The sequence below is a fragment of the Thalassospira sp. genome, from assembly GCF_002709775.1.
Classification (GTDB): Bacteria; Pseudomonadota; Alphaproteobacteria; order Rhodospirillales; family Thalassospiraceae; genus Thalassospira.
In genome coordinates, this window is record NZ_PAQR01000030.1 from 1 (window position 1) to 47,216 (window position 47,216).

Genomic DNA, 47,216 nt, shown 5'->3' on the forward strand with positions numbered 1-47,216 from the left:
CTCAGAAGTGAAACCAGCCTGCGCCGATGGTACTTTGTCTTAAGGCACGGGAGAGTAGGTCACCGCCGGGCCTTCCAAATACAGCAATCATATTCCCTATTTAGAAATCATAGAAAAACCCTGACCGTTTTGGTCAGGGTTTTTTTTGTTGTTCAAGCGTCTTGTTGCCCACCTTCCCACGTGTCGTTCGAGGCGTTGGCCAATTACAGTGCGGTCAAATCAGACCGGATCTTTGCAGGTTCTCATGAAGGACTTCCGCTTTTATTTCCGCTTGTGCCTGACGTTCGACCGCAGCGGTGAAAACAGGTTCGTTCCTTATGTTTGAGGTAATCAAATTACCCAGTGCAGTTTTGACTGCGGAAAACTTGGCAATCAGTTCATTTGCTGCATCGGTCTTGTCTTGGAGCGTGCCATTTGCCATCGCACCCTGAAGGGCGTGCTTTTTGTCATCAAGTTGGTTTTTGAGGTCACCGCTCAGATTGGTTTTAACTTGTGTATTGGGATCCAAGTCACGATATGGGTCGCCGTCGTCCATCGGATCATCTGCGGACTCAAAGTACGTGTTACACACGTTAAGAAGATCCTGGAACTCCTGCTGGGTGGTCGGTTGGATGTCGCCTGAACAATATCCTTCGATCGCCTCCAGAGACTGAACATTTTCCATGGAAAACCGGGCGGTCATGATCTCAACAAGCGCATCTTTCAGTTGTGGGGTGGACATGATGGTATCGATATTGCTGCTGAAGTCCGCTTTCTTGGCTGCAAGACGCTCATCAATATCTTTGATATGGGCCGTTTCTGTGCGCAGCGACTTCAGCTCCGAGCTGGAAAACAGTTTTGTTGAGTCTTCACCATCCCAGTGATGGCGTTCAAGCGTTTTGCTGAGCGCTGCAAGACCACCTTCGCCCATTTCGTTTCTGACCTGCGCTTTCAAGTTGGATAGCTGCTGCGCATGCACGTCAGCTGCCTTTCCTGAAATATGAAGAAAGATCTTTTTCATCACGCCAATGCCTTTGGCGATGATGCCATCATTCTGGGCATTTCCGTTGTCAACTGGCGAGTTTTGCCCGAGTGCGGGGGCATTGACACCATTTGCATTGACTTGTCCAACCATGACAACTCTCCTGGGTTCCGGTTGTGAGTGCTATGGTATTAAGTTCCGGAAAAGCAGATTTAGTTCCCCAGGTTGTGTCAATGAGGGAGGCGGCATGCGCGACGCGGGGCTGTTATGGTGCGCCGCCAACTCACGAAGCGCCTCACGCGGGTGTGAGGATTTGTGTGAAATCTCTCACGCCCCTTTGACTGCGCGTGTGCGAATGGTGCAGTGACGAAAATGCACATCGCCCTTACGGTTAAATCATCACCTGGACTTGAGGGTCCTTATTTAACCGAAGGGAAACGACGATGAAAAAAGCAATGGTTCTGGGCGCAGCATTGAGCGCTGCTGTTTCAATGGCTGCGATCAACCAGGCAGCAGCCGACGGTGCCAAGGAAAAATGTTTTGGCGTGTCGCTGGCTGGTCAGAATGACTGTGCAGCTGGTCCGGGCACGACCTGTGCCGGTACTTCGACTGTCGATTATCAGGGCAATGCCTGGAAACTGGTTCCGGCCGGCACCTGTGAAGACATGAGCTTCACCACAGCTGATGGCCGTGAAGTGATGGGCAGCCTCGAAGCACTCGAGCGCGATATCCCGCAGGGCTAAGCCCCCATACCTCCTGAAGCCTGCCTAGCGTCCCAACGGACGGTCAGTACAGATCTGCATATGTCTCCCCTGTCCCGATGTACTGATCGTCCGCCCTGGGCATTCCATCCTGAGCGCTGAGCAGAAAAGATAAGGTTCTCCGATATGAAAACGCTGACACAGATTTCCAACCGTTCGCTTCCGGCCCATGGGCTTCCTGAACGCGCGGGTGTCGGCTTCAAGGCCGAGCACGCACAAGACATCTTCAGTAACGCCCCCGCTGTTGGCTGGTTTGAGGTTCATCCGGAAAACTACATGGTTGCCGGCGGCCCGCGACTTGCCATGCTTGAAGAGCTGTCTGCGCAATACCCGATCTCCATGCATGGGGTCGGTTTGTCGCTCGGGGGTGGGGAGGCGCTTAACAAAAATCATCTGGCCGACCTCAAACGTCTGGTCGACCGGTTTAACCCTGCCATGGTGTCCGAGCATATTGCTTGGTCGGCCCATGAAGGGCTTTATATGGCCGATCTGTTGCCGACCCCGATGACGCAGACTTCGTTGGCGCAGCTGGTGGATGCCATCAACACGGTACAGGACTTTATCGGACGTCGGATTCTGATTGAAAACCCGACCTCCTATGTGCCGCTGCCGCAAAACTCGATCCCCGAGCTTGAGTTCATCAGCGAAGCGGCAGAGCGTAGCGGCTGTGGATTGCTGATCGATGTAAACAATGTTTACATATCGGCCTATAATCTGGGCTTTGATGCCAACGCCTTCATTGATGCGGTGCCAGGTGATCTGGTGGGTGAAATCCATCTGGCCGGGCATGAGGAAGACGCCAACCCCGAAGACAATGTTCTGATCGATACCCATTCACGCCCCGTGGCCGATCCGGTTTGGGATCTGTTTGACCGCCTGATGGCGCGCATCGGGCGCAAGCCGACCCTGATTGAATGGGATAATGATGTGCCGGGCTGGGATGTGCTGGCGCGTGAAGCAGCCCTTGCCGACAGGCATCTTGATTTTGCCGTGGCGGATCAGCTTGAGGCCGCGTCATGACGGCACTCAAGGCATTTTATGACGGCTTTACCGATGCGCTGAACGCATCCGAGCCCGATGCAGCACCGAGCAGTGTCGCAGAAGGCTATGCGCATCGTTTCAAGATTTACCGCAACAATGTCCATCGTGGACTTTATGACGCGTTGGGTGCTGCATATCCGACGGTGCACAAGCTGGTCGGTGATGGCTTTTTTGATCGCCTTGCACAGGGCTTTGTTCAATCCGAAACCATGCGTGCCGGATCGCTTGCCCTTTATGGGGCGGGGTTTTCGGAGTTTCTCGCAAACCATCCGGTGCGGGAAAGCTTGCCGTATCTGCCGGACATTGCCCTGCTTGAACGGGCCCGGCTTGAGGTCAGCACATCAGCCGACGCCAAGCCATTGATGGCCTATGATCTGGCCGGGCTTGAGGACCAGCTTGAAGCCGTGAAGCTGCAGGCCCATCCGGCCTGTCAGGTGATTGCGTCAAGCTATCCAATCTTTTCCATCTGGAATGTGCAAAACCCGGTTGAAGGCGCGCAGGGTGGGAAAGCCAGCATCGTGCAACGCGCGGAAACCGTTCTGATCACCCGGCCTTACATGCAGGTCGAAATGCGTCTTCTGAGCGCGGGGCAAGCGGTGTTCATTGCTGCACTGACGCAAGGCGGTCTGAGCCTTGGTGATGCGTGCGCCGAGGCACTTCAGGCCGATCCGGATTTTGATGTCATTGCCAGCTTTGCCGAATTTTTAACAACGGGCGCATTCGACGCCCGCCAGAATACCCCGAGAGGAAACGGGCATGATGACGAATAATGTACAGAACGTAATGGGTGGCTTTGCCCGTCTTGAGATGAAATTGGACGCCCTTGGGGGGCGTGATGTTGTCGGGATTGCCAGCCGGGGGCTTTTTGTGCTTCTACTGCTGCCCTATTATTTCAACAGTGCGCTGACCAAGATTGATGGCTTTGGGCTGAGCGCCGGGGCCTTTGCGCAGATCCTGCCGCCGATTGCCGAGCAGTATCTTTATGATACCTCCGCCATTCCGTTCTTCCCGTGGCATCTGATTGTCTGGGCCGGAACCATTGGCGAGTTTGTTCTGCCGATCCTGATTGTCGCGGGCCTGTTCACTCGCCTTGCTGCCCTTGGCATGATCGGCTTTGTCGTTGTGCAAACCATCGTCGATGTGGCGTTTCATGGTACAGCGCTTGGCATGCTTGCCAACGGCCTTCCAACAGAGCTGATTGATCATCGTTTGCTTTGGATCGCACTTCTTGCTGCCATGGTCTTTGCCGGGGGCGGAAAGCTGTCGATCGATCGGCTTTTATCTCAGCGGTAAACCTGAGCTTCCCCTAGAGGGGCAGTAACATCGGCGCCATCGATGCGACCAGAAGCACAGCCATGATGATGTTGAAGATACGGGCCCGATTGCCCTGGCTGATGAAGGATCGCATGGTGGCGCCAAACATTGCCCAGCTTGAAATGGACGGGATATTGACCAGGGCAAAGACGGCAATCATTGTCAAAAGCCCATGAATGCCTGCGTCCGGCGCTGTGTAGGTGGCCGTCACGATCAGGGCAACGGTCCATGCCTTGGGGTTCAGGAGCTGCAACATTGCGGCCTGAACAAACCCGATGGGTTTTGAGGTTTGTGGGCCGGTGCCGTCAAGGGATCGGATTTGCGATATCTTGTAGGCGAGCCACAGGATATAGCCAAAGCAGATAAGACGCAGAACGTCCTGTGCCATGGGGAAACGCTCCAAAACCTCGCCCAATCCCAAACCAATCAGGAACACCATCGAGAGAAATCCGCTGCTGATGCCAAGGATCAGCGGGATGGTGCGCGCGATGCCGAAATTCGCACCGGATGCCAGCAACAGGAAATTGCCTGGACCGGGTGAAACGGACATGACAAAGGCAAAACCGATCAGGGCGGTAAGGTTTTCAGGGTTCATGATTTTGGTTGTCCATCTGGTGATACGCTTTGCGGATCATTGAGCATTCCCGGACCTGTGTCTTTGCGCTAAGCTGCCGATAATTTATCAGATCGTTCCAAAATCCTTGGTGGAGACGATGCAGCAGGATGTATTAAGTGACGTTTGTGCCGGTTTGCGTTTGCGCAGTGATCTGTATTTCACCGCAGAGCTGGCCGGCGCGTTCAGTGTTCTTGTTCCAACTGAAGGGGCACGCATCCGGTTTCATCTTGTTCTGGCGGGGGGCTGTAAGCTCATGCTTTCCGAAGATGAGCCGGTCATTGATCTTCACGAAGGTGATCTCGTGCTGGTGCCAAATGGTCGCGGGCACATCCTGTGTGATGCCCCGGGGCGCAAGGTTGTCGCACTGCCGGATGCCATGGTGGCGGGCTTTGATCTGGTGGCGGGGATGTTGCGCAACCAGCCGGACGAAGGGTGCGATGTGCGCTTATTGTGCGGGTTTTGTGCGTTTGACGAGGATGAACGCCATCCGGGATTTGGTTTGATTGATGATCACGTGATCCTGCGCGCCGATGATGCCGCCGCAGTGGCGCAATCCTCCATCGTTGCAATGATCAGAACGCTTGCGCAGAACGCAGAGCCCGGATGGCGGGGAGCACTGGCGCGCCTGATGGAGGTGCTTGTTATGACGCTTATGGCAGCGCAATTACAGCGTTCTGATATGCCACAAGGGTTCCTTGCGGGATTGGCAGATGTCAAAATCGCGCGTGCACTATCCGGTATCCACGCCCGGCCTGATCATGACTGGACGTCGGAGCGCCTGGCAAGGCAGGCCGGCATGTCACGGACGCGTTTTGTTGTGCGGTTTGGTGAATGCGTCGGGATCGCGCCAATGCAATATCTGCAAAACTGGCGCATGCGTCGGGCCAAGGCGCTTTTGCGCGATACCAACCTGTCGATGGATGAGATTGCCTCGCGGTGCGGCTACCAATCAATGCCGGCTTTTTCCCGGCGTTTCAAGGCGCAATATGGCGAAGGGCCCGGCGCGTTTCGGCGAGAGCTACGAAAGCCGGCGGCGTTAGGATAATCTCTGTTTTGAAGTCTTATTTTGCAACGGCCCGGTCGTTTTGAGCGCTCGCATCGCGCAAGCTTGCAAGATATTCCTGACTGATCTCATGCACCGCCATGATGTGCCCGTAAAGCAAGTCTTCGGCCGCCTTGACATCACCGCGCAGAATGGCATCGACAATACCCTGATGTTCCTCATGCGAGGAGGCCAATCGCGCCAGGCTTTGGAACTGAACGCGGCGGAAGGGCGCTACGCGTCGGCGTACGGAAAGTGTAACATCGACCAGCACATCATTATGGGTGCCGAGATATAACGTGTTGTGAAATGACCGATTGAGGGTCTCGTAGTTGTCGCTATCCCCAAGACGGACCGTTTCCGCCAGCTCATGATGCAGTTTTTCAAGGTTGTGGCGTTCAGTGCTGGTCATACGCTTGGCAGCAAGGCGGCCGCACATGCCTTCCAGCTCTGCCATGCTTTCAAACATCTCGGTCAAGCGTGCCGGGGTGGCCAGCGAAACATACACGCCGCGATTGGGAATTTTTTCTGCCAGTTCTGTTGCGGTTAACAACTGCAACGCTTCGCGTACCGGGGTGCGTGATACGCCAAACCGTTTGGCCAAAAGTGGTTCTTCCAGACGCTGTCCCGGGGGCAGCTTGCCTTTCACGATATCGTCTTCCAGCGCCTGACAAAGCTGCTGGGCAATGCCGACGGGTTCGGATTGCTCGGGTGGGGTGCTGAGCGTATGGCGAAGCTCGATCATCTGGCGATTGGACCCTTCTTGCGAGGTTTATTTGGTTCGAATGTATACACCAATATTTGCATCAAGGCCAAGTATCTCAAGGGTTGTAAAATTGAGTTCATTTTCTCTGCGGTCAATTGCGTATTTTATGTGCATTAAAAATGTGCGATGTAGCATATAGATTAAATATTGTGCATTTCGATGTCATCGGAAAGATGATATATCTGCTTAAGTCATTGATAAATAAGCAATGGCATGAGTGTTGCAAGATGTATACACAATGCGGAGTGCTTTCCGTTGAGCTTACGTTTCATAGAAACAGCTATCTCTATCAGGGAGACATCAATGACAAATGTTAAACGTCGCGACTTTCTGACCAAAACGGCAATCGGTGCTGCGGCAACCGGTGCAGGGGTGATTGCCGCCCCGAACATCGTGCGCGCTCAGGAAACCTTTAACTGGAAAATGACCAATGCCTATGGTCCGGGATCACCTTTCTATGTGACCGGTCCGGGCAGCCCGGAAGATTTCTGCAAGCGCGTCACCGAAATGTCGAATGGTCGTCTGAACATTCAGCATTTTGCCGCGGGCGAGCTGATCCCGGCTCTTGAAGGCTTTGACGCGGTACAGGCTGGTACCGTCGAAATGAATGCGGCCAACGCCTATTTCTGGGCGGGTAAAATCTTCGCCGCGCAGTATTTCACAACGGTTCCGTTCGGCCTGAACTTCCAGGGTGTAAATGCTTGGCTGTATCACGGCGGCGGGCTTGAGCTGTGGCATGAAGTTTATCAGCCTTATGGTCTGGTGGCCTTCCCGATGGGCAATACCGGTGTTCAGATGACCGGCTGGTTCCGTGAGCCGATTGAAAGCCTTGAGGATTTCAACGGCTTGAAAATGCGTATCCCGGGTCTTGCCGGCAAGGTCTATCAGCAGATCGGTGTAGAAGTGAAACTGCTTCCGGGTGGGGAGATTTTTCCGGCCCTTGAACGTGGCGTGATTGATGCAGCCGAATTCGTTGGCCCGTATCAGGATCGTCGTCTGGGGCTTCAGAAAGCGGCCAAATACTACTACACCACCGGCTGGCATGAGCCGTCTAACGTGACCGAGCTTCTGATCAATCAGAAAGCCTGGGAAAGCCTTCCGGCCGATCTTCAGGCGATTGTCAAAAACGCGGCACAGGCGTGCAACCTTGATAGCCATTCTTGGTGCGAAGCCAATAACGCGGCTGCCCTGCGTGATCTCGTCGAGAACTTTGGCGTTACCGCGCAGACGCTTCCGGATGAAGTGGTTACCAAACTCAAGGGGATCACGGCTGACACCCTGGAAGCCGAAGCCGCCAAGGATCCGGTCACCAAAAAGGTCCATGACAGCTTCATGGCGTTCCGTGACACGCACCGTGAATGGGCCGCGATCAGTGAAAAACCCTATCACGGCATCATTTCATCGAAAGGCGGGATGGGCTGATATGAATTCGACCCGTACTGAACCGTTACCGGACCGTGCCTTGGGGCTGGTTGTCGACATTGCCGGATGGGGGGCTGCGATCAGTGGTCTGGCCCTTGTTCTGGTGGTCGGTGGCAATGTTTTGCTGCGCTACTTGTTTAATTCCGGAAGTGTCGCGATGCAGGAACTTGAATGGCATCTGGTGTCACCAATTGCCCTGATGGGGATGGCCTATGGCATGCGCCACGGCGGTCATGTGCGGGTCGATTTTCTATATGATCGCCTGGGCCCTCGGGCCCAGGCGATCATTGATCTGTTTTCTGCTGTCTTGATGGCGATTTTGGGTGGGGCCTTGATCTGGTTTTCAATCCCTTATGTCGAACAATCCATCATGATGGGCGAGGGATCACCAGATCCCGGGGGATTGCCGTATCGCTTCCTGCTTAAGGCCTTTATCCCGATCGGATTTGGTTTGTTGCTGCTCCAGGCGATTGCACAAGGACTGATCAATTATCGTCAAATCGTCGCTCGCGACAGTGAACCTGCCTTGGATGCATCTGATGCGGTAACGCAAAGCGGTGCAGGAGACTAATCAGAAATGACCGGAAATGAATGGCTGGCCATCGGTATGGTCGGGGGATTCTTTGGCTTCCTCGTGCTCGGTGTGCCTGTGGCGATCTCGCTTGCAATTTCGGGATTTGCCTTTGGAATTATGGGGTTTGGCACCGGTTTGTTTAACCTGTTGCCTGCGCGCGTTTACGGGGTTGTGACCAATTATACGCTGCTGGCATTACCGCTTTTCATATTCATGGGGGTGATGCTTGAAAAGTCGAAGCTGGCCGAAGAACTGATTGATGTGATCGGGCATGCCATGGGGCGGCTTAAGGGCGGCATGGGCCTTGCCATCGTGATTGTTGGTGTGCTTATGGGGGCATCATCTGGCGTTGTCGGCGCGACCGTTGTGACGGTTGGCTTGCTCTCGCTGCAGCCGCTGATCAATCGCGGCTATGACAAGGGTGTTGCCAGTGGCGTGATCTGTGCGTCGGGCACACTTGGGCAGATCATCCCGCCCAGTCTGGTGCTAATCCTGCTGGCCGATATTCTTGGTGAGTCTGTCGGGACATTATTTGCCGCAGCCATGGTGCCGGGCTTGATCCTGGCCGGGATGCTTGGGCTCTATCTTGTGCTGCTGGGCATTTTTAAGCCCGAAATGGTGCCCGCGATCCCGCAGGATGAGCGCGATGCCATGAACACGCAGCAATTGCTGCTCAAGATTGCCAAAGTTGTTGTGCCGCCGTTAGCCCTGGTATTTGCTGTGTTGGGCTCTATCGTTGGCGGGATTGCTGCCCCGACAGAGGCGGCCTCCATGGGGGCGCTTGGGGCGTTGCTTCTTGCGCTGTTTACAGGGCGTTTGAATTTGCGTGTGATGCGCGATGTGCTGCATGACACGCTGATCACGAGTGCGATGGTGTTCTTTATCCTGATCTGCGCACAGCCCTTTGGTCTGGCGTTCCGTGGCCTTGGCGGCGAGGGACTTGTTCATGCCATGTTTGAATGGGTGCCGGGTGGCGACATGGGCAACCTTCTGTTCATGATGGGCGTGATCTTTGTTCTCGGCTTCTTCCTTGAATGGATCGAGATTTCCTATATCGCGCTCCCGATGTTCCTGCCGGTATTCCAATATAGCGGGATCGATATGGCTTGGCTTGCCATTCTGGTGGCGATGAACCTTCAGACCAGCTTCCTGACACCGCCCTTTGGCTGGGCTTTGTTCTTCCTGAAAGGTGTCGCACCCAAATCGGTTTCAACGGTTGATATCTATCGCGGCGTGATCCCGTTTATCGGCATTCAGGCGATCGCGCTGGTCTTGCTGTTTATCTTCCCGGAACTGACCAGTTGGTTGCCCAATCTGATTGGGTGGTAGGGGATTTATTCTACGATGTGAAAAGGCGCTGAACGGAAAAACAAAACAGCGCTATGAACGATGTACCCGGACACGCTCCATTCAACACGGGGCATGTCCGAACGCATCATGGCAGGGAGACCAACGCACAATGTTACGTTCAAGAACCGCACTCGGGGGCATGGTCACCGCACCCCATCATCTGGCCGCTGAGGCCGGGCGTGACATCCTACGCGAAGGCGGCAATGCGGTTGAGGCGATGATTGCTGCTGCTGCGACGATTGCCGTTGTCTATCCGCATATGAATGCGATTGGCGGGGACGGGTTCTGGCTAGTTGCCGAGCCGGGAAAGGATCCGGTTGCCATTCGGGCGTGCGGCGGGGCCGCAGGGCTAGTGACACCAGATTTCTACCGCGAACAGGGGCATGCAGCAATCCCGGCCCGGGGTCCGATGGCGGCCCTGACGGTGGCGGGTGCCATCGGCGGCTGGATCAAGGCGGCCGAGGTTGCAGCATCGCTTGGTGGCAAGATGCCGCATAGTCGCCTGATGGCCGATGCTGTACATCACGCCAAAACCGGTGTGCCGATCACGAAATCGCAGAGTGAGCTGACCAAAAGCAAAATGCCGGAGCTTGAAAACTCCCCGGGTTTTGTCGAGACCTATGCCGCAAACGGCCTTCCGGCGATCGGTGATGTTCTGAGCCAACCGGCCCTCGGTGCGACGCTTGAACATCTTGGTCGTGCCGGGTTTGACGATTTTTATCGCGGTGATATTGCGCGCAGCAATGCATTGGGGCTTGAAGCTGTCGGAAGCCCGATCCGCCTTGCCGATCTGGAAGGCTATCACGCCAAAATCATGACGCCGCTGTCGGTCAAACTTTCCAGTGGTACTGTGTTTAACATGGTGCCGCCGACCCAGGGCGTCGCATCGCTGATGATCCTTGGTCTTTATGATCGTCTGGGCTTGGGCACCGCACAGCGTGACGGGTTTGATCATATCCATGGGCTTGTCGAGGCAACCAAGCGTGCCTTCCTCAAGCGCGATGCCCATGTCGGCGATCCGGACCGCATGAGCATTGATCCGATGACGTTGCTGTCTGATGAAATGCTGGCTGCCGAAGCCGCCAAAATCGATATGAAAACAGCACTCCCTTGGCCGCATGTCGCCAAGCCGGGCGATACGATCTGGGTGGGGGCGGTTGATGCCAATGGCGTTGCTGTCAGTTATATCCAGAGCATCTTCTGGGAATTTGGATCCGGCATCGTGGTGCCCGAAACCGGCGTGCTTTGGCAGAACCGCGGGTCGAGCTTTACGTTGCACGATGGTCCCAATCAACTCGGACCGGGCCGCTTGCCATTCCACACCCTGAACCCGGCCTTGGCCCGGCTCAATGACGGATCGGTGCTGACCTATGGTACCATGGGCGGCGAGGGGCAGCCGCAAACCCAGTCGGCGATCTTCACCCGGAATGTGATGTTCGGGCAGGACCTGCAGGAAGCAGTTAGCGCCCCGCGCTGGTTACTTGGCAAAACCTGGGGCGATGACACCACAACCCTTAAGCTCGAAAATCGTTTTGACCCGGCTTTGATCGAACAACTGAAATCCGCCGGTCATACGGTCGAACTCGTTGGACCCTATGAAGACATGATGGGGCATGCTGGTGGCATTCGACTGCGCAAGGGTGGCGTGATGGAAGGTGCGTCTGATCCGCGCGCGGATGGGGCGGTCGCTGCGCTTTAACGCCCTTGGTCAAACTCCCACTCAATCACATGACGATAGGTCTCGCCGGGTTTGAGCCAGGGGCTTGGAAAATCCGGGCGGTTGACGCTGTTTGGGGAGGTTTGTGGTTCCAGGGCGATGCCGGCGGTTTTGTGCAGGGCTGTGCCGGTTTCGGTTTTCATCGCGTCTGTGAAATGCTGAGCGAGATAGAATTGCAGGCCGGCTTCTGTTGATAACAGTTTGATCGCGCGGTTACTTGTGGGATCGGACAGGATGGCGATCTGGCGCAGGGGTCCGCGGTCGCCGGTCAGGCAGAAATTGTGATCAAAGCCTTGGTTGGCGTTTGGCAGCATGTCGGCGATTTTGGCAGGGTTGCGGAAGTCATAACCGGTACCGGCAACGTCACGTGGCGGGCCGTTGGGAATGAGTTTGTCATCGACCGGAAGCCATTGATCGGCATCGATTTGTAAGACGTGGTCGGCGGCGGTCGCGTCGAATTTTCCAGACAAGTTCCAATAGGCGTGGCTGGTCATGTTGACCGGGCAGGGCTGATCGCAGGTGGCGGTGATTTCAAGCCGAAGGCGATTATCCGCGATCAGTGAATAGGTTGCCTGTGCACTCAATGTACCCGGATATCCCTGATCCCCATCGGGTGAGGTGAGTTCAAACGTCACACTGGTTTCGGTTTGCGCCGTGATCGTCCAGATCCGGCGGTCAAAACCGTCTGGGCCGCCATGCAGGTGGTTTTCGCCCTCGTTCGCAGCAAGCTTGATGAGCTTGCCGGTTTCATCGCGATATTGCGATCTTTCGATGCGGTTGGCATAGCGTCCGCAGACCGCCCCGATATAGCTGTCTTGCGCAAGGTAGGCGGCGTCATCGATCAGGTTGACGGCTATATTGGTCTCTTTCCCGGTGTCGGGATTGCGCAGATAGACCCCGCAAAGACGCGCGCCAAGCGCAGAAACCAAGACGCGAATCTGAGGGCTTGAGATGCTCGTACGTGGGGCATTTGTGCCCGTTTCGGCTGTGTCAGTGCTGGTTCCTGCCATGTGGGGTGTTGAGGTGGTCTTGGACATCGATTGCCTTCCCGAGCATTGATTTTTCTAGGTTTGTAAGCCGTTTTGGATCGTTCGGCGCGATCACCCGAAAGGATGATGCACTATATGGTTGAGGGTCAACAAATCATATTGTAATACTATATGGCTTTTAAGCAAGAAACCACACTTAGGGAGGAAATCGTGGTAAGTTTTAAAAAGCTCGCAGTCTCAACTGCAGCGCTGGGTGTTGCGCTTGGTCTTTCGGTTGCCGCACAGGCCGAAATGATGATCGGGTTCTCGCAGATCGGGTCGGAAAGTGGCTGGCGGACATCTGAAACCGCGTCGATCAAGGCCGAAGCCGAACGTCGCGGTATTGATCTGAAATTCTCCGATGCACAGCAGAAACAGGAAAACCAGATCAAGGCTGTGCGTTCCTTTATCGCCCAGGGCGTTGATGGCATCCTTCTGGCCCCGGTGGTTGAAACCGGCTGGGATCAGGTTCTGAAAGAAGCCAAGGATGCCGGTATTCCGGTTGTTCTTGTCGACCGTGGCGTTGACGCCAGTGATGACCTTTATCTGACCAAGGTGGCATCGGACTTCGTGGTTGAAGGTGCGCTGGCTGCTGCATGGCTGGCATCGGAAACCAACGGTGTTTGTGATGTGGTCGAGTTGCAGGGAACCGTTGGTTCGTCTGCGGCAAACGATCGCAAGGAAGGCTTTGAATCGGTTGTTTCAAACTTCCCGGGCATCAATATCATCCGGTCGCAGTCTGGTGACTTTACCCGTTCAGGCGGCAAGGAAGTCATGGAAAGTTTCCTGAAAGCTGAAAACGGTGGGGCCAACATCTGTGCGGTTTATGCGCATAATGATGACATGGCACTTGGTGCTGTGCAGGCGATCAAGGAAGCCGGTCTGAACCCGGGTGAAGACATGTTGATCGTTTCGATCGATGCGGTGCCTGACATCTTCAAGGCGATGGCCGATGGCGATACCAACGCCACCATTGAGCTGAACCCGCATCTTGGTGCACCGTCCTTTGATGCGATCAAGGCATCGATGAACGGTGAAGAAGTGCCGAAATGGATCAAGGCAAACGGCCCGCTCTATCTGCCTGATACCGCCGCGGAAGAATACAAAATGCGCAGTAAATAACCTCTGAGTGTTTCCGTGGGCTCTGGTCCACGGAACCAACAGACGTGTTTTCAAAGCATTGGACGTGCTCCGGCGATTGCCGGGGTGCGTCCGGTTGTATCCGCGACAAAAGATTTCAGAAGAAGACAGGGAGAGGGGCAGGTTATGTCTAACGCAGTGCTTTCAGTGCGCGGTGCGGGGAAGTTCTTTCCCGGCGTCAAGGCGCTGGAGGATGTTGATTTCGACCTTGAAGCAGGCGAAATCCACGCCCTTCTGGGCGAAAACGGGGCCGGGAAATCGACCCTGATCAAGGTAATTACCGGCGTGCATCCCCGCGATGCCGGTGCCGTCCTGCTTGATGGGCAGGAAATCCATCCGCAGCATCCCGGCGATGCGCAGGGGTTGGGGATTTCGACGGTCTATCAGGAAGTCAATCTGGTGCCGACCTTGTCGGTGGCCGAAAACCTGATGTTGGAACGTCAAACCCGGAAATTCGGCCTGATTTCATGGAAAAAGACCGAGGCCGACGCCAAGGCAGCACTTGACACCCTTGGTCTTGATATTGATGTCAATCGACCGTTGGGTTCCTATTCGGTCGCCATTCAACAGCTTGTGGCGATTGCGCGCGCCGTCGCCCTTGATGCCAAGGTGCTTATCCTTGATGAGCCGACAGCATCCCTTGATGGCGAGGAAATCCAGACACTTTTCCGCATCATGCGCGAACTTCGCGCCAAGGGACTAGGCATTGTCTTTGTTACCCACTTCCTTGATCAGGTCTATGCCGTCACCGACCGGATCACGGTGCTGCGCAACGGGCGACTGGTTGGAACGTTTGTCACCAGAGAGCTCGCACAGATTGATCTAATCAATCACATGCTGGGCCGCGAGCTTGCCGAAGTCAGTGCCCACCGTCATCAGGATGAGGGCAACTATAACGGCCCAATACGCCAGATCCAGATCAAGAACCTTGGCAAGAAGCGCGTGCTGGAGCCGGTGTCGCTTGATCTCAAGGCTGGCGAGATTGTCGGTCTGGCCGGGCTTTTGGGATCCGGTCGAACGGAACTATCCGAACTGGTGTTTGGCACGCAGCGTGCGGATAGCGGACTTGTGTTTTTGGATGGCGAGCCGGTCATGCTGCGCTCTCCGCGTCATGCGATCCGGTCTGGCTTCGGGCTTTGCCCGGAAGATCGCAAGCAGGACGGCATCGTTGCCGAACTGAGTGTGCGTGAAAACATCGTGCTGGCCCTTCAGGGACGGCGGGGCTGGTTGCGCCCGATCCCGCGCGCCGAGCAGCAGCAGTTTGCTGATGACATGATCATGGCGCTGGGTATCGCCACACCCGATAGTGAGAAGCCCGTAGGGCAACTTAGTGGCGGCAATCAGCAAAAAGTTATTCTGGCCCGCTGGTTGGTGTCCAAGCCGATCCTGCTGATCCTTGATGAACCGACACGCGGCATCGATGTCGGTGCACATGCCGACATCATCAAGCTGATCAAGGAGCTCTGCGACGAGGGGCTGGCGTTGCTTGTGGCATCAAGCGAGCTTGAGGAAATTGTCGCCTTTGCCGACCGGGTTGCGGTGATGCGTGATCGCGAAAAGGTTTCCGAACTTGTCGGTGCCGAGATCACGCAAGACAACATCATCGAGGCGATCGCACGATGACCAGTTTGCAAGACAAAAAGAAATTACGGGAAAGCAGCACCATGTCTGCATCTTCTTTGATAAGTCGGCCTTGGTTTGGCCCGGTCGCGGCACTGATTTTGATCGTGCTGGGGATCGGGGTGATTTCACCCGACTTCTTTAACATCCGCATTGTGGACGGGCATCTGTATGGATCGCTGGTCGATGTGGTGCATCGCGGGGCGTCCACGGCCCTTGTCGCGGTCGGTATGGCAATCGTAATCGGCACGCGTGGCATTGACCTTTCGGTCGGCTCGATCATTGCCATATCGGGTGCGGTGATGGCGGTTTTGATCCGCGATACCGACCTGCATCCGGCTGTGATCATTCTGGCCGCCCTTGGTGCGGGGGTGTTGTGCGGCTTGTGGAATGGCGTTCTTGTCGCCTTTCTCGATATCCAGCCGATTATTGCCACCCTGATCCTGATGGTGGCCGGGCGCGGTATTGCCCAGATGATCACCGGCGGGCAGATCGTGACCTTCCACGGGGAGTTCTTTGAGGCGATTGGTAGTGGCTATTTATTGGGTATTCCCTGGCGGGTGATCATTGCGGCCGCCGTGATTGCCGCGATCTATTTCATCATGCGCCGGACCGCCTTGGGCCTGTTTGTTGAATCGGTTGGCGGCAATGCGCGTGCGAGCCGGGTGGCGGGCATTGATGCACGCGGCATCAAGTTGATGGCCTATGCTGCATCCGGGCTTTGCTCCGCCTTCGCCGGGATCATTATCGCCGCCGACATCCGTGGGGCCGATGCCAACAATGCCGGTTTGTGGCTTGAACTTGATGCCATTCTGGCGGTGGTGATCGGTGGTGCGTCCTTGATGGGCGGGCGGTTCTTTATTGGCATGACCGTGATTGGCGTTCTGATCATTCAGGCGCTGACGACGGGGATTTTGCTTTCGGGGCTGCCATCTCAATACACCCTGATCGTCAAGGCGGCTGTGGTGATGATTGTTCTTCTGGTGCAGGCACCAAAATCCCGTGAACTGGTCGGGCAGGCGGTGGAACGTTTGAAGCGGGGGAAATCCGATGAAAATCAATGAACGCTTTTATCCGATCCTTGCCACGCTTGCGGTTCTCGTACTGCTGTATGGCTACGGGATTTTTGAACATCGCGCCTTTTCCGATACCTATGTTCTGGGCGCGCTTCTGACCGACAATGCCTTTCTGATCATAACGGCCGTTGGCATGACCTTTGTCATCCTCTCTGGCGGGATTGATCTTTCGGTCGGCTCGATGATTGCCTTTATCGGGGTGCTGATGGCAGAGCTCGTCAGCGGCTTTGGCATGCATCCGGTCTTGGCGGCGTTGATTTCCCTGATTGTCGGGTCGGCGTTCGGGGCCTTCATGGGCGTGATCATCGCAAAGTTCGATATTCAGCCCTTTATCATCACACTTGCCGGGATGTTTTTCCTGCGCGGCATATGTTTCTTGATCAATCTGGATTCCGTTCCGATTGACCATCCGTTTGTTGCCGCCTTTAGCGGCTTCAAGGTGCCGTTGCCCGGACGGGGCTGGTTAACGGCATCAGCCCTTTTGATGCTGGCGACCGTGATTGGCGGGGTGGTGATTGCCCATTACACCCGCTTTGGGCGGAACGTTTATGCCATTGGTGGTGACCGGCATTCCGCCGAATTGCTGGGCATTCCGGTCGATAGTACGATCATTCGGGTTTATACCCTGTCGGGCTTTTTCAGTGCGCTGTCGGGTGTGGTGTTTGCCTTTTATACCGCATCGGCCTATCCATTGGCAGCCGTCGGGGTCGAGCTTGATGCGATTGCTGCGGTGGTGATTGGGGGCACGCTTCTGACCGGCGGGATGGGCTTTGTCATGGGGACGTTCTTTGGCGGGATCATCATGGGCGTGATCCAGACATTGATCGCCTTTGACGGCTCGCTCAATAGCTGGTGGACCAAGATCATGATTGGTGCGCTTCTGTTTGGCTTTATCGTCCTGCAACGCCTGATCACCCGATCCTTCTCCGGGATGCGGGCCGGGGCGACATAACCTTTGGTACCATCACAAACAAAGAAACGGGCACCAGTTGGTGCCCGTTTTATTTTGGTCGTGCGATAAGAAATGCTGCAGGTGGGCTGCAGCATAAATCCCGATTAAAGACCGATCTGATCCCAGTCGTGATCGACCGACATGCCAAGCTGCTGGCGCAACTGGCGCATGGTCCGGCGCAGCAATTTGTGCATGGTCGCGCGCGCTTCTTCGGGATCGCGGTGGCTGATTGCGGCATAAACCGCATGGTGATCGGGCAGGGACTGCACATGTGCGGCCGGGCCGCCCGATGACAGGCGGAATGATCCGATGAGTGCCGTTTCGATCAGCATGCCAAATGACTTCATGAAATCGTTGGCCGATGCATTCAGGATCGCCTGATGGAACTCAAGGTCGGTGATATAGACCGCCTCTGTGCCGCGCTCTGCACTTTCCATTGCGTCATAGGCATCCGAGATTGCCTTGATCTCTTCCTTGGTGGCGCGCACAGCGGCCATGGCGGCGGTATTGGGTTCAATGATCAGGCGGGTTTCAAACAGGGCATACAGAAATGCCGGGTCCGGATCCGGGAAGTGCCAGGACAGGACATCGGGATCAAGCAGGTTCCAGCTTGAGCGCGGCTTGACGCGGGTGCCGGTTTTCGGGCGGGATTCAATCAGCCCCTTGGCCGACAGGATCTTGATCGCTTCACGAAGCGCCGTGCGCGAGACATCAAGTGATTCACTTAATGCCGCCTCTGTCGGCAGGACATCGCCTGGCACCAGCTTGCCAGACACAATGCGTGCGCCTAGGTCGTGCGCAACAATGCTATGCAGGCTGCGTTTGGCATAAGTTCTCGACATGGTGGACGGCATATATTTCCTCCGGCGTGGCCCTGATTGGAAAGCAAAAGGCGAAAGGCCCGCTTTGTTATTATTCATATAATATGAATTAATGCGCAGGGCAACTTATCTGGCACCGCCAGGGATTTGTGCGACAAGGCATATATTTGGAAGGGGCCCGGATTGGGTGGGCGATGCGGTGATGCTCAACGCCAAGGTAATTGCGTATTTCATCAACTTATAAACTAGCTTTCGTGTAATCGAAAGAAAAGACTTCATGTTTGACGCTTGACAGCTTCGGATATCCTGATCATTAATGTTATTGTATGAAGAATAAAAACAACAAGATTATCAGGAGGAAACATCATGACGCCGTGTAAGGGCACACGCCCGGATCGTTAATCTGGTCCGGATCGCAAGGGCAGGCGTAGGAAGGAACAAGCCCCAAATAGCTTGTTCTGTTGCGCTGCAACGTTTGCGATGGATGTACTTTCTGTCAATTTTGGGTTGAAATCATGATGGCGATTACGGAGTTGCCGTGCGCCTGACAGCAGAAAAAACACATGACGGGAGATGAAACGATCATGTCTGATCGCATGCCGACACACTACACAAGCCTTGAAGACAAATCGGTATTCATCACCGGTGGCGCGTCGGGCATTGGCGAGGCGCTTGTGACCGCCTTCGTCGAACAAGGCGCAAAAGTTGCCTTTGTCGATATCATGGAAGATGCCGGCACTGCCCTTGTTGAAAAGCTTTCGAAGGATGCGCGCAATGCGCCGGTATTTATCAAATGCGATCTGACCGATATCCCGGCATTGCAGACAGCGGTCGCCAAGGCAGCCGAAATCAACGGTCCGATCACGGGCCTTTTGAACAATGCAGCCAATGATACCCGCCATAAATGGCAGGATGTGACGCCGGAATATTGGGATGAACGTCAGGCGATCAATATTCGCCCGTCCTTCTTCTCCATCCAGGCGGTGGCACCGATGATGCAAATGGCCGGTGGCGGCGCGATTATCAATTTCGGCTCTGTCAGCTGGATGATGGGGCAGGGCGGCATGCCCGGCTACACCACGGCAAAGGCCGCGACCCATGGCCTGACGCGCGGCATGGCACGTGACCTTGGCAAGGATCATATCCGGGTTAACACCCTTGTGCCGGGTTGGGTCATGACCCAGCGCCAGCTTGACCTTTGGGTCGATGAAGCAGCTGAACGTGAAATCGATGAACGCCAGTGCCTGAAAAACAAGGTAATGCCGGGTGACATTGCCCGCATGGCGCTTTTCCTGATTTCCGACGAAGCCCGCATGGTCACCGCGCAAAACTTTATCGTTGATGGCGGCTGGGTCTGATCCCTGTTGCCGACACCCTGATTTACACTGATAACCAAGACCGTTCAGGACAGAATTTATGAGACTGGTTCAATTTAAGGATACCGCCGGCGCGCAGCATGTTGCCGTGGTCGAAGACGAAAACACCCTGATCCCGCTCAAGGGCGTTTCCACCACCCGCGAACTTGCGACCATCGCACTTGCCAAGGGCATGACGATGATCGAGAAGGCCAAGGTGCGCATGGGCGACATCACGGTCGATTATAACGAGGTCGCGCGCGACGGCCGCCTTTTGCCGCCAATCACCCATGTCGACCCCGCGCATTTCCTGGTGACCGGAACGGGTCTTACCCATCTTGGTTCTGCTTCGGCACGGGCAAACATGCACAAGGCCGATAACAAGGATGCCAACGAAACCGATTCCATGAAGATGTTCCGTATGGGGGTTGAGGGCGGCAAGCCCAAGGCAGGCGAACATGGCGTGCAGCCGGAATGGTTCTATAAGGGTGATGGCTCCATCGTCGCCAACCCGGGTGCTGATATCCCAAGCCCGTCCTTCGCGCTGGATGGCAGCGAGGAACCCGAAATTGCTGCGGTCTATATCATTGACCATGACGGCACGCCGGTGCGCATCGGCTTTGCGATTGGCAACGAGTTTTCCGATCACGTGATGGAACGCCAGAATTACCTCTATCTGGCGCATTCAAAACTGCGCCATTGCGCGATGGGCCCGGAATTGCTGCTGGGTGATTTTCCCAGTCATGTCGAGGGTACCTCGCGCCTTTACCGCGATGGCGAGGTGATCTGGGAAAAGCCGTTCCTGAGCGGCGAAGACAACATGTCGCATTCGATTGCCAATCTTGAGTATCACCACTTCAAATATGACCTGTTCCGCCGTCCGGGCGATGTGCATGCCCATTTCTTCGGGACCGCGACGCTGAGCTTTGCCGATGGCATCACCACACAGGACGGCGACGAATTTGAAATCGAAGCCGCCCCGTTTGGCCGCCCGATCCGCAATCGCCTGATGAAGCAGGTCGAGCGTCCGCTGACCATTAAGGCAATCTGATTTTTCGAGACTCCCAAGGGGTGTAAAACACCCGTCTACCTCCAAACGACACGACTTCCCCCGGCCCGAATTGGGCTGGGGTTTCTTTTGCTTGATGTGCAAGCAGATCAGTCTTTGCCGTAAAGAACCTGTTGCGCAGCACGTGCTGCGGTTTGCAGTGCTGCCAGCAAGTGATCGCGGTTCTGATCAAGAGTTGTCGGCGATGCGCCAAACACCGAAAGAGCCGAGATCATCTTGCCGTGCTGGGTCGTGATCGGCACGGCGAGGGCATAGATGTCACGCTCGCGCTCGCCATTGTTGGTGGCAAAGCCCTGATCGCGGATAGTGGCGAGTTCAGCCTTTAGGGCGTTGATATCTGTGATGGTGTGGTCGGTCATGCCGGTCAGCTCGGCATTCTTGAAATAGCGGTCCTTATCATCGGGGCTCATGTGTGCCAGCCAGAGTTTGCCGTGGGCGGTACAAAAGGCATCAAGGCGCGAACCAATCCGGATATCAACATAAAGCGGGCGGTCGGGCAGGGCCTTGGCAATGCAGACGGCCATGTCGCGATCAAACTCGGTTGCCATGCAGGCTTCGCCAGTATCGCGCGCCAGATGATCAAGGATCGGTTGCAGGATGGTGGGCAGGTTGTCGCCCTGCAAAACACGTTCGCCCAGATCGGCAAACATATATCCCAACCGAAATACCCCGCGTGATGTCACTCGCAAGGCCCCGGCATGTACCAGCGTGTGCAGAAAGCGGTGGGCGGTAATCATGTTGATGCCAAGCGCATCAGCGGTTTCCTTGGCGGTCAGTTCGCTTTGCCCGGCGGCAAACAGATCAAGGATCTTGAACGCCTTGAGCACGGAACCATTGAGTTGGCTGGTCATCGGATTGCTTTGCCTCACGCAAACAGAAAGTGCGCCGCCGTCCCGTCTTGACGGGTAGCGGATTTCAATAATAAACTATATTATAAATAATATTTCAAATATAGAAATATTGAGCGAATAGATCAAGAGGCGTCTGATGAAAAGCGACAAGCAGGAAAATTCCGGTCAACTCACCCTGACTGCCGGCGGGGCGGTTCTGGCCCGCATGAAGGCGATCGGGATTGATTATATCTTTGCCAATTCCGGGACCGACTTTCCGCCGATCATCGAAGGTCTGGCGGAGGCCGCGGCAAAGGATATCGACCTGCCACACGCGCTGATCATGCCGCACGAAAATGCTGCGATGGGCATGGCGCATGGCTATTACCTTGCGACCGGCAAGACGCAGGCGGTGATGGCGCACACCAATGTCGGTCTTGCCAACTGCGCAATCGGTGCGATCAATGCCGCGACCGAGCATGTCCCGGTCGTCTTGATGTCGGGCCGAACGCCGGTGATGGAAAAGGGGCGACTGGGTGCACGCACCGTACCGATTGGCTGGGGTCAGGAAATGCGCGATCAGGCCGCATTGGTGCGGGAAAGTTCGAAATGGGAGTATGAGCTTAAATTCCCCGAACAGGTGCCCGATGTTGTCGATCGTGCCTATGCCATCGCATCATCCGTGCCCAAGGGGCCGACTTACGTTAGCCTGCCACGCGAAGTTCTGTGTGAACCCTGCCCAGGGGATGAAATCGATGGTCCGCTTCGCATGCAGCCGGTCCCCGTCGCCCCGCCGCAAGCATCGGTCGAGCAGGCCGCAGACATTCTGGCCAATGCCAAGAACCCGGTAATCATTGCTCAGCGCGGTATGGGCACAGCGGAGGCCTTCGGGCGCTTTGGTAATCTGGTGGATCAGTGGGGCATTCCGGTGGTGCAATACTGGGCGATCCAGCTTGCGATTGGGACCGAGCATCCAATGTTTGCCGGGATGGACCCAGCCCCTTGGCTTAAGGATGCCGATGCGGTGGTGGTGATTGATTGCCTCGCCCCCTGGTCACCCGATATCCATGATTTGAAACCTGACTGCAAAGTCATTCAGATCGGTCAGAACCCGCTTTATTCCCGCTTTCCGGGGCGCAACTTTGCTGCTGATATCTCGCTTGTTGGTGAAACCGGAGACGTGATCATGATGCTGGCGGATGCCATGGATCGCCGTCACGCCGACCACACATCGGTTTGCGCGGATCGTCGCGAAAAGATCGCCGCCATCAATGCCGAAACCCGCAAAAAGGCCCTGTCCATGGCCTATGCCGGGGCGGTGGACCCGATGACCAAGGCCTATGTTTCTCGTTGTCTTTCGGATGCGATTGCGGATCGTGCTGCCACGGTATTCTCGGAGCTTGGCTGCCCGCTGGAACCGCTGTCGCTTTCGGAACACAGCAGCTGGTATCAGGAACCGCATTCCGGCGGGCTTGGCTGGTCCTTCCCGGCCGCGATGGGCTATCAACTGGCGGATAAGGACAAGCTGGTCGTCGCCACAATGGGCGATGGATCCTATATGTTTGCCAACCCGACCGCCTGTCATCAGATTGCCGAGGCATTGGAACTGCCGATCCTGATCCTTGTTCTGAACAACAATGAATGGGGGGCGGTGCGTCAGTCGGTCGCGGGCATGTACCCGGATGGCTATGCGGCCAAAACCAACGAAATGCCGCTGACAGCGCTCAAACCAAGCCCCGATTTTACCAAGGTTGCCGAGGCCAGCCGGGCGTGGGTCGCCAAGGCCAAACGGCCCGAAGACCTGCCGGGTATTCTTCGCGATGCCATCAAGCATATCGACACCAACCGCACCCATGCGCTGGTCGAGGTGACGATAGCACCTTAATCATTTTCTGATGTAATTGCGCAAAGGTGCCCGGCATCGGTCCGGGCGCCTTTGTTTTACGTCGCTGCACTCTTTTGTGGCATCGCAAAATGCCTGCTTGCATCGCAGGCAAATTCATTATTTCATGAATTCGTGATTGTAATCATTTGAATTGCCTGCCCGGAAGGAACCAGTATGGATCGTGTCGTCGGAACCTCGGGACGGATTGCGTTTGCCAGCGCAATGCGCAACCTCCTTGCGGATGTGTATCCCGGGCACGACCATGCCGAACTGGTACGTCGCGTGTTCGAGGTTTTGGGCCTGCCGATCGAGGGCGATGGGCCAGAACCCTGCGAGGAATACTTGCGCAAGTGGGATCAGCGCGATGCATTTTTGATCACCTATGGCGACAGCATCCAGCAGGACGGAAAAAAGGGTCTGCAAAGCCTTGGCGAGTTTCATCGCAAGTGGCTGAAAGACTGGCTGACAGGCATTCATATCCTGCCATTCCATCCCTTTACATCCGATGACGGCTTTTCGGTCAGCGATTTCGATATGCTACGCCCGGAATTGGGCGACTGGAGCGATGTCGAGGATCTGGCAAAGCACGGTACGGTAATGGCCGATCTGGTGGCCAACCATATCTCGGCTTCGCATCCCTGGTATCAGCAGTTTTTGGCCGGCGAGAAGCCCGGGATTGATTACATCAAGACCGCAAGCCTAGAAGACGATTTGTCCGATGTCGTGCGCCCGCGCAGTCATGCATTGCTCAATCACGTGGTGACCAAGGACGGTGAAAAGCAGGTTTGGTGTACGTTTAGCTACGATCAGGTCGATCTGGATTACGGCAATCCGGATGTGTTTTTCGAAATGCTCAAGGTCGTTCTGAACTACCTCAGGCATGGAGTGCGGGTGGTTCGGCTCGATGCCATCGGCTTTATCTGGAAGGAAGTCGGGACGACCTCGATCAACCTTGATCAGACGCACAAACTGATCAAGGCAATGCGTCTGGCGTGCAATGCTGTGCATCCCGATGTGCTGTTCATTACCGAGACCAATTTGCCGCTTCTCGAAAACCTGTCCTATTTCGGTAATCAGGACGAAGCACATCTGATTTATAACTTCTCGCTGCCGCCGGTGATCATTCATGCGCTGCTGAGCGGCCGGAGTGATTTTATCCGCAAATGCATCATGGCGATGCCCCCAGCACCGGCGGGCTGTACGTTCTTTAACTTCACGGCCAGCCATGATGGCATTGGTTTGCGTCCAGCCGAAAACCTGATCCCCGATGAGGACATCGAGGGCTTGCGTGATCACGCGGTCAAGATGGGCGGGCAGGTCAGTTACCGTGCGCTCAAGGGCGGTGGGCAGAAGCCCTATGAGCTTAATGTCACGCTGTTTAGCATGCTGGCGGAGAACTTCGCTGGTGAAGCCACCATGGGGCTTGAGCGTTTTGTCATGAGCCAGGCGATTGCCATGTCGCTTGAAGGTATTCCGGCTGTTTATATCCAGACCATTCTGGCGACCGAGAACGATCAGACGGCCTATGAGGAAACGGGTATTCCGCGGCGTCTGAACCGCAAAATCTGGAAACTAGATGATGCAGAGGAAACGCTGACGCGCGAAGGATCGGCGCGCTCGGCCTTTGATCAGTTGCGTGCCCTGATGTCGATCCGCCAGGGACAACCGGCCTTCCACCCGAATGCCACGCAATATACGCTGAACCTTGGTCCCGACCTTTTGGGCGTGTGGCGGCAATCGCATCTGAATGAGCAGAGCATTTTCTGCGTCTTTAACCTGACGGAACACCCGCAGGATCTGGATCTGTCAAAGATCAACCTGATCATGACGGAAGGCTGGCAGGACCTGATCACCCAGCAGGTGGTCGGCGACTATAACGGTGTGATGAAGCTGGCCCCGTATCAAATCGTCTGGATATCAAACATGGACGGCCGCAACCGCACCGAAAGCCGCCTTCTGCAGCGCTATCGGGATGCTATGCCGGTTTAGGGGCTGTGGGGCGATGGAAAGGTGCTATCCGCTGCTGATTTGTAATATGTTCAGTGGCTTCTTTTACATTGGATCTGTTTGCTACCGCGCTGCTTAAAATCATTCCATTGTGAAGAGATGATGAAGTGCGGAAACGCTGTTGCGTCGCGGTATTTTTTCCTTGTATACGTCAGTATAGAATTGAAGGTCTCAGGGGCATGACGCGCGATGGCTTATGCGCAGGAAGTTTGGATTCCGCACTTGCCCGATGATACAGATCACCGCGTTCGGGCATATGTAGAAACGTGGTGGGATGCAGCGCGTAACGGACAAGTACCTGATCGCAAGCGGCTGAATGCAGACGTCCTGTCACAATGGGTCGACGATATTTCTATTTATGAATATCTCCCCGACAGACGCGACTTCGTCATTCGCATTGATGCCTCCAACATCATCGCGGTTAGCGGTGAATGTTATCAGGGCTGTTCCCCGCGCCAGATTGATCTTGATTTCGGCACCACCGTTTATCCCGCCTTGCTTGAAGTCGTCGATACCGGCAAGCCGGCCTTTTGCCGGGTTGGTTATGAACGCGCAAGCTGGGAAGAATGGCTGCGGGGGATGCTCCCCGTGCGGACCACGGATCGTGCCGGAAGACCCATCAAGCAGGTCTTTGTCAGCCATTTTCTTTATCGTGGCGGGCAGGACGCTTAATCAGGCAAGCATCCGCTTGGCTTATTAGTTCTGTCTTATTGACCTGTGGCGCTTGTTTCCCGCCCCGCTGTCCCCAAGTGAATGAAGGGGAGAGACTTTGGGTTGCAAAGCCGATGCACGATGCTTCCGATATTGAACTTGCACAGTTGCCCGACGGCGTCGATGGCAATATCCGCGCCTTTGTTGATAGCTGGTACGAAGCCCTTGGCGATTGTCGGGAGGGCGAGTTGCCATCGCGTGCGATCCTGAATGCGCAGCGTCTTGCCCGTTGGCGCGATGATATCAGCATCTATGAATTCCAGCCCGAAAAGGATGACTTTCTGATCCGGCTTTCGGCCCCTTCGAGCATCGAAAGTACCGGTGAGAACTTTCAGGGCAGTACCCCGCGCGTGATCGATTTGAAATACGGCACCTTTCTGATGCAGGCGCTCCGCAAGACGCTGCAGATCAAGCGCCCGACCTTCCATCATATCAGCGTCGATGGCCTGAATGGTGAAAGGCAATACTGGTTGCGCGTTTTGCTCCCTTGTCAGACATCCGATCATTTCGCCGCACCGGTTTATCAGGTGCTTGGTGCACGCTTCGCCAGCATTCCGATGCACAAGATGTGAGGGAGCGACAAAGGTGAGCGGTATCGAGGAAAAGGAAGTTCCGCAAGATGTACTCGGCGATGATGCTCCGGCCAAGGCGCATGGTCTGCTGGCTTTCTGGAAATCCCATGCCATCGCTGGAAACCTGCCAACGCGCGATGATTTCAGTCCGGACCATCTAGCGCCCTGGATTGAGGACATATCGATCTATGAGTACGTCCCGGACAAGGACGATTTTCAGATCTTGCTTGAGGGGGAAAATATCGTTGCCCTGACAGGCGAGGATTGGCGCGGGGCGTTTGCGCGTGAGATCGACTGTCATTATTCCACAAGCCTGCATGCCGCCATGACGACAGCCCGCGTGACGGGCGCGCCGCAGATACACCATTTGCAGATTTTTCAGAAGGAATGGCAAAGTGGGCTGAGGTTGTTGCTGCCGGTCACGCTGCAAAAATCGGGCAAGGAAGACGTGCTTCAGGTCTTCCTTGCGATATTCCCGATCGACGAATAGGCACCTGAAAAGTCGGGCGCTTATTGCTTGCCGATTTCCATGTCATTGAGATCGTCTTCAACAGCACTTGAAAGCTGTTCAAAGATGTCGCCCATCGCACTTTCAACACGCTGCCAGCTTGGAATGAACGGGCTTTCCAGCGGGTTTTCCAGATAGTGCTGACCGGCGCTGATGATCACTTCCGAGAGAACCTCGACACAGTTTTCTTCTTCGTCGCGATTGATCTTAAGCCCGTTAAACAGGGCATCAGCGCGATATTGTTCAATCAGATCCAGTGCAACGCGGTAATAGGTTGCCTTGAGCGTGCGGAAAGTTTCCGGGGTAAATACCGTGCCCTGGGTTGCGAGTTTGCGGAACAGGGACTTGGCGATGTCACTTGCCATGCGTGACAGGCCGTCATCCTTTTGCGCCGGATCGAATTCGCGGTGCTTGTGATCATAGATATCAGCGATATCGACCTGGGCCAGACGATGGACCGTGTGATTGCGATACATTTCCGAAAGCATGGAAACCTCAAGCCCCCAGTCGGATGCCACACGCAGGCCATAGGCAACATCGGTGCGGATCGCCATTTCGCCCGACAGCGCGTAGCGGAAACAATCAAGGTAATTGAGGAAATCGGTCTTGCCGACAACCTGTTTGAGCGCGCGGATCAACGGCGTCACAAACAGTCGGCAAACACGACCCTTGAGCGTGCCATTGGCAACGCGGGCATAATAGCCTTTGGCAAAGGCAAAGTTAAACGCCGGGTTGGCGATCGGATACATCAGCTTGGCCGGCAGGTCCGGGGTGTAGGTCGCAATGTCGCAATCATGAATGCCAATGACCGAACTGCGGCCTGAAGCCAGCGTATAGCCAAGGCAATACCAGACGTTGCGGCCCTTGCCCGGCTCGTAACGGGCAAGATTGTTTTCATCGAGACGATCATGAACGCTGCGCAGGCGCGGGCCATCATTCCAAAGGATGCGCACATGCTGCGGCAGGTCCTTGAAGAATTCGCGCGCATGCAGGTATTGCTGCGCATCGGCGCGATCAAGTCCGACAACGATCTGGTCAATGTAGGTCGCCTGTTTGAGGCCCTCGACAATCGTTGTCATTGCCGGGGTTTCAAGTTCCGAATACAGGCATGGCAGGATCAGGGTCTGACGCCGTTGACGGGCAAAGGCGCTCATTTCATAGGCGAGTTCTTCCGGGTTTCGGTCAAGAATGCGATGAAGGGTTGTAATCGGGCCACCCTGATGGAAATCAGCCATGAAGTACCTCGCTGTTTTTATTGGTATTGATTATCTGATCCAGAATGTCGTTGACCGCTTTACTCCATCCGGCTGGGCCCGGTTCGGGCGCAATACGCAGATTGGAATGTTCGAGCAGCGGCAGGGTTCGTTTGCCGTGTTTGGACGGAATTTGAACGGCGTAATCGGCTTCGGCCAACATCGGAATGTCGTTCGGGGAGTCCCCAAGTGCGATCGTCGTAAAGCGCTGGTGCGTGCCATCTGCACTTTCTTGCAGCCAGGCAACACTTAGCCGTTCGACCATGCGGCGCATGGCGATGCCTTTGCTTGACGGGCCACACAGCGTGTGAAAACGGCCACCCTTGACCAGTGTAAGGTCCGCCTTTTCAGCGATTTTACGCGCGACGGCGATGTCTTTAGCGGCGGGTTGCCAGATCAGAGGGTCCGAACAGTGGCGCTGGCCCGCACGAATGGCATCTTCAAGCGGCAGGCCGGTTTCGGCTGCAATGACTTCGGGACTGACGGTGCGGAAACTGTCGACCGGGACTGTCACGGCGGATTTGATTTCTTCGCGCGTGCGGTCAACCGTTTCGGTCGCCGGGCCATATTGTTCGACATTGCCACCCAGCGCGATGACACCACCATTTTCGCCAATCAGCCCGTCAAACAGGCCAGACGTCTGATTGATATGTTCAAGTTCGGCGAGTGTTTTCGACGAAACCGCGATCAGGGGAATGGAAAGTTGTTTCAACCGGTCCAGCGCCGGGCGGGCATCCGTCCAGCTGTAGGTGTCATGATCCAGCAATGTGCCGTCAAGATCCGTAAAGACGGCGATGGCGCGGTTGTGAGGCATATTCCCGTTCTGTCGCGGTTTTCAATGTTTTGTCGGCCTATTGTGCAGAGCCGAAAAAATAACTTAGCACAGCGATCTCAAAGGATCGACTGTTCACAGGATGAAATTTTCATCACGGGGCAAAGGTGATGAAATATCACGCGTTTTCATACGATCACCGACACAGGTTTTGACTTTTGTGCGGTTTGCATCAAACTTGGCTGCGGCATCCATCGATAGTGGGGCCAAATAGTCCTGTTCATTGGCGTATGACTGCGCCCGTTTTCATCAGATCGGAGATCACAACGCCATGGCAACAAGACGGGCTGGTCACAGTGTGCGATCTCTCGTTGGGATGTTGACGGTTGCCATCGTGATTTTCAGCGCGTTGCCTTCCTTTGCGGCTCCGGACCCCTCCAAGGCAACTGGTTACGGGACTGAAATTCGCTTTGCTGTTGCAGAATGGCCGCCATTGGTTACCGAAGACCGGGAAGACTTCGGCAGGCTTTCGGCGCGGATTACCGAGATATTTTCTGCCATGGGCTATGAGGCCCGGTTTGATTTCCTGTCATGGCCGCGCGCATTGGAACTCACCCGGCGCGGAGACTATGTCGCAACATTCCCGTGGTTGCGCACCCCGGAACGAGTTGATGTCTTTCATATTCCAGTTTTTGCAATGGCGCGTGCTTTGCACAAAGGATTCTATAAAAAGTCGCGCTTTCCCGACGGGCTTGAGGTGACAGATTTCAATGATCTGGTCGAACTTGGTTTGCGACCGGTCGGCATTACCAGTTATTGGCATGCAGAAGAATTCGCAAAATACGGCATTACCGGTGAAATCGTTGCCAACCCGGAATCTGCCTGGCGGTTCCTTGAAGCCGGGCGTGCCGATATCCTGTTTGAAGAAGAAGAAGTTGGCTGGGTGGATTTGAAAAACACGCTGGGGGAGGCAGTTGCCGAGACCTATGCAACAACATCTGCCATCCCGACGAGTAACATGTTCATCCTGTTTTCGCGCCATCACCCCGATGGTGAGAGGCTAAAACTGGCCTTTGATGATTTCATGGCATCAGAGCAAGGGCAGGGCATCTGCGAACCATGGTCGATCTGTACACCCGAGGCACAAACCAAGGGTGATGCCAGCAACGACGCACCGGACGCGATATCAGATGGTGCAAACTGATAGCATGGACTGATTGTCGCTAAGGGTGGCAGCTAAAACCAGATCCGCTATCAGCTATAACCAAACCCAGATACATGTTCGATTTGTCCAATCATTATCCCGGTTTGTCCATTCTGTGCATGCGTTAACAGGCGTATTGTTTCCGCAATGGAACGGTTCTTGTTCCAATTCAAAAACAGAATCAAAAACCGTGATCTTGTGAGGAAATCGTCATGCATGTCCCTGTCGTAATCATCGGTTCAGGCCCGGCCGGTCTGCTGCTGTCGCATCTTCTGCATGTGCAGGGGATCGATTCCGTTATTCTTGAACGCAAAAGCCGCGACTATGTCGAAGGCCGCATTCGTGCGGGCGTTCTGGAAATGGGGGCAGTCAACCTGATGAAACGTGTGGGCGTTGATGCCCGTATGAACAAGGAAGGCATCATCCATGGCGGTATCTATATCAGTGTGAATGGCAAGCGCACCCATGTGAACATGGAAGAGCTGACCGGTGGATCGACCGTGATGATCTATGGTCAGACCGAGGTCACGAAGGACCTGATCCAGGCGCGGCTCGACCATGGTGGCGAAATCATCTTTGAGGCCGAAGATGTCAGCCTGCATGACATAAATGGCGACACGCCAAGTGTTCGATATGTCAAGGATGGCAATGCGCTTGAACTGACCTGCGACTATATTGCGGCCTGTGACGGCTTCCACGGTGTCGGTCGCAAGACCCTGCCGGGTGTGCAGGAATTTGAAAAGGTCTATCCGTTCGGCTGGCTAGGTGTTCTGGCCCATGCAAAGCCGGTTGCAGATGAACTGATCTATGCCAAGCATGATCGTGGTTTTGCCCTGTGTTCGATGCGTTCGGACAAGGTTGTGCGCCACTATGTTCAGGTGCCGATTACCGACAAGATCGAAGATTGGTCTGATGATCGCTTCTGGAACGAGCTTCGCACCCGCCTTGGCGAGGAAGACGCCGAACTGGTCAATGAAGGCGAAGTGTTTGAAAAAAGCATCGCACCGCTGAGAAGCTTTGTTGCAGAACCGATGCAGCATGGCCGCCTGTTCCTTGCCGGTGATGCCGCCCATATTGTGCCGCCGACCGGGGCAAAGGGGCTTAACCTTGCCGCAAGTGACGTGCACTACCTGTCCGAAGCCCTGATTGCGAAATTCAAATCCAACCGTGAAGACCTTCTGGCAAGCTATTCCGATACGGCACTCGCGCGTGTCTGGAAGGCAGAGCGGTTCTCGTGGTGGATGACCTCCATGCTGCACACCTTTGGCGATCAGAAGGAATTTGATGGCCGCATTCGGGATGCAGAACTTGAATATATCCTGTCGTCAAAAGCAGGTTTGAAAACCCTGTCGGAAAATTACGTCGGTTTGCCTTACTGATCGGCGTAACGGGGATACCCACCCCCGAAGGAGAAGTCCCGCTCTCCATATCCGCCCAGAGTTCCGACAGGCATGAGACGGCCCGCAACCCACGCGGGCCGTTTCTTTTTGGGTGTTTATCCGAACTATTTTAAGGTCATGCCCCGAAATCATCACATTTGGTGCGGGAACCAATGGCCATGTCGGCACGTTTCCTGTGTGTTGCTGTTTTCAAGACAATAGGAGAAAACCATGGCGACCAAGACCGAGACGACTGCTGATACTGCAAAACTTCAGGCTGATGTCGATGCGCTTCGCAGCGATCTGGCCGAAATCACCAAAACCCTGAAAACCATGGGTGGTGAAGCAGCGCAGACCAGAACCCAGGCTGCGGCAGAACGCATTCGCGAAGTATCCGGTCAGGCGCGCGAGCAGATTGACCATGCACGCGGTGTGGCCGTGGATCAGGTTCGCGAGAACCCGCTGGCATCTGTTGCCGTGACCTTTGGTGTCGGCCTGCTTGTTGGCCGTCTGCTGCAGAAATGATCGACCAGCTGACAGATATACTTGCCGATCAGGCAAAGGCCGCCGCCCGTAAGGGCGCGGCTTTTGCTGCGATCGCGATCGTGATGTTGATCGGGGCGGGTTTCCTGTTGGCAGCGATCTATATGGCGCTTGCTGCGTCCTTCGGGCCGATTGCGGCTGCAATGGCCATTGGCGGCACGATGGTGACGCTTGGGCTAGTGGCCCTTGCCATCATGCTGCAACGTGATCCGGGCGATGCGGTCGATCAAATGAGCGCCGAAGAACAAGCAGCCGAGGCTCGCAAGTCAGAAGATGACATGCTGTTTGATCTTCTGGTGCATTCGGCCATGACCGGCTATGCGACCGGGCAGGGTAACAAGCCGCGCATGCAATCTGGCTTTGATCAAATGATTACCGATCTGGGTGCGCTTGGCGTGTTCGATCCGCCAAAAGGGCGGATGGAAAGCAAGCAGCCAGAGCATGATCAAGAAACAAAAATGGCGGGATAGCAAAAGCTTCCCGCCATTTTTCTGTTCTGCTTTCGGCCGGCTTATTCGCCGTGGAAATGCACCGTGCCGATAAAGGGCAGGTTGCGATTGTTCTGGGCATAGTCGATGCCATAGCCGACAACGAATTCATCGGGAATATCAAAGCCACAGAAATCAATCGGGATTTCAACTTCGCGGCGCGACGGCTTGTTCAAAAGCGTGCAGATTTCCAAACGGTTCGGATCGCGGGTTTTCAGAAGACGGACCACTTCCGAAAGCGTATAGCCGGTATCAATGATGTCTTCGACCAGCACGACGTCCTTGCCACGGATCTGACCATCAAGGTCCTTGACGATGCGCACATTGCGCGAACTTTCCGTGGAATCGCCATAGCTTGACGCAACCATGAAATCGACCTCGACCGGAACGGTCAGTTTGCGCACCAGATCGGCGATGAAAACAAAGGACCCACGCAAAAGGCCGACAACAATCAGCTTTTCAGTGTCCTTGAAGCTTTCATTGATCTCGGCGGCAAGCGCATCGATTTTGGTGGCAATTTCGTCCGCCGTGATCAGCGGCTTGACATCATAGTCGGCCATAAATTCCGGTCCTGAAGCGTTATGGGGTGGTGTCTCGCTTGCTAGCATAAGCAGGTCGCAATGACCAGCCTTTGAATACTTACAGAAGTATAAACCCGTAGGTCCGGGTACCCGAAATCGCGCCGCCCGCGAAGCCGACTGGCGCGATTGCACGCAAAAGTGTTTTTGCGGCTCACAGATAATAAGCGGAGCTGTCGTTTAAAGACCTGATCGAAGGAAATTTACGCTGCCTTGAAAATCACCGGTGTGTCGCCTTCGTGCCATTGATCATATTTGGTCATGGCCTGCTCGAAGAAGGTCGATGCCAGGAAGTCATCCAGCCAGCGTTGCAAATGCACGAACGGCATGGCGTCAAAGGCTTCCTTGTCAGTATTGGCAAACTGGCGAATGAACGGTGCGATGGCGAAATCGGCCAGGGCCGGGCGCGACCCGAACAGGTATTTGCCAACCGCAAGCCGTCCATCAAGGCGGTTCAGGATCTTTTCCGCATCCCGACGATGTTCGTCCGGATCGGCGTCCTCGTAGCGATTGAAATACTTGTAGCGATCAAGGTGATGCTTGAACGGTCCGTCGTTCTGGGCAATCAGGGCCAGCATATCGTCAAGCGTCCCGCTTTCCGGTGTCAGCCATTCAAGCGGGTCATTTTCCGCAAGTGCCCAGACCATGATTTCAAGACTTTCATCAATCACCGAACCATCAGGCAGGATCAGAACCGGCACGGTGGCCTTTGGCGATGCCTCGATCATGCTTTGCGGCTTGTCGCGCAGGACAACTTCACGCAGTTCTACATCTATGCCAGCCGCCAGCAGCGCAATACGGGCGCGCATGGCATAGGGGCAACGACGAAAACTGTAAAGAACCGGGCGGGATTGCGAAGCCGCGTCTGTTGTGACCTTCGCAGGCGGAAGGTCGGCAGTTTTTGCGGTTTGTGATGCGCTCTTGGTCATAAGATCAGTCTCGGACATATATTCGGCTTAAACGGTGGATGCGGGCAATGCAATAGACAATCTCGGGACAACTGGGTTGCACAGACATCCCGGCCATTGACGGGTTGTGCGTAAAAATTGGCAGGTTTTACGACTTTTTTGGCGGGTTGGGCTTGATTTCACTGCCCGGTTTGTGGAAGGACAGTGCACCAGATTTAACAAAAGGACACAGGAAAGAGGGCAGACGCAAAAGCGTGCATGCGATATCCTGTGATCCTGAAGATAACAGCCGTTGGAAAGAACAAGGGGCAAGTCCTATGACACCGACAGAGATCGCACGCGTCGAAGATTACCTGCGTCGTACATTCGACAATCCGAAAATCGCCGTTGATGTACCCAAGAAAAAGCATCTTCCGGTTGAAATGCGCGTTGGCGACGAGTTCGTCGGTGTCGTGCACCGCGACGAGGATGAAGGCGAAGTCAGCTACTCGCTGAACCTTGTCATTCTCGAAGAAGATCTGCCGCCGGCAAAGTGATTTGCGATCTGTGATCTGATCTCAACGGATCGAATTTGAAACGCCCCGTGCCTGAACTGGCCGGGGCGTTTTTTGATTTCAAGACAGCATCTGGCGGATTTCGTCAGGGGTGGCGACCTTGCCTTCGACCAGAATGTCGTCATCGGCCATCAGGGCCGGAGTGCGCATGATGCCGGCATCAATGATCTGGTTCATGTCGGTGACTTTTTCGATCTCGTAATCAAGATCAAGCGCCTGTGCCGCGGCTTCGGCGTTTTTCGCCAGCGTCTGGCATTTTGCGCAACCGCTGCCATAAATGCTGAGTTTCATTTTTGATCTCCTGTGATCAGAATGATTGAATATTGCCATAGATAAAGCCCGAAAGCGTCGCCATCACGACGACCAGCGCGCAGTAGACCAGTGTTTTCTGTGTGCCAATGACGGTGCGAATGACCAGCATGTTGGGCAGCGACAATGCTGGGCCAGCCAGAAGCAATGCCAGTGCCGGACCCTTGCCCATGCCTGCCCCCATCAGGGCTTCGACAATCGGGATTTCGGTCAAGGTCGAGAAATACATGAAGGCACCAAGGACAGATGCCAGCGCGGTCGAGGTCAGGGAATTATCGCCAACTGCCGCCTGCACCCATTCATTCGGGATCAGGCCTTCGTGCCCCGGACGGCCCAACAACAATCCGGCGATGAAAACCCCCATTACCAGAAGTGGCAAAATCTGCTTGGTGAAATCCCAGCTTTGATCAACCCATTCGCGGTCCTGATCACGCGTAAGCGCAATCATCATCAACCCGACCACGCCAAGGGCAAAACCCAGTTGCGGATATTGCGGAAAGATCACGACTGCCACAATCACAACCACAGCTAACCCCGCGACCTGTTTGACCGGCCAGTTCCATTGCCAAATCAGAAGCCCGGCAAAACCCGCTGCCAAAAGGGCGGTCAGCACCCATTTGACATCAAAAACCGCCATCCAGACCGGGCTTCCCGGAACGGACGCCCAGTTGGCAAAGACCAGAATGCCAACCATCAGGCCAAAGAAGGCAATGGTAATCGAAAGCGGTTTGCCATCGTCGTCTGCACCAAAGCCGCGCTTTGATTTCTGTGCGCGTTCGCCTTCTTCGCGGCGATAGATCAGATGCATGATCAGGCCGATGACAATGGCAAAGAGAATCGCACCTATCCCACGCGCAAGGCCGATCTCGGCCCCCAGGACCTTTGACGTGACAACAATCGCCATGACATTGATGGCAGGCCCGGAATACAGAAACGCAATCGCTGGACCAAGTCCAGCACCGCGTTTGTAAATCCCGCCAAACAGCGGCAATACCGTGCAGGAACACACCGCAAGCAACGTGCCCGAAATGGATGCCACGCCAAGGGCAACCGGGCGCGATGCATCCGGGCCAAGATAACGCATTACCGAGCCCTGACTGATATAAACCGCCATGGCGCCAGCAATCACAAAGGCCGGAAGCAGGCACAAAATGACATGTTCGCGGGCATACCAGTTGGTCAGATAGACCGCCTCAAGCACGGCATTATCAACACGCCCCGTACCGGCCGGAATGAAATAGATCGCCAGAAACCCAAGGGCCATGGCGGCAAACAGCCGTCCTTCACGCGGGTTTTCCCGATAAAGTGCGATCAGGCGATGAAACATCCAATGGCCTCCATATGACCAGGGCGAGAAGTCCTGTTTGTAATCTATCCAGATTGGTCGGTGTTTACCTTGATACATCGCAACGTTGTGCACTGCCGCGACGCGGGGACAGAGGTGCAGCCATTTTGAGGAATGCTTGGATGGTGTGAGTTGGCTCTAAGAAACATTCGAAAGGCCGATTTCGATCAATCGTCGCAAATCTTCTGAGCACAAGAGGAAGTTTAGGGGACGGCCTGCTGTTCGTTTGACAGTGCTGTTTGCGCGATCCTACCGTTTTGATTGCACTGCGGACGTTCAAAAACGCGCGGTGGTCTCGGTTCGGGAAGGGTCAGGCTACAAGAACTCAAACTACCCGGACATCAACAACAATCCTGACAATCCATATCAGGGAAGAGGAAACAGAATATGAGCAGTCCATCAAATCGTGGCGTTGTATTCAAAGGTCCGGGAAAAGTCGCAATTGAAAACATCGCGTTTCCGGAATTGGCGCTGGGCAAGCGCAAATGTGACCATGGCGTCATCCTGAAAGTTATCACCACCAATATCTGTGGTAGTGACCAGCACATGGTGCGTGGCCGTACGACGGCGCCCGAGGGCTTGGTTCTTGGCCATGAAATCACCGGCGTGATCGTCGAGGCCGGCCGTGATGTCGAATTCCTTAAAGTCGGTGACGTTTGTTCTGTGCCGTTCAATATTGCCTGCGGTCGTTGCCGCAACTGCAAATCCGGCCTGACCGGCATTTGCCTGAACGTAAACCCGGCGCGTCCGGGTGCGGCCTACGGCTATGTCGATATGGGCGGCTGGGTCGGCGGGCAGGCCGAATATGTCATGGTGCCTTATGCCGACTTCAACCTTTTGAAATTCCCGAATGCCGATCAGGCGATGGAAAAAATCCGTGATTTAACACTGCTTTCTGACATCTTCCCGACCGGCTTCCATGGCTGTGTTACCGCCGGTGTCGGTCCGGGCAGTACGGTCTATATCGCCGGTGCCGGTCCGGTTGGCCTGGCGGCAGCAGCATCCGCACACCTTCTGGGGGCGGCCTGCGTGATTGTCGGTGACATGATTGATGATCGCCTTGCACAGGCGCGCAGCTTTGGTTGCGAGACCATCGATCTTAAAAAAGACATGCCGATGGAAGATCAGCTTGAAGCGATCCTTGGCGAACGCGAAGTCGATTGCTTTGTCGATTGCGTCGGCTTTGAAGCGCATGGTTGCGGCTGCAACCACAGCCACGAAGCCCCGGCAACGGTACTGAACTCGGCCATGCAGGTCACCCGTGCGGGTGGCTCGATCGGTATTCCGGGCTTGTATGTGACCGAGGATCCGGGGGCCGTTGACGATGCGGCCAAGGTCGGCGCGCTTAGCATGCGCTTTGGTCTGGGCTGGGCGAAATCCCATTCCTTCCATACCGGTCAGTGCCCGGTGATGAAATATCACCGCAACCTGATGCAGGCGATCCTGTTTGAAAAGATCGACATCGCCAAGGCGGTCAATGTTCAGATGATCAATCTGGATCAGGCCCCGCAGGGCTATGCCGACTTTGACGGCGGTGCGGCGAAGAAATTCGTCATCGACCCGCATGGCAGTGTCGCTGCCTGATTGCGCAAGTCTCCCTCAGACTGAAAAAGTTCGGGCCCCGTCATGTGGGGCCCGAATTGTTTGTGGGGTGTGCTGCTCTGTGCGGATCAGGCTGCCGTTTTGGCATCCTCGGACTTGATGACCTTGTGGTTGTCTTCATTCATGCCAAGCTTCCAGTAGCTTGAGATATAAAGATCATCCTTGCCAAGGCCGCGTTCCTCGCGGAAGTAGCTGCGCAACGCACGCATGGAAGTGAATTCGCACGCGGCCCAGACCGAAAGCCGGCCATTATCCTGCCAGGGCAGGCGTTTGACGACGTCGCTCAGAACGGTGTTCTGTTCGCCCGGGCGCGGATTGATCACCCATTCAATCGTGACATTGTCGGGCTTTTTCAATTCCTGCATGTCGGCCTCAGACCGGACTTCGATCACGGCATAGCCGCGCGCATGATCGGGCAGGGTTTCGAGATTAACCGATACGGCCGGCAGGGCCGTCATATCACCGACAATCAGGAACCAGTCAGCACTCGGATCGACCAGTTTCTTGGGGCCGGGGCCACCGATGGTGATCACATCGCCGGGCTTGCAATTCACCGCCCAGTTCGATGCCGGGCCGCCATGATCGTGGTCGTTACCGTCATCGCTATCGCCATGCATGACGAAATCGATATCGATCTCGCGGCCCTGATCGGTCATGCGGTCATAACGCACGGTATAGGTCCGGCGCAAAACGCGGTCCTTTTCATCGCCTTCAATCGGGAAGATCAGTTTGACATAGGCGCTTTCCTGATCTTCGGGGAAGTCCTTCATGCCGTCACCGCCAAGGGTAACGCGCAGCATATTGGGGGTGACATACCCCTTTCTGATCACGGTCAGATCGCGTGGGGAAGGCTTGCTCATTTCTTCACTCCTTGGTCCTCGGGGTCGTTGCCCGCGAAGTCCAGTTTCTTGCATTTGTGGGTTTCCAGATTGTCGGACATCAGATTGGCAATCTCGACAAAATCATGGATCTGCTGTGGCGTAAGGCCGCTGGTCATGCGTGATCTGACTTCTTGTTCAACAGCGCGGAAATCTTCCATTCGCGCACTGCCTGCGGCCGTCAAATGCAGGGTTTGGCTACGTCGATCTTCCGGGTGCGGGCGGCGTTCAATCAGCCCGTCATTTTCAAGGTCTTTTAAAAGCCGTGTAATCCGGCCTTTGTCCTGACCGGATTTTTCCGCCATTTGCTGGGCTGTGATGCCCGGAATGCGCACAATCCATTTCATCACCCGCTTGTGCGAAATCGGCATGGGCATATCGGCTGCCTGCATCGCATGCATCAGTCTGCGTTTATAGGCATGCACCAGCCGATGCAGCGTTTCGCCCGGGACGTGTGCTAGGTCGGGTGCCTGATCTTTTTCGATCATATTCTGTCTCTCACTCTCACACGCCAGCCGGGCTGGCAATCAATCCGGTGCGAAGGGCATGGCGGCGTCCTTCGCAAATGATGGCAGACACAACCGCCGAACCGCTTGCCACCATCATGATGGTCGCAAGGTCAAAGCCAGCCCCCGTGCCAATCAGGATGGCGGCAAAGGCCGCCCCGACCGACTGACCGGTCAAGCGCGCGGTGGACAAAAGCCCGCTGGCACCGCCGGACCGTTCGCGCGGCGCACTGGTCAGCATCAGGCGGTTATTGGGCGCCTGAAACAGCCCAAATCCGGCCCCGCAAAGTGCCAGAGCAGCAACGATCGGCACCAACCCACCGGCATCAGCCGCAAGTGTTGTGCCGTAAAGCCCGATGGCAAACACGCCCATGCCAATTCCGGTCAGACGGATCGGCGAGAATTTGTCGGCCAACCGCCCGGCAATCGGGGCAATGATCGCGGTGGCCACCGGCCATGGCGTCATTAAAAGGCCGGTTATGGTCGCACTATGTCCCAACACATCGTGGAAATAGAACGGCAGGGTGACGAACGCAATCATCTGCGCACAAAAACCGGTCACCGAAGACCCGATAGAGCAGGCAAAGACCGGAATTTTCAAAAGATCCAGCGGCAGCATCGGGCGCGAACGCGACAATTGGCGACGCACCAGAAAGACACCGGCAATAAACGAGATGGCAAATTGTGCCCCGATCAGGATCGGGTTGCCCTCAATACCCATATTGCCAAGGGCCGCAACCAGCCCGCCAAAGGTCAGGACGTTTAAAAACGCACTGATAAAATCAAAGCGCACCCGGCTCGGCGCATTGAATGGCAGGCTGAAATAGCCAATCGCAATCGCCAGAGCCGACATCGGCAGATTGATCAAAAACAGCCAGTGCCAGCTGGCAACTGCCATGATCGCCGATGCAATGGTTGGCCCGGCGGCGGCCGAAACCGATACCGTCATCGCGATCCAGCCAATCGCCTGTCCCAGTTTCGCATGCGGGAAAACATGGCGCATGATGGCGGCATTGATGCTCATGATCGCCGCCGCCCCCAAACCCTGCAAAACGCGTGCAGCAGTCAGAAGCTCAATGCTTGGTGATGTCGCACAAAGGGCGGATGCTATCCCGAACAGGGCAACACCCGTCAGATAAACCTTGCGAAATCCGATGGCCTCGCCAAGGGCGGAAAATGGTAGAAGGGCCACCACGATGGCCAACTGATAGGCGGTAATCACCCAGATCGCGTGTGCCGGTGTTGCGCCCTGATCATGGGCGATGGCGGGCAGGGCGACATTCATGATCGTCCCGTCAAGCACCGCCATCATGATCGTAATCAAAAGTGCGAGTGCGGCATAAATGCGCCGCGGCCCGGGCAATCCATCGGGATGCACTTCAGGTGATATCTTAAGACGACGGATATGAGGGATCGGCATGGGGCAGTCTCTTTTCGTTCGGTGCGCGAGGAGGCCTTGGGTCGGCAAGGCATTTCGCTTGGTATCGCGTCGGCAAAGCGTGGGGCGCTTATGGGGCGTCGACGCAATCTCTATTTGGTTGACTTAATCAACTACATGAAAATGGTTGATAGTGTCAACTATAATCTGACCTGCTCTTACGGGCAGTATTCCTGCCGGTCGATGGTGGTATCATCGTGAATGGAACAGGGAGGAACGCATATGAAATCAATCATGACGCTCGCGATTGCCGCGCAACTCGCATTCGGTTTGGTGGTCGTTCCGGATCACGCAAACGCGCAGCCGGGACTTGTCGATCAAACGGTTGAACATGGTGGCGGGTGCCGCAAAAGCTCCCCACCCGGTCAGTGCTGCCATATGGATCGCAAAAAGGGCACGGTGCACTGTCACTAGGCGGCGGCTTAGTGCTCTGATCGCAGGCTTATTTCACCCGATACACATCATAGAAAATGTGTTTCTTGTCGGCGAAATCTTCGTGATTGGGCAGGTAGGGCATTGGCTCGGAATGGGAAATAAGCTCCCATTTCTTGGCCTTGGTGGTGGCGTGGATCGCCTTGGTGAAGGCATCGTCATACAGATCGCTGCGCTGGGTAAAGCAGACAATCCCGCCGCGTTTCACCACCCGGCAGAACTCGGAAAACAGCTGCTTGATTTCACGCACATAGGTCAGTGTGCCAATGCACTGGACCGCCGCAAAGCCATTATCGCCAAAGGCCAGCGTTTTGTTCATGTCGCGCTTTTTAAGGTGGCGATAAACGTCCTTGGCTTCGGCCGCCTGTAAGGATTCCAGCGACAGATCAATGCCGGTAATGTCGCTATATCCAGCCGTGGCAAGCTCAAGCCCGGTCAACCCGGTGCCACATCCGGCATCCAAAATCGGCGCATCAAACGGCACCCCTTGTTCAACCATGATGGATGCTGCCCGCTTGGGCGCTTCATAACCCATCCTGGGCAAGTCCGCATCATAGCTGCCGGCCCAATTGTCGTAATAGGCGGCAAGGGCGTCCGGCCCGGCATCGGTCATACGAGTCAGATCAGATGCGCTGTCAGAATATCCGGCGCTGCTGGAATTGCCATCACTGGCACCCGTCATGGCTCACCTCGCTGTTTTTATTCTTGGATTTTTTAAATCTTGAAGGAGGCTATTAAGGCACAGTCCATGCTGCATTGCAAATGCGGCCAAAGCAAAACACCCCTACTGATAGCTCAGCAGGGGTGTTTGTGTCGAACAGCAGGTTAAGCGGATTGCTGCGTTATTGCTGCAAGCACTGCGGATGGCCGCAGGCGCTCTGGCAGTTTTGTGTGACGCGGTCCTGATCGGTCTTGTTGCATGAAAACGTCTTTGCGAAATCAAGTGCGGCAACCCGGCAGGCTTCGGTGCGATAGGGGATGGTGATATCACTGGTGACACCTGTGTCCGGGCAGGTAATGGTTGTTTCGAACTCGTTGAGTTTTTCGCCTGCCGCGGTGCTAGTTCCGCCAGTGCTGCCGCCTGTCCCAGCCGAAGACTGCGTATTTGCCAATCGGGCGTTATAGGCACCTTGCAGACTTTGCATGTTGGTACCACCCGTATCACCAAGCACATCGGCCGCGAACGCCCCGCCAATTTCAGCCATGGAGGTCGTGTCAATGTCCGCCGACCCGATGGCAACGGCACCAGCGGTCAGGGCGATCACCTGACCAAAATCGAAATCGCTGGCAAAATCGTCTACCCGATAGCCGTCCTCGTAATTCGCCACGACGTCGTTTTCGCCAAAAATACCGTGAACGTTCAGTTTGAATGGGCCTTGGCGATCACCATCAATATAGTTCCCGACGTAATAGGTGTGCATGCTATTGCCGTAGTCGGTGGTCGCATTGTAACCGATTCCGTTTAGAGAGCCGTCTGTCCATAGGCCAACGGTCATACTATAGATCGTATTGCTCCAAGCACCCCAGCCGTTAAGCGTGTCATCGCGATAAAAGCCGAGCCAGACATGCATGACTTTTCCGCCATCGTAATCGCGCTTTATTTGTCTTAGACCAAAACCATTCAGGTCGTCTTGTTTGTATTGTCCGACCTCACTGACGTGCAGCTGGTTGGTATATCCCCAGATATTCGTGGCGAAGCCATCAAACTGACCGCGATCATTGAAGTCACCATAAAGGTGCCATTGATAACCGTTTTTGTTGGTTCGTGTGCTGAGCAAGCGGGCAGTGTAGGTTTCACCCGGGATGCCCCCGATCTGTGTTACCCATCGACCATCTTCACGCTGCATGGTGAAAAGACCGTCAATCATCACCCCACGATCAAACTCCCCGACAAAACGGGCGTTTGACTGATCTGCGCGCAGTTCGCCAATGCCATGAGCCAGCCCGTCTTCACAGCTTCCCCTGACAAACTCCCAGTCAAAGGACGTTGGTTCATCGTCGGTGTTAAAAAAGTAGGCGTCCTTGTTGACGACCTCACAGCCTGTTTCGCTACCAATTACTGGATATGTATTGGCGACCGCAGTCTCAAACTCGATCCGGGTGAGTTCCATGTCGGCGAGGAGCTCAGCATGGCTGTAACTGTCTTTGAAGTTATCAAGGATCGCTTTATTGCGCGGGTCAAAGTTTGTCCGAAATTCAGGACCAACCAACCGTTCAGCGAGAACAATCTTGCGCATACGCAGTTCAAGATCTTTGACGTGCGGCGCTTCGATATATGGATTGCTGCCATACAGATTGAGATTTTCGACGAATTCCTGTCGTTCTGTTGCACAACCGGACAATAGTCCCAGACCAACGAGCGCAAGACCCGTTCGCAAAATCGCTTTTTTCATGATGGTTCCCCAACCGTTTTATACCCGAATATCAGCACTACCCTTCGTTACCTTGTTGTAGTCCAAGGTCTTTTTGCGGCGCACACTTGGTAAAGCTAAAACCTAACCGAATGTATGGTCAATTAGATTTAACGATTTTCGACTTTGGGTGGTATCAGAGCGAAAATAGTCTGTCGGATAACGCAACCTGGGGTGTTTTTTTTTAAGCAAGACAAGCGCTTAAAAGATACCCCCCAGTGGGTGCTTCCCAATCAAGCATTTCGCCGAGACAGTAGGTGCCGGGGCGTTTGATAAGCTGGAAGTTCTCATCGAGTTCTTCCCAAGCGACACCACCTGCGGTGCTGATGGCTTCGTCGAGTGGGCGGGGTTTTTTGATTTGAAGGGGCAGGGTCTTGATGGCGGAGGCGAGTGCGGTTGGGTCGTTCAGGGTTTCGCGTGGGGTGACTTCGAAAACGAGGGCTGCTTTGGTGGCATCAAGGCCGAGGGTTTTGCGCAGATGGTTGCCGAGCGAGTTTTTGCCGCGTGGCTTGGCTAGGCGCTTGGTAACGTCATCAAGGGTGCGGTCGGGGCAGAGGTCGAGCGTGAGCGTGCCAACACCGGTTTCAAGCCATTGATCGCGGAGCGTTGCCGAGATGGCATAGACTGCACTGCCTTCGATGCCTGTTTTTGAAATCACGAACTCGCCGCGCACTGTTTGATCGCCGCAGGTCAGTGTCACGGCCTTGACCGGTGACCCGGCGCATTTGTCAATCAGATGATCGGTCCAATCAATGTCAAAGCCGCAATTGGCCGGTTTTAACGGGTTGCACTTGATCCCGGCATTGCGCAGGATTTCCATCCATTTGCCGTCTGATCCCAAGCGTTTCCAGCTACCGCCGCCGAGCGCCAGAATGGTGATGTCGGCGGTTGCGGTGATCTCGCCATCCGGCGTTTTGAAAACGGCCTGATCATCGGCGTTCCAGCAGGTCCAGTAATGGCGGTAATGGATGGTGCAGCCGAGTTCATCAAGCCGCCTAAGCCAAGCGCGCAAAAGCGGGCTTGCCTTCATCGCGGTCGGGAAGACCCGGCCGGACGAGCCGACAAAGGTTTCAACCCCCAGTCCTGCGCACCATTCGCGGATCTGATTGGGCCCAAATTTGCGCAAATGCGGTTCAAGACGGGCGCGCGATGTGCCATAGCGCGAAAGAAAGGTTTCAAGGTCTTCGCTGTGCGTGATGTTAAGCCCCGATTTCCCGGCCATCAGGAACTTGCGCCCCGCACTTGGCATGCCCTCATAGATCGTCACTGCATATCCATCACCCGCCAGCCGTTCCGCCGCCATCAGGCCAGCCGGACCGGCACCGATCACCATGGCGGTTTTGCCGTTCGGGGCAGGGCGGGTTGCCGGAGTGCTATGGGCGTGGTCGGGCATGGGGGCCTTTTGAAATGCGGTACTATCGGCTGGTTTTAGCGGCTTTGGCCGGCAATGGCAATTTGTCCCGCGTGATGCAGGGCGTGTCGTGGTGCTTGACCGAACCAGACGGGCTGTTTACCACTGCCATCTTCTAACGCCACCACCCGCCATTCAGGACAAGACGCATGATTACCGGTACCTGGCAAACGCCAACTGATGAAGAACTGCTGCGCATTCGCGAGATGATGGAAGATGTGCAGTTTTATGATGCGATCGCGCGTGTGCCCGATGAAGCGCTGAGTGCGGCGCTGGCCGGGTCAAAGGACACAGCCCTTTGGGTTTTTCGCATTGATCAGAAGGCGGTGGCCTATGTCTATATGACCGAGATGGCGACGACTTTGCCCAAGGTCGATGAGTTTGGCGTGTTTGAACGCGGGCAGGGCTTTGGCAAGGCCGCATTATCAAGCTTAGCTGCCAAAATTGCGCAAACGCCGGAGTATGAAAAGCTGTGGCTGAACGTTGTTGATGGCAATGACAACGCGCTTAACCTGTATCGCAAGGTCGGGTTTGGCGAGGAGAAGTTCATTGCCAAGGGCTGGAAAACCCGGTCTGGCCGGGTGGTTGATCAGGTGCGCATGTGGCTGACACTTGATACGTTGCGAAGCCCCGCGAACTAGCGATTATCAAGCCGAAACCGGGCCGGGGAAACTCCGGCCTTTTTGGTAAAGAAGCGCGAAAAATATCCGGCATCGCGAAAGCCAAGTTCGTCGGCGATCTGCTGAATGGCGATGTCGGTGTAAATCAGCGTGCGTTTGGCTTCTAGCATCAGGCGGTTTTGCACCACCTCGCTTGCGGTCATGCCATAGATGTCCTTCGCAATACGGTTTAGCTGGGTGGTGGTAACGCCGATTTCTCGGGCATAGAAATCAAGCGACTTGTGCTGCTTGTAAAAGGTTTCGACCAGCGTCTGAAACTTGCGGAATTTCTCGGTCTTTTGTTCTTGGCGTGACAGGCGTGCGGAATGGTCCTGCGGCACGGTGCGCCCGATGCCCAAAAGCAATAGGCCCAAAATATGGCGCAGGGCAAACAGCCGGCCGGTATTGTGGCTGTAGTATTCTGTGACCAGTTGCGATATCAGGAAATCCGCCGGGCCGTTGGTGTCGCCCGATGTTGAACGCGTAGCAACACAGATTGCCTGATCAAGACGGGCGAGGAGTTTCGGCGCGGGGCTCAGGATTTCCTGCAGGTGATAATCGGTCAGCGAGATCACCCAGCCATCAATATCATCACTGAACTTAAAACCATGTACGGTGCCAGGCGGGACGGTAATCAGTTGGCCCGCCTGCATGGTCAGGTGCTGGTCATCAAAGCTGATCTCTGCCTGCCCACGGGTGATATAGAGCAGCTGAAACAGGTTGGTATGGCGGTGCGGTTTGATGTGCAGATCATGCAGGCGCGACCGTTCCGGGATGCTTTCAAGGTGAAAGAATTCCGGCTCTGTAATTGGTTGTGGATCAGATGTGCTGGCAGGGTCCAGATCATAGCCATCGCGTGCACCGGGCTTTGTCGCCGCGTCGCGTTCGCCATAAAGCTTGTAGATCGGGATGTTGTTGCGCATGGATGCTCTGATCTGCGATGGGATATCACGTTGTTATGTCGGGGCAGTTTAGCCGGTTTTGGGTCCGACAAAAAGAAAAGCCCGCCACGATATCGGGCGGGCTTTTGCAAAGCATGTGATCGTCGCTAATTGCCAAGGATGGTTGGCACAAACAGCGTTAATATCGGGGCAAAGATCAGCAACAGAATTCGGATGATCTCGGCGCCAAAGAACGGCATGACACCGCGGAAGGTCTGGGTCATCGGAACGCCCTTGGCAAGGGCATTGATGATGAACACGTTCAAGCCCACAGGTGGCGTGATCAGCCCCAATTCCACGACAATGAGGGCCAGGATCCCAAACCAGATTTTAAGATCCTCGGTCCCCATGCCATAGGCTGCGGTTGCGGCTGTCGCCCAGTCACCACCATTGATGTCAACAAGGGCCGGCCAGAAGAACGGGATCACCACCACGATCATCGACAGGCTTTCCATGAAGCAGCCCAG

Annotated in this window: 48 protein-coding genes; 28 read left to right on the top strand and 20 right to left on the bottom strand. The window is 55.2% G+C overall.

Features of this window, described 5'->3' with window-relative positions; translation table 11 throughout:
- Positions 1–214: 214 nt before the first annotated feature.
- Positions 215–1,114: a hypothetical protein gene (locus CMO10_RS11785; RefSeq protein WP_297022267.1), complete on the bottom strand. Its 900-nt coding sequence runs from the start codon at positions 1,112–1,114 to the stop codon at positions 215–217.
- A gap of 290 nt (positions 1,115–1,404) precedes the next feature.
- On the opposite strand from CMO10_RS11785, the gene CMO10_RS11790 reads away from it, so the two are divergent.
- From CMO10_RS11790 to CMO10_RS11805, 4 genes are all read left to right on the top strand, one after another.
- Complete coding sequence (locus tag CMO10_RS11790) at positions 1,405–1,704, top strand: BufA1 family periplasmic bufferin-type metallophore (protein WP_044826888.1); 300 nt, start codon at positions 1,405–1,407, stop codon at positions 1,702–1,704.
- Between the two features lie 144 nt (positions 1,705–1,848).
- The gene (gene bufB / locus CMO10_RS11795) at positions 1,849–2,742 is read left to right on the top strand and encodes an MNIO family bufferin maturase (RefSeq protein WP_297022272.1); all 894 of its coding nucleotides are present in this window, start codon (positions 1,849–1,851) and stop codon (positions 2,740–2,742) included.
- Complete coding sequence (locus CMO10_RS11800) at positions 2,739–3,533, top strand: HvfC/BufC N-terminal domain-containing protein (RefSeq protein WP_297022275.1); 795 nt, start codon at positions 2,739–2,741, stop codon at positions 3,531–3,533. Before bufB ends, CMO10_RS11800 begins: the two co-directional genes overlap by 4 nt.
- Positions 3,520–4,056, top strand: coding sequence for a DoxX family protein (locus CMO10_RS11805; RefSeq protein WP_297022278.1), 537 nt, complete (start codon positions 3,520–3,522; stop codon positions 4,054–4,056). Before CMO10_RS11800 ends, CMO10_RS11805 begins: the two co-directional genes overlap by 14 nt.
- A 13-nt stretch (positions 4,057–4,069) precedes the next feature.
- On the opposite strand, the gene CMO10_RS11810 is transcribed toward CMO10_RS11805, so the two are convergent.
- Positions 4,070–4,672, bottom strand: coding sequence for a LysE family translocator (locus tag CMO10_RS11810; RefSeq protein ID WP_297022280.1), 603 nt, complete (start codon positions 4,670–4,672; stop codon positions 4,070–4,072).
- Positions 4,673–4,790: 118 nt separating this feature from the next.
- Between CMO10_RS11810 and CMO10_RS11815 the strand changes: the two genes are divergently transcribed.
- Positions 4,791–5,738: an AraC family transcriptional regulator gene (locus CMO10_RS11815; protein WP_297022282.1), complete on the top strand. Its 948-nt coding sequence runs from the start codon at positions 4,791–4,793 to the stop codon at positions 5,736–5,738.
- Positions 5,739–5,754: 16 nt separating this feature from the next.
- Here the strand turns inward: CMO10_RS11815 and CMO10_RS11820 are convergent, their stop codons facing one another.
- Positions 5,755–6,480: a GntR family transcriptional regulator gene (locus CMO10_RS11820; protein ID WP_297022286.1), complete on the bottom strand. Its 726-nt coding sequence runs from the start codon at positions 6,478–6,480 to the stop codon at positions 5,755–5,757.
- 324 nt (positions 6,481–6,804) lie between these two features.
- Between CMO10_RS11820 and CMO10_RS11825 the strand changes: the two genes are divergently transcribed.
- From CMO10_RS11825 to CMO10_RS11840, 4 genes are all read left to right on the top strand, one after another.
- Positions 6,805–7,923 (top strand): TRAP transporter substrate-binding protein, encoded by a 1,119-nt coding sequence (locus tag CMO10_RS11825; protein ID WP_297022289.1) that lies wholly within the window; start codon positions 6,805–6,807, stop codon positions 7,921–7,923.
- Between the two features lies 1 nt (position 7,924).
- Positions 7,925–8,494: a TRAP transporter small permease subunit gene (locus CMO10_RS11830; RefSeq protein WP_297022292.1), complete on the top strand. Its 570-nt coding sequence runs from the start codon at positions 7,925–7,927 to the stop codon at positions 8,492–8,494.
- Between the two features lie 6 nt (positions 8,495–8,500).
- Complete coding sequence (locus CMO10_RS11835; protein ID WP_297022295.1) at positions 8,501–9,826, top strand: TRAP transporter large permease; 1,326 nt, start codon at positions 8,501–8,503, stop codon at positions 9,824–9,826.
- Positions 9,827–9,956: 130 nt separating this feature from the next.
- On the top strand, positions 9,957–11,546 hold the full coding sequence (locus CMO10_RS11840; RefSeq protein WP_297022297.1) for a gamma-glutamyltransferase family protein: 1,590 nt from the start codon (positions 9,957–9,959) through the stop codon (positions 11,544–11,546).
- On the opposite strand, the gene CMO10_RS11845 is transcribed toward CMO10_RS11840, so the two are convergent.
- On the bottom strand, positions 11,543–12,601 hold the full coding sequence (locus CMO10_RS11845) for an aldose epimerase family protein (RefSeq protein ID WP_297022299.1): 1,059 nt from the start codon (positions 12,599–12,601) through the stop codon (positions 11,543–11,545). The two genes, CMO10_RS11840 and CMO10_RS11845, sit on opposite strands and share 4 nt — an antisense overlap.
- Before the next feature lie 162 nt (positions 12,602–12,763).
- Here CMO10_RS11845 and CMO10_RS11850 point away from each other — a divergent pair, with 162 nt between their 5' ends.
- The 4 genes from CMO10_RS11850 (at position 12,764) to yjfF (ending at position 17,380) form a co-directional block, all read left to right on the top strand.
- Positions 12,764–13,714 (top strand): ABC transporter substrate-binding protein, encoded by a 951-nt coding sequence (locus tag CMO10_RS11850; protein ID WP_235284929.1) that lies wholly within the window; start codon positions 12,764–12,766, stop codon positions 13,712–13,714.
- Positions 13,715–13,858: 144 nt separating this feature from the next.
- Complete coding sequence (locus CMO10_RS11855) at positions 13,859–15,355, top strand: sugar ABC transporter ATP-binding protein (RefSeq protein ID WP_297022307.1); 1,497 nt, start codon at positions 13,859–13,861, stop codon at positions 15,353–15,355.
- A gap of 41 nt (positions 15,356–15,396) precedes the next feature.
- Positions 15,397–16,416: an ABC transporter permease gene (locus tag CMO10_RS11860; protein ID WP_297022310.1), complete on the top strand. Its 1,020-nt coding sequence runs from the start codon at positions 15,397–15,399 to the stop codon at positions 16,414–16,416.
- Entirely contained in the window at positions 16,403–17,380 is a 978-nt protein-coding gene (gene yjfF, locus CMO10_RS11865; RefSeq protein ID WP_297022312.1) for a galactofuranose ABC transporter, permease protein YjfF, read from the top strand. The genes CMO10_RS11860 and yjfF overlap by 14 nt, the downstream gene beginning before the upstream one ends.
- 104 nt (positions 17,381–17,484) lie before the next feature.
- Here the strand turns inward: yjfF and CMO10_RS11870 are convergent, their stop codons facing one another.
- Positions 17,485–18,234, bottom strand: coding sequence for a FadR/GntR family transcriptional regulator (locus tag CMO10_RS11870; RefSeq protein ID WP_297022315.1), 750 nt, complete (start codon positions 18,232–18,234; stop codon positions 17,485–17,487).
- 551 nt (positions 18,235–18,785) lie between these two features.
- Between CMO10_RS11870 and CMO10_RS11875 the strand changes: the two genes are divergently transcribed.
- Both CMO10_RS11875 and araD1 read left to right on the top strand, forming a co-directional pair.
- Positions 18,786–19,559 carry an SDR family NAD(P)-dependent oxidoreductase gene (locus CMO10_RS11875; protein WP_297022317.1) on the top strand — a complete coding sequence of 258 codons (774 nt, stop codon included), beginning with the start codon at positions 18,786–18,788 and terminating at the stop codon, positions 19,557–19,559.
- Positions 19,560–19,617: 58 nt separating this feature from the next.
- Positions 19,618–20,607: an AraD1 family protein gene (gene araD1 / locus CMO10_RS11880; RefSeq protein WP_297022319.1), complete on the top strand. Its 990-nt coding sequence runs from the start codon at positions 19,618–19,620 to the stop codon at positions 20,605–20,607.
- Positions 20,608–20,714: 107 nt separating this feature from the next.
- Here araD1 and CMO10_RS11885 read toward each other — a convergent pair whose 3' ends face one another.
- On the bottom strand, positions 20,715–21,476 hold the full coding sequence (locus tag CMO10_RS11885; RefSeq protein WP_297022322.1) for an IclR family transcriptional regulator: 762 nt from the start codon (positions 21,474–21,476) through the stop codon (positions 20,715–20,717).
- Between the two features lie 136 nt (positions 21,477–21,612).
- On the opposite strand from CMO10_RS11885, the gene CMO10_RS11890 reads away from it, so the two are divergent.
- The 5 genes from CMO10_RS11890 (at position 21,613) to CMO10_RS11910 (ending at position 27,120) form a co-directional block, all read left to right on the top strand.
- Positions 21,613–23,340, top strand: a complete 1,728-nt coding sequence (locus CMO10_RS11890) for a thiamine pyrophosphate-requiring protein (RefSeq protein ID WP_297022326.1) — start codon at positions 21,613–21,615, stop codon at positions 23,338–23,340.
- A 174-nt stretch (positions 23,341–23,514) separates the two neighbouring features.
- Positions 23,515–25,329: an alpha-amylase family glycosyl hydrolase gene (locus tag CMO10_RS11895; protein ID WP_297022329.1), complete on the top strand. Its 1,815-nt coding sequence runs from the start codon at positions 23,515–23,517 to the stop codon at positions 25,327–25,329.
- A 240-nt stretch (positions 25,330–25,569) separates the two neighbouring features.
- Positions 25,570–26,019 carry a hypothetical protein gene (locus tag CMO10_RS11900; protein WP_297022331.1) on the top strand — a complete coding sequence of 150 codons (450 nt, stop codon included), beginning with the start codon at positions 25,570–25,572 and terminating at the stop codon, positions 26,017–26,019.
- Between the two features lie 113 nt (positions 26,020–26,132).
- Positions 26,133–26,630 carry a hypothetical protein gene (locus CMO10_RS11905; protein ID WP_297022333.1) on the top strand — a complete coding sequence of 166 codons (498 nt, stop codon included), beginning with the start codon at positions 26,133–26,135 and terminating at the stop codon, positions 26,628–26,630.
- 13 nt (positions 26,631–26,643) lie between these two features.
- The gene (locus tag CMO10_RS11910; protein ID WP_297022336.1) at positions 26,644–27,120 is read left to right on the top strand and encodes a PAS domain-containing protein; all 477 of its coding nucleotides are present in this window, start codon (positions 26,644–26,646) and stop codon (positions 27,118–27,120) included.
- Positions 27,121–27,140: 20 nt separating this feature from the next.
- Here the strand turns inward: CMO10_RS11910 and CMO10_RS11915 are convergent, their stop codons facing one another.
- Both CMO10_RS11915 and CMO10_RS11920 read right to left on the bottom strand, forming a co-directional pair.
- A complete protein-coding gene (locus CMO10_RS11915) occupies positions 27,141–28,373 on the bottom strand; it encodes a glycosyltransferase family protein (protein ID WP_044826873.1) in 1,233 nt (410 codons plus the stop codon).
- A complete protein-coding gene (locus CMO10_RS11920) occupies positions 28,366–29,205 on the bottom strand; it encodes an HAD-IIB family hydrolase (protein ID WP_297022341.1) in 840 nt (279 codons plus the stop codon). The genes CMO10_RS11915 and CMO10_RS11920 overlap by 8 nt, the downstream gene beginning before the upstream one ends.
- Positions 29,206–29,494: 289 nt before the next feature.
- On the opposite strand from CMO10_RS11920, the gene CMO10_RS11925 reads away from it, so the two are divergent.
- The 4 genes from CMO10_RS11925 to CMO10_RS11940 all read left to right on the top strand — a co-directional run bounded on the left by CMO10_RS11925 (position 29,495) and on the right by CMO10_RS11940 (position 32,759).
- Positions 29,495–30,367 carry a substrate-binding periplasmic protein gene (locus tag CMO10_RS11925; RefSeq protein WP_297022344.1) on the top strand — a complete coding sequence of 291 codons (873 nt, stop codon included), beginning with the start codon at positions 29,495–29,497 and terminating at the stop codon, positions 30,365–30,367.
- A gap of 212 nt (positions 30,368–30,579) precedes the next feature.
- Positions 30,580–31,746, top strand: coding sequence for a 4-hydroxybenzoate 3-monooxygenase (pobA, locus tag CMO10_RS11930; RefSeq protein WP_297022346.1), 1,167 nt, complete (start codon positions 30,580–30,582; stop codon positions 31,744–31,746).
- Positions 31,747–31,977: 231 nt separating this feature from the next.
- Complete coding sequence (locus tag CMO10_RS11935; RefSeq protein WP_044826869.1) at positions 31,978–32,271, top strand: ElaB/YgaM/YqjD family protein; 294 nt, start codon at positions 31,978–31,980, stop codon at positions 32,269–32,271.
- Entirely contained in the window at positions 32,268–32,759 is a 492-nt protein-coding gene (locus CMO10_RS11940; RefSeq protein WP_297022353.1) for a hypothetical protein, read from the top strand. The genes CMO10_RS11935 and CMO10_RS11940 overlap by 4 nt, the downstream gene beginning before the upstream one ends.
- Positions 32,760–32,800: 41 nt before the next feature.
- On the opposite strand, the gene hpt is transcribed toward CMO10_RS11940, so the two are convergent.
- Positions 32,801–33,337 carry a hypoxanthine phosphoribosyltransferase gene (hpt, locus tag CMO10_RS11945; protein ID WP_008891923.1) on the bottom strand — a complete coding sequence of 179 codons (537 nt, stop codon included), beginning with the start codon at positions 33,335–33,337 and terminating at the stop codon, positions 32,801–32,803.
- Between the two features lie 221 nt (positions 33,338–33,558).
- Positions 33,559–34,284: a glutathione S-transferase gene (locus tag CMO10_RS11950; protein ID WP_297022355.1), complete on the bottom strand. Its 726-nt coding sequence runs from the start codon at positions 34,282–34,284 to the stop codon at positions 33,559–33,561.
- 296 nt (positions 34,285–34,580) lie between these two features.
- Here CMO10_RS11950 and CMO10_RS11955 point away from each other — a divergent pair, with 296 nt between their 5' ends.
- Positions 34,581–34,799 carry a DUF3126 family protein gene (locus CMO10_RS11955; RefSeq protein WP_044826867.1) on the top strand — a complete coding sequence of 73 codons (219 nt, stop codon included), beginning with the start codon at positions 34,581–34,583 and terminating at the stop codon, positions 34,797–34,799.
- A 78-nt stretch (positions 34,800–34,877) separates the two neighbouring features.
- Here CMO10_RS11955 and CMO10_RS11960 read toward each other — a convergent pair whose 3' ends face one another.
- Both CMO10_RS11960 and CMO10_RS11965 read right to left on the bottom strand, forming a co-directional pair.
- Positions 34,878–35,108: an MTH895/ArsE family thioredoxin-like protein gene (locus CMO10_RS11960; RefSeq protein WP_297022358.1), complete on the bottom strand. Its 231-nt coding sequence runs from the start codon at positions 35,106–35,108 to the stop codon at positions 34,878–34,880.
- A gap of 16 nt (positions 35,109–35,124) precedes the next feature.
- The gene (locus tag CMO10_RS11965) at positions 35,125–36,453 is read right to left on the bottom strand and encodes a permease (RefSeq protein ID WP_297022360.1); all 1,329 of its coding nucleotides are present in this window, start codon (positions 36,451–36,453) and stop codon (positions 35,125–35,127) included.
- Between the two features lie 405 nt (positions 36,454–36,858).
- Between CMO10_RS11965 and fdhA the strand changes: the two genes are divergently transcribed.
- Complete coding sequence (gene fdhA / locus CMO10_RS11970) at positions 36,859–38,055, top strand: formaldehyde dehydrogenase, glutathione-independent (RefSeq protein WP_297022362.1); 1,197 nt, start codon at positions 36,859–36,861, stop codon at positions 38,053–38,055.
- A gap of 86 nt (positions 38,056–38,141) precedes the next feature.
- Here fdhA and CMO10_RS11975 read toward each other — a convergent pair whose 3' ends face one another.
- From CMO10_RS11975 to CMO10_RS11985, 3 genes are read right to left on the bottom strand one after another with little or no spacing between them, the layout of a single operon-like run.
- A complete protein-coding gene (locus tag CMO10_RS11975) occupies positions 38,142–38,933 on the bottom strand; it encodes a siderophore-interacting protein (RefSeq protein ID WP_297022366.1) in 792 nt (263 codons plus the stop codon).
- Positions 38,930–39,439 (bottom strand): MarR family winged helix-turn-helix transcriptional regulator, encoded by a 510-nt coding sequence (locus CMO10_RS11980; RefSeq protein ID WP_297022368.1) that lies wholly within the window; start codon positions 39,437–39,439, stop codon positions 38,930–38,932. The genes CMO10_RS11975 and CMO10_RS11980 overlap by 4 nt, the downstream gene beginning before the upstream one ends.
- A 16-nt stretch (positions 39,440–39,455) precedes the next feature.
- Positions 39,456–40,877, bottom strand: a complete 1,422-nt coding sequence (locus tag CMO10_RS11985; RefSeq protein ID WP_297022370.1) for an MFS transporter — start codon at positions 40,875–40,877, stop codon at positions 39,456–39,458.
- A 240-nt stretch (positions 40,878–41,117) separates the two neighbouring features.
- Between CMO10_RS11985 and CMO10_RS11990 the strand changes: the two genes are divergently transcribed.
- On the top strand, positions 41,118–41,309 hold the full coding sequence (locus tag CMO10_RS11990; RefSeq protein ID WP_297022372.1) for a hypothetical protein: 192 nt from the start codon (positions 41,118–41,120) through the stop codon (positions 41,307–41,309).
- A 28-nt stretch (positions 41,310–41,337) separates the two neighbouring features.
- On the opposite strand, the gene CMO10_RS11995 is transcribed toward CMO10_RS11990, so the two are convergent.
- The 3 genes from CMO10_RS11995 to CMO10_RS12005 form a co-directional block, all read right to left on the bottom strand.
- Complete coding sequence (locus CMO10_RS11995; RefSeq protein WP_297022375.1) at positions 41,338–42,009, bottom strand: class I SAM-dependent DNA methyltransferase; 672 nt, start codon at positions 42,007–42,009, stop codon at positions 41,338–41,340.
- Positions 42,010–42,169: 160 nt separating this feature from the next.
- A complete protein-coding gene (locus tag CMO10_RS12000; protein ID WP_297022377.1) occupies positions 42,170–43,720 on the bottom strand; it encodes a hypothetical protein in 1,551 nt (516 codons plus the stop codon).
- Positions 43,721–43,922: 202 nt separating this feature from the next.
- On the bottom strand, positions 43,923–45,131 hold the full coding sequence (locus tag CMO10_RS12005) for a TIGR03862 family flavoprotein (protein WP_297022379.1): 1,209 nt from the start codon (positions 45,129–45,131) through the stop codon (positions 43,923–43,925).
- A 167-nt stretch (positions 45,132–45,298) separates the two neighbouring features.
- Here CMO10_RS12005 and CMO10_RS12010 point away from each other — a divergent pair, with 167 nt between their 5' ends.
- On the top strand, positions 45,299–45,790 hold the full coding sequence (locus CMO10_RS12010; RefSeq protein ID WP_297022381.1) for a GNAT family N-acetyltransferase: 492 nt from the start codon (positions 45,299–45,301) through the stop codon (positions 45,788–45,790).
- Here the strand turns inward: CMO10_RS12010 and CMO10_RS12015 are convergent.
- Positions 45,787–46,731: a helix-turn-helix domain-containing protein gene (locus tag CMO10_RS12015; RefSeq protein ID WP_297022386.1), complete on the bottom strand. Its 945-nt coding sequence runs from the start codon at positions 46,729–46,731 to the stop codon at positions 45,787–45,789. The two genes, CMO10_RS12010 and CMO10_RS12015, sit on opposite strands and share 4 nt — an antisense overlap.
- Positions 46,732–46,856: 125 nt before the next feature.
- Positions 46,857–47,216, bottom strand: a 360-nt coding sequence (locus CMO10_RS12020) for a TRAP transporter large permease subunit (RefSeq protein ID WP_297022389.1), incomplete at its 5' end; no start/stop codon positions are given.

Bases quoted from the DNA above. Each gene is read 5' to 3' on its own strand.
- CMO10_RS11785 (WP_297022267.1), bottom strand. From the start codon at position 1,114: ATGGTTGGACAAGTCAATGCAAATGGTGTCAATGCCCCCGCACTCGGG.
- CMO10_RS11790 (WP_044826888.1), top strand. From the start codon at position 1,405: ATGAAAAAAGCAATGGTTCTGGGCGCAGCATTGAGCGCTGCTGTTTCA.
- bufB (WP_297022272.1), top strand. From the start codon at position 1,849: ATGAAAACGCTGACACAGATTTCCAACCGTTCGCTTCCGGCCCATGGG.
- CMO10_RS11800 (WP_297022275.1), top strand. From the start codon at position 2,739: ATGACGGCACTCAAGGCATTTTATGACGGCTTTACCGATGCGCTGAAC.
- CMO10_RS11805 (WP_297022278.1), top strand. From the start codon at position 3,520: ATGATGACGAATAATGTACAGAACGTAATGGGTGGCTTTGCCCGTCTT.
- CMO10_RS11810 (WP_297022280.1), bottom strand. From the start codon at position 4,672: ATGAACCCTGAAAACCTTACCGCCCTGATCGGTTTTGCCTTTGTCATG.
- CMO10_RS11815 (WP_297022282.1), top strand. From the start codon at position 4,791: ATGCAGCAGGATGTATTAAGTGACGTTTGTGCCGGTTTGCGTTTGCGC.
- CMO10_RS11820 (WP_297022286.1), bottom strand. From the start codon at position 6,480: ATGATCGAGCTTCGCCATACGCTCAGCACCCCACCCGAGCAATCCGAA.
- CMO10_RS11825 (WP_297022289.1), top strand. From the start codon at position 6,805: ATGACAAATGTTAAACGTCGCGACTTTCTGACCAAAACGGCAATCGGT.
- CMO10_RS11830 (WP_297022292.1), top strand. From the start codon at position 7,925: ATGAATTCGACCCGTACTGAACCGTTACCGGACCGTGCCTTGGGGCTG.
- CMO10_RS11835 (WP_297022295.1), top strand. From the start codon at position 8,501: ATGACCGGAAATGAATGGCTGGCCATCGGTATGGTCGGGGGATTCTTT.
- CMO10_RS11840 (WP_297022297.1), top strand. From the start codon at position 9,957: ATGTTACGTTCAAGAACCGCACTCGGGGGCATGGTCACCGCACCCCAT.
- CMO10_RS11845 (WP_297022299.1), bottom strand. From the start codon at position 12,601: ATGTCCAAGACCACCTCAACACCCCACATGGCAGGAACCAGCACTGAC.
- CMO10_RS11855 (WP_297022307.1), top strand. From the start codon at position 13,859: ATGTCTAACGCAGTGCTTTCAGTGCGCGGTGCGGGGAAGTTCTTTCCC.
- CMO10_RS11860 (WP_297022310.1), top strand. From the start codon at position 15,397: ATGTCTGCATCTTCTTTGATAAGTCGGCCTTGGTTTGGCCCGGTCGCG.
- yjfF (WP_297022312.1), top strand. From the start codon at position 16,403: ATGAAAATCAATGAACGCTTTTATCCGATCCTTGCCACGCTTGCGGTT.
- CMO10_RS11870 (WP_297022315.1), bottom strand. From the start codon at position 18,234: ATGCCGTCCACCATGTCGAGAACTTATGCCAAACGCAGCCTGCATAGC.
- CMO10_RS11875 (WP_297022317.1), top strand. From the start codon at position 18,786: ATGTCTGATCGCATGCCGACACACTACACAAGCCTTGAAGACAAATCG.
- araD1 (WP_297022319.1), top strand. From the start codon at position 19,618: ATGAGACTGGTTCAATTTAAGGATACCGCCGGCGCGCAGCATGTTGCC.
- CMO10_RS11885 (WP_297022322.1), bottom strand. From the start codon at position 21,476: ATGACCAGCCAACTCAATGGTTCCGTGCTCAAGGCGTTCAAGATCCTT.
- CMO10_RS11890 (WP_297022326.1), top strand. From the start codon at position 21,613: ATGAAAAGCGACAAGCAGGAAAATTCCGGTCAACTCACCCTGACTGCC.
- CMO10_RS11895 (WP_297022329.1), top strand. From the start codon at position 23,515: ATGGATCGTGTCGTCGGAACCTCGGGACGGATTGCGTTTGCCAGCGCA.
- CMO10_RS11905 (WP_297022333.1), top strand. From the start codon at position 26,133: ATGCACGATGCTTCCGATATTGAACTTGCACAGTTGCCCGACGGCGTC.
- CMO10_RS11915 (WP_044826873.1), bottom strand. From the start codon at position 28,373: ATGGCTGATTTCCATCAGGGTGGCCCGATTACAACCCTTCATCGCATT.
- CMO10_RS11920 (WP_297022341.1), bottom strand. From the start codon at position 29,205: ATGCCTCACAACCGCGCCATCGCCGTCTTTACGGATCTTGACGGCACA.
- CMO10_RS11925 (WP_297022344.1), top strand. From the start codon at position 29,495: ATGGCAACAAGACGGGCTGGTCACAGTGTGCGATCTCTCGTTGGGATG.
- pobA (WP_297022346.1), top strand. From the start codon at position 30,580: ATGCATGTCCCTGTCGTAATCATCGGTTCAGGCCCGGCCGGTCTGCTG.
- CMO10_RS11935 (WP_044826869.1), top strand. From the start codon at position 31,978: ATGGCGACCAAGACCGAGACGACTGCTGATACTGCAAAACTTCAGGCT.
- CMO10_RS11940 (WP_297022353.1), top strand. From the start codon at position 32,268: ATGATCGACCAGCTGACAGATATACTTGCCGATCAGGCAAAGGCCGCC.
- hpt (WP_008891923.1), bottom strand. From the start codon at position 33,337: ATGGCCGACTATGATGTCAAGCCGCTGATCACGGCGGACGAAATTGCC.
- CMO10_RS11950 (WP_297022355.1), bottom strand. From the start codon at position 34,284: ATGACCAAGAGCGCATCACAAACCGCAAAAACTGCCGACCTTCCGCCT.
- CMO10_RS11955 (WP_044826867.1), top strand. From the start codon at position 34,581: ATGACACCGACAGAGATCGCACGCGTCGAAGATTACCTGCGTCGTACA.
- CMO10_RS11960 (WP_297022358.1), bottom strand. From the start codon at position 35,108: ATGAAACTCAGCATTTATGGCAGCGGTTGCGCAAAATGCCAGACGCTG.
- CMO10_RS11965 (WP_297022360.1), bottom strand. From the start codon at position 36,453: ATGTTTCATCGCCTGATCGCACTTTATCGGGAAAACCCGCGTGAAGGA.
- fdhA (WP_297022362.1), top strand. From the start codon at position 36,859: ATGAGCAGTCCATCAAATCGTGGCGTTGTATTCAAAGGTCCGGGAAAA.
- CMO10_RS11975 (WP_297022366.1), bottom strand. From the start codon at position 38,933: ATGAGCAAGCCTTCCCCACGCGATCTGACCGTGATCAGAAAGGGGTAT.
- CMO10_RS11980 (WP_297022368.1), bottom strand. From the start codon at position 39,439: ATGATCGAAAAAGATCAGGCACCCGACCTAGCACACGTCCCGGGCGAA.
- CMO10_RS11985 (WP_297022370.1), bottom strand. From the start codon at position 40,877: ATGCCGATCCCTCATATCCGTCGTCTTAAGATATCACCTGAAGTGCAT.
- CMO10_RS11990 (WP_297022372.1), top strand. From the start codon at position 41,118: ATGAAATCAATCATGACGCTCGCGATTGCCGCGCAACTCGCATTCGGT.
- CMO10_RS11995 (WP_297022375.1), bottom strand. From the start codon at position 42,009: ATGACGGGTGCCAGTGATGGCAATTCCAGCAGCGCCGGATATTCTGAC.
- CMO10_RS12000 (WP_297022377.1), bottom strand. From the start codon at position 43,720: ATGAAAAAAGCGATTTTGCGAACGGGTCTTGCGCTCGTTGGTCTGGGA.
- CMO10_RS12005 (WP_297022379.1), bottom strand. From the start codon at position 45,131: ATGCCCGACCACGCCCATAGCACTCCGGCAACCCGCCCTGCCCCGAAC.
- CMO10_RS12010 (WP_297022381.1), top strand. From the start codon at position 45,299: ATGATTACCGGTACCTGGCAAACGCCAACTGATGAAGAACTGCTGCGC.
- CMO10_RS12015 (WP_297022386.1), bottom strand. From the start codon at position 46,731: ATGCGCAACAACATCCCGATCTACAAGCTTTATGGCGAACGCGACGCG.